Below are 57,671 nucleotides of genomic sequence, written 5' to 3'. Positions count from 1 at the left end.
GTATTTTGCGGCTCGGTGTCATCCCGACGCTCGGACCGTATTACATTCCGGGCATCCTCCCGCATTTGCGGAACGACTATCCCAACCTGCATCTTCGCCTCATGGAAGGCATGACTGACACGCTTGTTCATGCTCTGCGAAATAACGAGCTGGATCTGGCCCTGATGGCGCTCCCTGCCCCTTCGGAAGCGCTGGAAACCATTCCAATCTTCGAAGAGGCATTTCTGGGTGTCTTCCCTGCGACCCATGAACTTGCTGGCAAAAACAAAATCTCTCTGAAACAGCTTGGTCGCCCTGACCTTCTGCTCTTGGAGGACGGACACTGCCTGCGCGATCAGGCACTCTCCATCTGCCCGACCGTTCCCCGTCAACGTGAGCCTCGACTGGCCACCAGCCTCGAGATGCTCTGGCACATGATTGGCGCGGGTGAAGGCTTCTCTCTGATCCCCAGACTGGCTCTCCGAAACAGAATGGATTTCGAGAGCCTCATCACCGTCCGTCCCCTCTCCGAACCCGAGGCCTGCCGGACGATCGGTCTTGTCTGGCGTGCCTCAGACCCACGCGCCTCGACATTCAGGGAACTTGGTAAATTTCTGCGTCAAAATGCGCCGGAAGGGTGCAAAATGTATCCAACCTGAACCACCAGCGCTCCATGACGTTCACACTCCGCACAACAGAACACACTCAGGCCCTTAACTACGATCTCAGGAGACAGGCCGGAGACTCTGTGTCTCATCCCGGGTCGAGTGCAAAGGAAAGAGTCTACCTGTGAAGAATGTGCTTATCGGTACATTCCTGCGGCGCGCTGGAGCACCAAAAATTCTGGGTATCATGCCCGGCCTGAGGATCAATGATCCCCTTCTGGCCGCCGTACTGGACTTCGATACGCCGCTTCTTCTGCTGCATGAAGGAATGACACATGGTGAAGGCCCTGTTTGGGACGTCGAAGGAAACCGGTTGATCTGGTCAGATGTCATTTCCCGTCGATTGATGGCATGGCATCCGGACGGTCATGTCCACACAGTTCTTGATCCGACATGGTTCATCAGTGGCAATGCCCTGCTCCCTGATGGAACAATGGCTCATTGTGAGCATGGCCGCCGGTGCATCAGTGTTTCCCACCCCGGAAAAGAGGCCCTGCCTCTCATCACGCATTATCAGGGTGGAAGGCTGAATGCGCCCAATGACATCGTTGCAGGACCGCACGATACACTCTGGTTTACAGACCCCGTTTTCGGCATCACGTCCCCCCGCGAAGGGTACATCGCAGACCCCGAACTGCCTCATCGGAGCGTGTACCGATACCATCGGCCAAGTGCCACGCTGACCCGCATGGCGGATCTGGATCAGCCAAATGGTCTGGCTTTTTCACCCGACGGCCATACATTGTATGCCTCGGATACGTCGCGGGCGATTGGCGGAGCCACTCACGCCATTCAGGCTTTTACCGTCGCGGAAAACGGTACTCTTTCCGAAGAGCGCCCTTTTTACAGCGTTGAACACGGTATTCCCGATGGATTGGCCGTGGATCAACGTGGCTGGATCTGGACGACGTCAGAGACCGGAATTCATATTCTGGACAGTTCAGGATGCCCTCTCGGCTTCATCCGACTCCCCTATACCCCGACCAACTGCACATTCGGCGGCTCTGACAACCGCCGCCTGTTCATCACCTGCAACCAGCACCTTCTGGCGCTGGATCTCAGGGATTAAGCCAGAAGATTACTGAGACGTATCACAGGCCTTTTTTGACCCCGGAAAATCTGAACACCCAGCTTTTCCAACGCCCCACTGATAGTCCTTTTCGTCGCTCGCCATTCCGTTGGGCGTCACCTGCGTCATGACGGCGGACAGATCGGAGACACGGCCTGCGGTATATTTCAGTTCGATATATCCGTTGTAGGCACCAGGATTCTTGTTGGCGCTCTGGAAGTAGCTGGCCTTATGGTCCTTTCCGGGCACACCAAGAATCTGCGTCACCTGTGCGGGGGTTGCGTTCTGAAGGCTCCGAAGCAGGTCTTCCGTAAAGCTGCGACACGTCACATCCGGGCGCTCGTCTTCACCGGGGAGCGCTGTCCAGCATCCCTTCTGACCGGGGAAACCAGATGCGGCGGAAGCGCTTTCCGCTGCGCAAAACAGGCTTCCTGCCACCAGCATGAAGCCCATTGCATATTTTACTGTCATCATTCTGTCCTGCTCCCGCCAGTCCATTCATCCTCTGCCAGATCGGACCGGCAGGCCATTATCAACTGGTACTCTTCGGATAAAGCCGATTGACTACCCTCTCCATCGTCAGCCCCTGCACAATGATTGTAAAGACCACCACGCCATAACACACCGGCAGGAGTGTCTCGCGAAGGCCCCCGGGAGGCAGCCCCAGAGCCAGCGCGACGGAAATTCCCCCTCTCAGCCCACCCCAGGTCAAAACACCGAGAGCTTTCCCACGCTCCCCCTTCCGCAAATGGACAGGCATGGTGGACAGAAAAACGCTTAGCCCCCTCACCACGACCGAAAGGGGAATGATGAGAAGGGTTGCCACCAGCGTCGGAAGATGCGGCGTGATTTCAAGAAGTTCGAACCCGATCAACAGAAACAGAAGCGCGTTCAGAATTTCATCAATCAGCCCCCAGAACGTCACCAGTTCCTGACGGGAATGTTCTGGGATGGCCCGCTTTCCGGCATCCGTCGCCAGCCACATCCCTGCCACCACGACGGCAATCGGTCCTGACATGTGCAAGGCACTGGCGAGACTGTATGTCCCCGTCGCAAGCGCAAGCGAGGCCAGAAGATCAATCTGCATATCCTTGACGCCACGGATGATCTTCAGCGCAACCCAGCCAGACACACCGCCCAGCAGCCCCCCTCCAACGGCCTCGATCAGAAACCGCACAACGAAATCGGTCATGGCGACACTCTGGGCCTCTCCCGTCGCGACACCGATCACCGTACCAAAAATGACAACCCCCACACCGTCATTGAACAGGCTTTCACCCGCGAAAACGGCCTGTAATGAGTCCGGCAACCCCAGCCGACGCAACATCCCAACAACGGAAACCGGGTCCGTGGGGGCGAGAATTGCCCCCAGCACAACACACCAACTGAATGGCACCTGCATACCCAGAAGCGGAAAAACAAACCACGCCGCCCCGGCAAGAAGAGCGACCGCCAGAACCGTCCCAAAAATCGCAAGCGCTGCCACGGCTTTCCCGCGGGCAAGCAGAAGTCCCAGATTAACCTGCATGGCACCTGCAAACAGCAGGAAGGACAGTGCCCCTTCAAGAAAAGTCTCGGGCAGATTGACCTGCCCGAGCAGCGAACGGGGAATATGCTGAAGGTCATAGCCGGGAATCAGCGGGTTGATCAGCATGACCAACATCGAGATGACCATGGAAATCAGCAGGATACCGATTGTCATAGGCAGTTTGAGCAGGCGCTCGTTCAGCACACCGAAACACGTCGCGCCCACCATCAGTAATGCAAAAAGCCCGAGTGAATTCATATGCCCTGCTCCATCCTGCCCTGACTTTCCGCCGCCTGCCTGACCATCCATCCCGGTCCGCATTTACCACTCACTGTCAGACACAGAAGCTTCTGTAACAAGCAGAGTTTCAATCGACAGATTTCAACATATCGCTGTTCAGGGTTTTACAGCGCCATTATTGTGAAGATACGGCAGTCGGTTCGCCAGAAAGCCGGTCACCGCTGCTTCCTCGGCAGACAACCCATGTTCCGGCGTTTCCAGAACATCCTGCGCCCGCTTCTGGAACGCCGCCCGAAGAGTTCCGTCCAGATGGCCATCCACCACACAGGGGTTGATATAGCTTTTCCGGCAGACCGCAGGCGTATTCCCTAGCCGGGCAGCCACGGATTTCACAGCCTCGACAACCTGTTTCTTGGCTTTTGCCTTCGTATCGTAATCACTGAACGCACAGAGTGTAACGGCTGCGAGCTGCGTGGCAGCCCAGGTCCGAAAATCCTTGGCCGTAATATCTTCGCCTGTAATCGTCTGAAGGTAACCATTCACGTCCTGCGAATGAACTTCATGGCGCGCGCCATCTTCGTCCAGATACTGAAACAGACGTTGCCCCGGCAGATCTTCCAGTCGGGAGACAAGTCGCGCCAGACGCGTATCAGACAGATCCAGATGTTGCTCGATGCCGTGCTTGGCGCGGAAGTCAAACGTGACGTGCTTTCCACTGACATCCACATGCCGATGACGAAGCGTTGTCAGGCCATAGCTCTTGTTCTCACGCGCATACCGGTCATTGCCAATCCGCGCCATCGTCCGTTCCATGATGAAGACAATCGCAGCCAGAACGCGGTCCCGATCCAGCGTCTTTCGCGCCAGATCCTTGGCAACCTGCGCCCGTACCGCAGGAAGCTTCTCGCTGAACACGAGCATCCGATCAAACTTCGCAAGATCCCGCGTTTCGCGCCATTTGGGATGATAACGATACTGCAACCGTCCGCGCGCATCCGTGCCCACGGCCTGCAGATGCCCCTCAGGGTCCGTACAGATCCACACATCCCGATAGGCCGGCGGAATACCAAGGCGTTTCAAACGGTTAATGACGTCCTGATCGGCAATACGCGCCCCAGCAGGATCATAATAAGCAAATCCTTTGCCAGCACGTTTGCGCGTAATCCCCGGCTCAGTCCGGTCAACATAGTGAAGCCCTGCGCGTCTGGCCTGTTTCTGCTCTGGTGAAAGTCGTGCCGTCACAAATCTGCGCCCCTGTCCGTCCGCCTGTAACAGCGTGCTTCAGCAACGGGAGTTTCGTCAGATCCGCTTACGGTTCCTTATACTTCCTGACATGACACTCACCCTTTCAAAGGCGACGTAGAAAGGAACGATTTTCAGAGCAGGGAAAGCATTGTCATGAAGCGACTATTATGGGGATGCAGCCTACTCCTGCTCGCAAGCTGCGCCTCTCATCCATCGTCCGACATGTCTGAGACTGCCGATGGCGGGGATGGTTCATCCTATACCCAAACGGCTGGCGGCCCAGGGGGAGGACATGGTGGCGGCAATAACATCTGGTCAGACGTCTTCCGCACCGCGCTACAAACCGGAATGGGCTTCGTCCATCACTGAACGAAGCCAGAAGCCTTACTTGTCCTCGTAAGACAGTCGCCATTCGGCAGGCTCTGCCTCGGCAAGAGCATACCATTCCTGCATCAGTGGGTGCGCCAACAGCGTCTGCACCCATGTCTTCACGACCGGATCGACATCCAGCTGATAGGTGTGAATGCGGATTGCGACAGGCGCATACATGCAGTCCCCAACGGTCAGGCTGTCACCAAACAGATAAGGCGTGGCCGTACCAGACCGCAGAAGCGCACCCTTCAGCGTGTCACTCAACAGAGCAACATCCTTGGCAAGATCTTCGCTGATCTCTGCAAGAGGTGCAGGAACGCGCTCCACATCCATCGGGCAGTTCTGCCGGATCGGACGGAAACCGGCATGCATCTGTGCGCTGATGCTTCGGGCATGGGCACGCACCACACGGTCCTGTGGCCAGAGCGACGGCTCATACTCGGCACAGTATTCGCAGATAGCCAGACTTTCCCAGACATGTGCACCATCATGCTGCAAATACGGCACCAGTTTGTTGGGAGACAGCGCGTGGATTTCCGTAGTCTTGCCACCGCCCTTGAGAGCAATGACCTTTTCATCCACGTCCAGCTTCGCCAGTTTAACAGCCAGCCAGCCTCGCAGGGACCAGGACGAATACCGCCGCGATCCGATCAGAAGTGTCCCCGCCATATTTACGCTCCCGCCAGAATAAACCCGCCGCCCAGAACGCGGCTTCCATCATACAGAACGCACGCCTGACCGGGCGCTGGCATGGCGGGTTCCGTCAATTCAACAAGTGCCTCACCATTCGCCAATGGCTTCACAACCGCATCCCGGAGCTTCTCACGGGCGCGGATCTGTACGCCGCAGGAAACACCTTCAGGCGGCGCATCCATCAGCCAGTTCATATCCCGCAGACGGATTGTCTTGCGCGTCTCGACTTCGGTCGCCTGAACGCGCGGTCCAACGACAATCCGACGCTTGGGCACATCAATCCGCGTCACCATCTGGCGCTCGCCAACAGCCGTATGGATGTCTCCCAGCCGCTTACTCTGGCCGACCGTATAGCGCGCAACGCCCTCATGATGACCAAGGACATTGCCCTGTTCATCCACAATCTCGCCTTCACCCCGGATTTCGGGACGCAGCTTTTCCACGATATCGACGTAAGACCCGCTTGGGACGAAGCAGATATCCTGACTATCCGGCTTAGCCGCGATTTCGAGCCCAAGCTCCTGCGCCAGTTCACGCACATGCGCCTTGTCCGGCATCTCGCCAAGCGGAAAGCGCAGATAATCGAGCTGATCCTTTGTCGTCGCGAACAGGAACCAGGTCTGATCCCGTTCCGCATCAACGGGCCGGTGCATTTCTGCGCCATCCGGACCTTCCACGCGCCGGACATAGTGCCCGGTCGCCATGGCTTCACACCCCAGATCGCGGGCCATGCCCAGAAGATCCGTGAACTTCACGCCCTGATTGCAGGCCACGCACGGCACAGGAGTTTCCCCGCGCGCATAGGCGTCCGCGAAGTTCTCGATCACACTGTCCCGGAAGCGGCTTTCCGCATCAATGACGTAATGCGGAAAATCCAGCTTATCCGCCACGGCGCGGGCATCCATGATGTCGCGCCCGGCACAGCACGCACCCGGCTTCGACGCCTGACCGTGATCATAAAGCTGGAGTGTCGCGCCAATCACCTCGTGGCCCTGCCGTTTCAAAAGCGCGGCCACTACGGAGCTGTCCACGCCTCCCGACATGGCAACGAGGATACGCATGGTCTTCAGCCCGCCTTCGGAAGCTGAACGGTCAGGCCATCCAGATCTTCGGTCATGACAATCTGGCAGCCCAGACGCGACGTCTGCTCCAGGCCGAACGCCAGATCGAGCATGTCTTCTTCATCGTCGGTCGGCTCGGACAGCTTGCCAGCCCATTCCGGGTCCACGATCACATGACAGGTGGCGCAGGCCAGCGAACCCTCACAGGCACCTTCAAGGTCAATGTCGTGCTTGTGGGCGATTTCCAGCACCGACAGGCCGACAGGGGCGTCAACTTCACGGCGGGAACCGTCACGTTCGATAAAGGTCATCTTGGGCATGGGCTGTCCGTCTTTTTCAGTCTCTTGAAGGTTGGCAGGTACGGACAGCCTCGATCAAAAGAGCCGCCGCACGGTCAATACCGGGCTTGGAGGTAGAGCGTCCGACCGACAGGCGCAAGCACCGCGATGCTTTCTCTGCAGAAAGTCCCATCGCCGTCAGCACATAGGACGGTGTAATTTCCGCGGCCGAACACGCCGATCCCGTAGACATGGCGACGTCCGGAACGCGTTCAAGGATGTCTGTTGCCCGAACACCATCCGGCAGACAGATATTCAGTGCACCGGGTAATCGCGTAGCCTCGCCACCATTCAGTTCGCAGTCCGGGAGCGCCGTTTTAACCTGGCCCCAGAGATCGTCGCGGAGGGCAGAAATCTGCTGAATATCAGCCTCCAGTCTCTGCGCGGCCAGTTCCGCTGCTTTCCCAAAACCGACAACCAAAGGCGTGGGCAGCGTCCCCGAACGAAACGCGCGTTCCTGTCCCCCACCCGAGAAAAGCGGCTGCAATCGCACGCGGGGCCGACGCCGCACATACAACGCGCCAATCCCTTTCGGACCATACATTTTGTGAGCAGAAAAAGACGCCAGATCAACGTCCGAAAGCGAGACGGGAAGCTTCCCAGCCATCTGCGCCATATCGGTGTGAAACAGGGCCCCTGCCCCCCGCACGATTCGTGACAGAGCCGGAATATCCTGCAACACGCCCGTCTCGTTATTGGCGGCCATGATGCTCACAAGCAGGGTTGGCACCGTCAGAGCTTCCTGAAGCTCAGTAGGATCAACGCACCCTTGAGAATCCACGCTCAGAACAACAGGCTCGAACCCTTCTGCTTCCAGATCCCGGACGGACTCCAGAACGCATTTATGCTCCGTGGCGACCGTAATGACCCGGCGGCGCTCATCACCCATCCGTTTGAAATGCCGGACAGCCCCCTTGATGGCGAGGTTGTTCGCTTCTGTCGCACCGGACGTGAACACCAGTTCGCGCGCCTCCACACCCAACAGGTCAGCCACACTCTGCCGCGCCCGCTCAACAGCCTGAGCCGCCTTCTGCCCCGGACCATGCACACTGTGCGGATTGCCATAATCCTCGGCAAACCACGGCAACATTGCGTCAACGACAGCTGGATCACAGGGCGTGGTCGAAAAGTAATCCAGATAAATCATGACACAGCCTTCCGCAGACGCGCCGCCATGCGCCCGTAGGCCACACAGAACGCCTCAACCTGCTCTTCCCGAACATTCCAGGGCAACGACACGCGGATGGCCTGACTGGCGCCAGTCGTTTCTCCCATGGCGGTCAGAACATGCGATGCCGAGACTTTTCCGGAGGAACAGGCCGACCCGGCAGAGACGCAGAACCCCTCCAGATCCAGCGTCATAAGCTGCACCTGAGCCGCGACACCATCCAGAATGAGGCAGCTCGTATTCGGCAACCGCGGAGTCCCACGACCGGCAACACGCGCCCCAGCCTCCATAGCCGTCTGCTCGACACGTTCCCGCAGACAATCAACAACCCTCCAGTTCTGCTTCTGCGCCTCTTCAAACGCAGTCGCCATCCCAAGAATTGCAGGGATCGCCTGCGTCCCGCCACGGCGCCCACGTTCCTGACCGCCACCGATCATCAGCGCATCAATCGGCTCATCCTGCGGCAGAAGCAGTGCCCCCGCTCCCTTCGGGCCACCCATCTTGTGACCGGACAGGGCGACACTGCACTCCGTCAAGTCAAACGGAACACGCCCGGCGCTCTGAACAGCATCCACATGCAGATGCGCACCCGAGTCGCGGCAGAGTGTTGCCACATCGCGCAACGGTGAAAGGACACCGGTTTCGTTGTTGGCGGACATGACGCACACCAATGTCGGCACACCATCGGACAGTTTTTTCCGCAGGTATTCGAGGTCCAGAACACCCTGTCCGTCCACAGGAATAACTACTGCTTCAGGAGCAGCCTTACGCACCGCGTCATGCTCCGTTGCGCCGATCAGAATACGCCTGCCCCGACCGAACGCATGAATAGCCATCGCATCAGCTTCCGTCCCCCCGGACGTGAACACGCAAGTCCCGGAAATCCGCACAAAACCGGCACTGATCTGGCTCCGGGCATTTTCCAGAAACCGTCTGGCCTCACGCCCCTCCGCATGGACGGAAGACGGATTGCCAGACAGCATCAATCCTTCCAGCACAGCCTCCCTCGCCGCGGGGCGCAGAGGCTCGGTTGCATTAGCGTCAAGATAGGTCGGAGCGGATGCGTTCGTCATGTTCCTTAGATCGTGCAGAGTTGCAGGAATCGCAATCCCGAGTCGATTTTGGTGGAAATTCGGGCTTTCAACTCGATATACAGACGCCCACCGGAAGGCAGGGCCGTAATCCTGCCGGACATAGAGCGAGAGTATACATGCCTGAAGTGATGTTCGCCGGCCCAGATGGCCGGCTTGAGGGTCGTTACCACCACTCCAGCGAACCAAACGCTCCCCTCGCCCTGGTGCTGCATCCCCATCCGCTCCACGGCGGCACCATGAATAACCGCATTACCTACACGATGTATCGCAGCTTCGAGAAGATGGGCTTCTCGGTCATGCGCTACAATTCGCGCGGCGTTGGCCGCTCGCAGGGCCGCTACGATGGTGGCATCGGCGAGATCTCCGATGCAGCCGCTGCCCTCGACTGGATGCAGATGGTCAACCCAAACTCCAGCGAACTATGGATCGCCGGATATTCGTTCGGTGCGTTCGTCGGCATGCAGCTTCTGATGCGTCGTCCGGAAATCAGCGGCTGGATCAGCGTTGCTCCTCCTGCCAATGACTATGACTTCGGCTTCCTCGCGCCCTGCCCTTGCGGTGGCCTGATGATTGCCGGCGGCAAGGACGAAATGGCGCCAGAGCCGGGTATCCGCAAGCTGGTGGACAAGCTGAACACGCAGAAGAACGTGACGGTCGATTATCGTATCTTCGACGATGCCGACCATATCTTCGCCAAACAGGCTGACCGCGTTGGTGAAGCACTGGAAGATCACGTCATGACCATGCGCGGCCGCAAGGCTCTCGCACTGGCTGCTGACTGAACAAATCTGACAGTCTTATGAAGAAAAGGCCTGCGCCCTCCGGGACGCCGGCCTTTTCTTTTGGGGCTCTTGCCGGACCATACACATTATGTAACGACTGTTACATGAACAGCCCGCAAGACGTCCTCCCCGTCCGCGTGACGGACCTCACCAAGCGTTTCGGTAGCTTCACAGCTCTGGAGGGTGTTTCATTCACCGTACATCCGGGTGAGACCGTTGCCCTGCTGGGAAGGAATGGCGCGGGAAAATCCACTCTCATCGGGTGCCTAATGGGTTTCCTTGTCCCAGACAGGGGTTCGGTGGACCTGTTCGGTCAGAATGTTCTGAACCTTCCAAGGGAATTGCGCGCCAGAACCGGCTTTGTTCCGCAGACCATGACGGGGTTCGGAGCGTTTACCGTTGGCAAGCTGATTGATTATATCGGCGCCTTTTATGGGTCACTTCCGCCGGTCGATTCCACCCTTCTCCGCTGGGCCGATCTGGACCCTAAAAAGTTAGTCAAAAGTCTCTCGGGCGGTCAGCGCCAGCGCCTCGCAATCCTGCTGGCCATGCGTCATGCGCCGGACTTTCTGGTGCTGGATGAGCCTGTTGCCAGTCTCGACCCGCATGCCCGACGGGATTTCATGAATCTGCTCGGAGACTATGCGCGCCGCACAGGCGCCAGCGTTCTGATTTCCTCGCATATTCTTTCCGATCTGGAGCGCCTCTGCTCCCGCCTGCTGTTCCTCCGGCAAGGTCAGGTGGTGCTGGATGTTTCAACCACGGTGTTCCGCGCCACAACACGCTGGCTGGATCACGCGACACCGCACATCCTCAGCGATCTTCCCCTCCAGATCATCGGACAGCGCGAGACCGGACTTCTCGTACATGGATGGTCGGAAGACGTCATGCTGCCTGAAGGCACAACGGTTTCCGTGCCCGATTTTGAGGATGCTTTCCTGGAAATCACTGCGACACAGGCTTCCTGAGCCCATGGGAGGATTTCGTCTTTCTCCGCTGGAATGGTCCGACCTGCGCAGAGCGCTTGGCCTTTACTTCTCAGCAACATTCCTGCGCAGCAACTACATGGCGCTAATGCTCGTGGGCTGGCTGATTGCCGCTCTTTGCGCGCTCTGGAACTTGCATGGTCTGCTCAAACACGAAACACTGGCACAGGCTCTTTCGCATACCAGCATCTTTTACGTCATTCTTGTCGTCATCTTTGCTCAGAGCGTCCTCCAGCTTCATACGAACAATCAGATCGGCGGCTCACAGGCGCCTTCCATTCCCGGACTGGCCATTGCCGAAGCCCGTGCCGCCAGTATCGTCGCGAGCATAATCATTCTGGGCTTTGCCGGTCTGATGAGACTGCTGCCCATCCCTTTCCATGACGCTCTGTTTTTTATCCTGTTCAACGCTATTCCCTCAGCCGTGCAGTGGTATGCCCCGCCGCATGAGCAATCCAGAAAAAAGCGGCTTGCCATTGCTCTGTTCGGCGTCGCTCTCATGCTCGCCCAGTTTGCACTGGTGCTCGTTTCGGACGCCACCTTCTGGATGCTGACGCGCCCTGCGTCTCTTACCATTCCCGCCAGCATCGTTTTATTCATCGGACTGATCGGCAGTATTATGTCTTTGCCGAACCGACTGCATGGTAGCAAACCTCTTGCACCAGCCGCGCATGAGCATCCCCTCCCGGCAGCAAGTACAGGTTCGAGCGTCGCACAGCCTTCCGCAAATAAAGCGCTGACACCCTATCAACTCCGTCAGATGCTCCTTGCCCCCATAACCCCCGTTACGCTTAGAACCGACATTCTGATCAGCCTGTTCGCCATTCCCGTGACGCTCTCCGTTTTTGCAACGATAGAGATGTTTTTAAGTCACCGCAGTTTCAGCACGGCATGGGTCAAATCCGTTGGTACCGGGTGCATCATGCTGGTGATTGGAGACAAATGGCTCCTGGACCGACAGCACTGGCCACTCCTGCTGGTCACCGGGCGGTTCGGAAGCCGGCTGAAGTTCGTGCAGGCCGTTTTTAAAGCCAAACTGTCCCGAATGCTGATTGTCACACCGATCCGTGTCCTCAGCCTTGTTGTGCCTTATGCTCTCCTGAAACTGCTTCTTCCTACCACTGCTTTTTATGACGCGCTGGACCTGATCGTCCTGGCCGTTGGCATGACCCTCTGCTCTGCCTTGCCATTCCTGTTGTTACGCTCCCCGGCAAAATCGATTGTTTTCGCCTTTAACCTCGCCCCGGTCCTCCTGGTCCAACTTTGCTCGCCCTTCCTGCTAGGCCTTAGATATGCTGGATACCTGGCCCTGACCGCTCTTACCTTAGGCGCCTTCAGCTATCTCTTTGCGCCATATCGGATCAGCCGTTCAGACTGGCCTTACGAAAACGAATAACTGGAATGGGCGAAATTTTCCCCGGGAGGATTTTCCAACGATGTTCAGAAATCCACCCCGGCCTGGGCAAACACATAGCGCCCTGGGATAAACCCTGAATACTGCGCCACCGCTGTGTTAGATGCTCCATCCACAACGAACGGCGGCTGACGGTTGAACAGATTGTTGACGCCCGTATTGACCGTCCATCGGCCCGCCCGATAGCCAAGCGTCACATCCTGAAGAAAAACGCCGGGAGACCGCGTACGCCCAGCTGCCTGCGGCGCCAGGTCATTCGTGCCATCATTCCAGTGCATGCCGCCAATATACTGCACCATGTAGGTCAGGCTGAACGCACCATGCTGCCAACTGACCGTGGTGTAACTCCGCTCACGCGGCATCCCGCTGCCTGACAGATACAGCAGTCGCCCCGTGTAATTCCGCCATGCTCCACCCGGTGTGTACTGCTGGAAATACCCGATCAGCTGCTGGTAATTTTCGGACAGGGACAGGCTGTCCTGCCGCCCCAGACGCATCCGGTAAGTCAGGTCGATATCCAGACCGTTCGTGCGCAGGCCACCAAGGTTCTGCTGAACAGCGGAAATGGCCGTAAGCTGACCGCTTGTGGACCGTGGGGACACAAGAGAGCAAAGCTGCGGTTCCGTTCCCGTATAGCACCCGTCCAGAATATACTGCGTTCCCGGTGCGGAAATCATGTTCTGCAACGTGTAGTGCCAGTATTCGACGGACAGCGAGAGATGCGGCACCCAGTGCGGTGTGACGACTGTTCCGATTGTATAGGTGCGGCCCGTCTCCGGTTTCAGAGCAGTGTTCCCGCCCGAAAGCGTGGGCAACTGTCCCACGAACGCCGAACTGAACGTCTCGGGATTGATCTCTTCCGAAAGGCACCTTGCCCGAACCGTTCCGGCCCGCGCTCCATAGGCCCCGGCCTGACTGCATGGGTCGGACGCAGACGGATAGCTCAGCGTGCGGCCGCCATAGAGACTGTAAATGCTTGGCTGCCGATAGGACGTTCCCAATGTGGCGCGGAATGCAATGTCCTGAACAGGTGCCCAGTGCAGCCCCACCTTCCAGTTCTTCGTCGTTCCAAACGTATTATAGGCCGAGACACGGCCCTGAAGATCCACGGTCAGATCCCGGGCCAGAAAGGCATTCTCAAGAAGTGGAATTTTCCCTTCGACATATCCTTCCGTCACATGGAAACCGCCACCCGTATAAGCCGTCGTTGCTCCTGTAGAATCCCCGCGTTCCACAATTGGGTCGGGCTTATAGCTGAGTTGCTCGCTCCGGTGCTCCATCCCGAATGCGAGACCGACCTGACCGCCGTGACGGTATGGCAGGCTCAAAATATGATTGTTATGGAAGCGCAGATTGACGTCCCGCATCTGGTAATCCGCATGATCATGCTGCGTAAACCGGACGTAGTTTGCGGCCTGTTCCGAATAGGGCGCGAACGGATTTTGCAGAACGCATCCTGACGCTGCCACGCAGATATCCGGGTTATATCGCACCGCACTCGACGAGCTGGACGGATCAAGCTGTTCCGTACCGGTCGTTTCCAGCAGGTGGCGATAATTCACCATGTTCTGCGTCTGTGCCGTCAACTGACTGACGCCGTAAGTCATGGATGCATCGTACTGCCAGTCCCCGACAATGCGTCCCTTCGCCCCTCCCATGACGGTCCAGGTATCAACCGCGAAATCATTCTGGCGGTATCCGAGATCCTCCATCCTCTTCGTCACGGCATAATCCTTGCCCCATGGATTATCAGGGCTACCAGCCGGAATGATCCACGAGGATGGAAGGCTGGACGGTGGAATACTGCCCTGAACCGGGGCTGGAGAAAGCTGACGGGACGCCGTGGTGTGGCTGTAACGAACGTTGGAATACAGTGTGATATGTGCGTTCAGATCGTAATGAGCATCTCCGGACAGCGCCGCGTTCTGGTGATAGTTCTGAAGCATTGACCCTTCGGCGAAGTTGTACAGATCCGAAGACTGAAGCGAGCGAAAACCACCATTTCCGTCAGAGACCATTTTCTTTCCCGTTACGGGATTAAACGCCACGCCACCGGGAATGATGGAAGAGCCAAAACTCGGCGCACCAGATGCGGGATTGTCATTTTGCGGGAGGGCGGCCCATTGGCGATCACTAGAGGCTATCGGCCCGGTCGTATCGTACTGACCAAACAGCGTGATATTGCCGCGCCCGTGATCGAAATTGAAGCCCTTGTAGCCGGAAATCAGCCCCGACCGGCTGTCGCCATATTGTGTGATACCACCCTTGATCGTCAGGTTGCCGCCCGTCAGATCGTGTTTCAGACGGATATTGATGACGCCCGAAACGGCATCCGCTCCGTAAAGCTCGGAGCCACCGTCTTTCAGGATCTCAATCTTGTCGATCTGCTGCACAGGAATGGCATTGAGATCCACACATTCCGAACCTGCATTCATGGCCGTGCGTTTGCCATCAATCAGGATAAGGACACGCCCCTGCCCCAGATTTCGCAAGTCCGTGCAGGAGACACCTCCGCCACCATTCGTGCGCGTATTCGGCGTTCCCGATGATCCGACGGAGGGTAGTCGTGTCAGATAATCTCCAAGGGAGATGGCGGATGTTCTCTGAATATCCTTGGATGAAATGATCTGAACCGGATTGGCTGTCCTGTTGCCCGCCCCTGCCAGATACGATCCCGTGACAACGATATCTTCCGACTTCGAGGATTTTACGCTCTCTGTCCGATCATCGGCAAAAAGAGCTGGGCTCCACATCATGCCGCCAACCAGAGCCGGACAGAATGGGAGAGCGGCTTTGGAGAAGAAACGGAGACGCATGGTCGGAAACACACTCAGATATTATGTTACGATATAACATATCTCTAATGGTCTGATACCTGTTCCCTCAAGCGACAAACAATGACTGGCTCTCCTCGCCTGCGCGCAGTCGTGCTTTTGCCAATGTTATGATAGACAATCCGTCCCTTCTTTTCAGACAGTGCAGCAACAAGACCGATCCATGCCAAAGAGCCCGTTCCTCCTCGAAGCCCAGGCACGCGGCCTGATCTTCCAGTGCACCGACCTCGATGCCCTCGATGCCGCCATGCAGGCTGGACCGATCACCGCTTATGTGGGCTTCGATCCAACGGCTGACTCCCTGCATGTCGGGAATGCCATGTCCATCATGGCGCTGCGCCTGCTCCAGAAGCACGGTCATCGCCCGATCGCTCTCATGGGTGGCGGTACGGCCAAGATCGGTGATCCGTCCTTCCGTGACGAGGCCCGTTCGCTCATGACGAACGAGACCATTGCGCACAACATTGCCGGGATCGAACAGTCCCTGCGCCAGTTCATCACCTTCAACGATGAAGACCCATCCAGCGGTGCAATTCTCGCGAACAATGCGGAATGGCTGGACAAGCTCTCCTACATCAACCTGCTGCAGGATGTTGGGGTTCATTTCTCCATCAGCCGCATGTTGTCTTTCGAGAGCGTGAAGCAGCGTCTGGACCGTGAGCAGGGCCTGACATTCCTGGAGTTCAACTACTCTATCCTGCAATCCTACGATTTCCGTGAACTGAACCGCCGTCATGGTGCCGTGCTTCAGATGGGCGGCTCTGACCAATGGGGCAACATCGTCGCCGGTATCGACCTGACACGCCGCACCGACGGCAAGCAGGTGTTTGGTCTCACAACGCCTCTCGTCACCACGTCGTCCGGCGTGAAGATGGGCAAATCCGCGCAGGGAGCCACGTGGGTCCGGGCCGAGAAGCGCTCCATCTTCGAATACTGGCAGTTCTGGCGCAACACGGAAGACGCCGATGTCGGCCGTTTCCTCAAGCTCTTCACGGATCTGCCGGTTGAAGAATGTGAGCGTTTGGGTGCGCTTGAAGGCGCAGACATTAACGAAGCCAAGAAAATCCTCGCTACGGAAGCGACCGCCATCTGCCATGGCCGCATCGCTGCGGAAGAGGCTGCCGAGACGGCGCGCAAGGTCTTCGAACAGGGCTCCGCAACGGCTGCCCTGCCGGAAGTCGATCTTCCCGCCAACATGCTGGCAGAGGGCCTTCCAGCCTTCCGCGTGTTTCAGGAAGCCGGTCTGGCCGCCAGCGGTGGGGAGGCACGTCGCCTGATCCGTGGTGGCGGTGGCCGCGTGAACGACGCCGTCATTTCAGACGAAAATCAGGTCTTCACGCTCGAAGACCTGCGTGAAGGCACGCTGAAAGTATCTTCCGGCAAAAAGAAGCATATTCTTATCCGTCCTGTCTGAATCTGACAGATGTCATGACGTCTTCATGACCACCTTCACTGTTCCGGATCATGGCGCATGTCATACTCTTTCCGGAACAATGGAGTCCCTGGTCATGACACGTCAGAAGAACTGGAAAGCCCTTTTCACGGACGCCGCAGGTCTGGCCTTCGCGGCGATCTGGGCCACGCGCGGTGCCACTGCCGCCCATCTTCCAAAACCCGTCATGGTAGCGTCGCTTGCCGTTATCAGCCTGATGCTTCTGGCGGGATTTGCCTATCGTGATCTGATCCAGTGCAGACCGGAAGGTGTGCGGGATGCCGCCCTTCTGAGGCGGGTCAAGATCATGCGCATCGTCGCGATTACGGTCATGATTACGGCTGTCCGCTCTGCCCATCACGCCGAACTGCTCTACCCGCTCCTCGGCTGCATTATCGGCCTGTCCTACATCCCGATGGGCCGGGCCATGCAGGAGCCGGTCCATATCATTGTAGGCGGTGTGATCGTCGGCATCTCCGCTCTTTCTTTCCTGCTGCCAGAACCGCTACATCTTGAAGTCGCAGGGTTCGGAACCGCGCTGGCAATCTGGGCCGGGTCTGTCCTGCGTCTGCGCAATTCCGGGACCTTTTCCGTCCCGCCAAGGAACGCTCTGCCCTCATGATGGCACCAGAGACCTTCATTCCTCTTCCCGGCAACAAGGAAGACAACTGGCCGAGCTTCAATCGGTATCGGGTCTCTTATCTCGTCTATCTGCTGATCTATCCCATTCCATGGCTGATCCACGGATCAGCCACCATTCCGGCCGTCCTGTTCTCTATCGGCGCCCTCGCCGTCTTTTTGCTGCTCTACTTCGCTCCTTACAGGAACGACCGCTACTACGGCCTCCCCGAAATTATTCTGACGGCATTACTGGGCTTTGCCACGTCATGGACAGAGGGAGACTGGCTGGTCTTCAACATCTATGCCACGGCCATGTGCGCCTGCTTCCAGCGCCCCCGACAGGCTATTCTGACAATCCTTGGTCTTCAGGCCGCACTTTTCGGGTTTGTCTGGTTGCAGAACAAATCCATGCTCCATGCAGCCTTCGGCGCATTTTTCAGCATCATCACCTATATCGGCACATGGATGCAGTGGAAGCTTGGCATGCAGAACCTTCAGCTCCGCAAGGCCCAGCACGAAATCCGCACACTGGCCGCTACAGCCGAGCGCGAACGCATTGCGCGGGATATGCACGACCTTCTGGGACATTCCCTGACTGTCATTTCCGTCAAGGCCGAGTTGGCCAACCGTCTATTTGAAACACAACCCGACCGTGCCAGACGGGAACTTCAGGATATTACGCAGATTGCCCGAACATCTCTCAAGGATGTTCGGGATGCCGTCACCGGAATGAATGGCGCCTCCCTCCAGCATGAACTCGAGCATGCCCGCAAAGCCCTCGAAGCGGCTTCCATCACCCTGACCGTCCATCATGACAACCACCTGGCAGACCATCCGCAAAGCAGCGTTCTCGCCATGGCGCTTCGTGAAGCCGTGACAAATGTGATCCGCCATTCGGGCGCCCGACACTGCATCATCAGTTTTGATTGCGATGCCGCTGGCCAGCCCTGTGCCATCCGAATTGAAGATGATGGTGCGCAGCAGTCTGGCAGAGACCCATTTCCTCCGCAGGAAGGCAATGGCCTTCGTGGCATGAGAACGCGCCTTGCCGCTGCGGGCGGCTCCCTCATGCTCAACCACACGCCCCGCGGCCTTCGACTGACAGCGAGTATTACCCCATGATCCGTCTTATTCTGGCTGAAGATCAGGCTATGCTTCTGGATGCGTTCGAAGCTCTTCTTGGCCTGGAAGAAGACATGCAGATCGTCGGACGAGCCGCAGACGGGCAACAGGCCCTGCAACTGGCCCAAACCCTGCGTCCGGACGTTATCATCACCGATATCGAAATGCCGCACATGACCGGCATTGAACTGGCCGAGCAGATCCGTGAACAGGGCCTTCCCAGTCGCGTCATGATCGTGACGACCTTTGGTCGGGCGGGTTATCTGCGCCGCGCCCTTCAGGCCGGTGTACGCGGCTACATGCTGAAAGACGCTCCAATCACACAACTGGCGGACGCTATCCGCAAAGTTGCCGCAGGAGGACGGGCCATCGCGTCCGATCTGGCAGAAGCCGTCTGGGATGCGCTGCCCGATCCGCTCTCAGACCGGGAACGGTCCATGCTGCGTCTGGCTGAAGCCGGACGGACCAACAAGGACATTGCCGAAGAACTGTCCCTCTCAGCGGGGACCGTCCGCAATTATTTCTCGGAAATTGTGCAAAAGCTGGATGCCCGAAACCGGATTGAAGCCGGACGCATCGCAAGGCAGAACGGCTGGCTCTGACGCCAGCCGTATCTCTTTTCAGGACGGCGCAAACCCCTGTACGCCAATCTGAAGCACGAACAATGATCCCGCCGCACACATAAAGAGATGATCGCGCTTCGGGCCTCCAAAGGTCAGGTTCGAACAGCCCTGCGGCAGCCGAATGCGCCCGATCAGCTTACCAGCCGGATTAAAAACAAACACCCCGCACAGGCCAAGCGGGCCGGACGCACCGCACCACAGATTCCCGAACACATCCACACGGATACCATCCGGGTTCAACTGTGCGCCATTGAGTTTCATATCCGCAAAAATGCGTCCGTTGGACAGGCCGTCCCCCTTCACGTCATAGACGTGGATTGCCTGATCTCCCCCAACCTTCTGCCCTGGCCCTTTGGGCGTCGAGACAATGTAGAGTTTTTTGTAATCCGGGGAAAAACACAGACCATTCGGGTCCAGCAGGTCTTTTTCCTGCAAGACCGCCTGAAGCGTCCCATCGGGCGCAATGCGAAAGACATGGTCACTCTGGCGTTTCGTTCCGCCAATTTCGCCTGTCAGTTCACGGCCAATATTCCAACGGATTTTACCGTCCGGATTGGTCGGTCCACCGGGTTCATCCGCATGTCCCTCTGTGATGTTCGTTCCGTATCCGGGATCGGTAAACCACAGACTTCCATCAGGATGTGGCACAATATCATTGGGAGAGTTCAGCCCCTTCCCCTCGAACTTGTCTGCAAGAACCTTGACGCTCCCGTCATGTTCCCACCGCACCACGCGCCGGAAAAAATCCTCGCAGACCACGAGGCGACCGTCGAAATCAAAGCAGTTGCCATTGGCCGCATAGCCATCAGGCCGAAAATCCGTGATCTCTCCCGTTTCCCAGATATAGCGCAGCGCACGGGAGCGAATAACGTCGCTCAGAACCAGAAAGCGCCCTTCACTGCTCCATGCGGGGCCTTCCAGCCAACCGCCCTGATCCCACACGCGACGGATTGGAGCAGCAAAATATGTCAGATCACGGAAAGACGGATCAATTGCAATAACGTCCGGGTCCGGCAGATAACCTGGCCCCGCTTTTGCGCCCCAGGCGCGTGGGGGCTGACTGATAACACTCGGCGGCTCGACCGTCCCCGGTATGGTGGCTGCTCTGGCTTTGATCGCCCCCAGACAGGCTAATCCGGCAGCACCGGACAGAACCTGCCGACGAGCCATAGAAAGAGCAGGCAGTCTTTTATCTTCAGTCTGAACCTTGGTTCCTTCAGACATCGTTCCTAACTCCAGAGAGAACGCCTCTATTCTGATTCTTTTTCTAAAGAGCGGAAATCAACATTTCGAAAGAACCGAGAAATACCAAAGACTTTTACAAAACAGTGGATGTCGTTTCCTACTGCCCTTCGATTTCGATCAACCGCACAACCCGTTCCATAATCCGCTTTTCACTATAGGACGCGACAGCACGCTGGCGCCCGCGTTCCCCCATCAGGCGAGCCATTGGCAGATCCTGCGTCAGAGACCTTAGAGCCCGAGCGAGTGGCGCAGACAGACCCGGCGGCACCAGATACCCGGTCTGTCCCTCCACAACCTGCTCCCGCGGGCCACGTACATTCGTCGCAACAACTGGGAGTTCCGTCAGCATCGCTTCGATGACGGACATGGGCAGACCTTCGAAATGGCTTGGCAATGCGAACACGTCTGCCGCAGCCAAAAGGTCCGGAACGTCTTCCCGATACCCCAGCATCCGCAAACGGTGTCCCAGATGCTCTCTGGCTCTTTCAAAAGCCGGGCCTAAATCGTCCCCATGATCGGACGGCAGGCGCTCACCCACGACCCACAACTCGGCTCCCGGTACATCTTCCATGGCCCGAAGCAGTTCCGGATGACCTTTATGACGCACCAGTCGGGACACCACGATCACGACAGGCCGATCTTCCGGAACACCCAACTCCTTGCGGATGCGCGCTCGAACCAACGGATCAGCGTGATAGAGCTGCGGGTCACGCCCGTTCCCGATTGCAAGAGGATGACTATTCAGATGCAGGCGCCTCGCATCCCGCGCTTCTTCTACAGAGACGGTCATGTAAAGCGTGGTAATGCGCCCCGCCGCCCATTCCAGAACAATAGACAGCAGACGCCGTGACAATGACCCTGGCTGATTGAACAGAAAGCCATGGCAGGTGTAGGCAATAATCGGAACGCCACAGATCCTTGCGGCAAACCGGGCCAAAATCCCACTGATTGGCATATGTCCATGCACGACATCGGGCTTTTCCCGCCGGATCAGCCGGGCAAGCGCCACAAACGCCCGAAGCTGGGCCACCGGGGACAAGGACCGCGCCATCGGAACCGCATGAACAACGAACCCATCAGCGCGCACAGGAACCAGATGAGGCCCTTCCGCACACGCCCCCTGAACGTCATGCCCAGCGTCACGCAGGGCTTTCATCAGCGGAAACAGGAACTGCCTCAGGGAGAAATCAACATTCGTGATTTCGAGAATTTTCATTCAGGGATACGTTCCAAGAGCCACGTTACCGTCTGGGAAACGGTCTGCAACGGCTTGACGGGCGCTGCCTCCGGCTTGGGAGCATCAGGCTTCACGTCGCCTGACTGATCAGCGCTCTCCGTCTGGGGTTTGTCCACAACCGGAACCACCTTCCGCAGCGATGCAATCACAATCTGCTTCGTCGCTTCCCGTCGGCCACGCGCCAGATAGACGTCATCTTCCAGCAACAGCATCCCGCCCTTCTGGCGGAAGCGCCAGATCATGCCGCCGACCTGAAGAATAATGTCCTCATCATCCCGCGTGACACGCACATCCGGATGAATGTGAAAGCGCAGGGCAAAAGGTGTTTCACGCTCGCCTTCGAGCACCTCCTGTCCGCGCAGATCCTCACCCTCTGCCCCCAGATACAGACGCCGCGTCCATTTTACGCCCAGCGGGGGATGATACCCATCATGGGACAGATCCAGCCAGTGCGCCTCGCCGCTGGTCTGATGTTCGCAGGTAACGTGCGCCGGGCGACGGGTCACATGCCCGTTCGGACCGAAATCTGAAGAGGACAGACCATCCGCAACCAGTACCGTATGCGACGCGCTGGTTCGCAGAGCCTGCTCCCAGGCACCCGTCTGTGCACTGCCGCAATTGACAAACAGACGATGCCGCTGATTTGAGAATTCGAAGGACAAAGTGCCTGCATGGGCCGTGCGGTCATATCCCGCAGGCGCAGGGGCCCCACTGTCCACAAGAATCAGAGATTTCCCCAGCGCCAGCCGGGTGAATTTCCCTTGAGGCATGGCTGGGGCGATCAGCTTCTGGCGGGATCCCTGCGCCAGAACATCTTCCACCGCCGCGCTGTAGCGCTCGCCAGAACCATTAAAAACAGCCAGACCACCATCCCCATGACGCATGGCCCGCAGAACAGGGCATACACGATCCAGCGCCATATCGAGAACCGGAGGCACACTGGAATGGGCCGTACGGAACATGACAGACATTTCCGCCAGTTCGCGTGCTGTCTGGTACTGCGCTTCCGGTGACCGCTCGATCACGGCTCCATCCGGCAGGATCAGACGCTCGATTTCGGACGGCAGATACCGCAGAAACCGCGTCATGAAGCCGGAATGATCCGGCATGGCCAGTGCTGCCGCCAAAAGGCCACGCAGAGCCGTCAGAGCCCGCCAGCCCTGAGGTTCCAGCGGCAGAAGGGCTGCGATGGTCCGCCCTTCCACCAGCATTCGTTCCATAAGCTTCTGCTGAAGTTTCCGATCCGCAGAAGCAAGACAGAACTCATGATTGGCAAGCCAAGACGACAGACGTGCCCCGGTCACACACGCGTCTTTTACCAGTGGATCGGTCGGCGCATGAGACAACCAGTCGGCAACCAGCGCACGCGCCGTCAAACGGGCATCGTCACTGCCAAGGGCACGAAGATCACGCAGCCACGAAAAACTGTGCAGCCACTGTTTTGCAGGTTCCGGCCAAGGACCGCGTTCCCACTTGCCACGGGGCAGATCGTAGTCCTGACGATCAAACCGGAAACGACCCGCGACCAGGCGGGCGCCCTGCTCGGCATCCCCCTTCCACGGGTCACGATAAACATATACCGGCCCCTCAAGAGCGGCCCCGCCAACAGGCAAACGTGCGAATGAAAGCTTTGCGTCCTTGATCCAGCGACTAATGGGCATCAGGCGCTGTCTTCCTTGAATGGACCTTCAAGGGCGTGAATGGCGGCATCGCGATCCGGCTTTCCGAAGATCGCGGAACCTGCGACCAGCATCGTTGCTCCGGCTTCCACCACCCGCGGCGCGGTCGTCGGGTCAATTCCGCCATCAACAGCCAGAACAATATCCCGCCCACTGTCTTCAATCATGCGGGACAGGGTGCGGATTTTTGGAAGCTGGCTTTCGAGGAAGCTTTGACCGCCAAATCCCGGGTTCACGGTCATGACCAGAATAATGTCCACCAGATCAAGAACCTGAGACAGTGCTTCCGGCGGCGTTGCCGGGCAGATCGCGATTCCCGGGCGGCACCCCAGAGCCCGAATGGTCTGGAGCGTCCGATGCACATGGGGAGCATTTTCCACATGAACCGTGATGTGATCCGCACCGGCCTTTGCCGTGGCTTCCAGATACGGGTCCACCGGATCAATCATCAAATGCACATCGAACTTCGCGTCCGTGTGCTTTCGCAACGCAGCGATAACCGGCGGGCCGAAGGAGATGTTCGGCACGAAATGACCGTCCATCACATCCAGATGCAACCAGGGCGCACGGGAGATGGATGCAATCTCATCTCCGAGACGGGCGAAGTCGGCAGCCAGCAGGCTGGGGGCGACAATGATCGGGGATCGTTCTGTCATGATCTATGTATCGGCAAAGCAAACTCCAGACGCAAGACAGTTCCGTACGTGCCCGCGTGTTCGTGAGCGACAGTCGCTCCGGAACCCGGCGGCGGCTGATGCGTCCTCACTGACACTGTCTGATGATTACAAGCGCAGTGTGGAGTTTTTATGTCCGACCGCCTTTCTCCGATCCTTTTAAGCCGGGACGCTTGGATCCGCCGTCCGTCCCACCGGGCGTGGCTGGAAATGCAGGGACGCAGACTGCTCGATTTCAGCAAAGAAGGCTGCATCGACGGCGGCTTTGCCGGACTGGATCTGGAAGGGCATCTACCAGAAGGCGCCAAACCGGAAGCTACCCTTACAGCCCGCTGTGTCCATGCCTATTCCACCGCAGAACTTCAGGGCATTCCGGGAAGTGCGCCTCTGGTTGCGCATGGTGTGAACGCGCTCATGACGTCATTCCGGGATCAGAAACACGGCGGCTGGAACCATTTTGCGGACCGGCCTCATGACCGCAAGCAGGCTTATCTCCATGCTTTCGTTGCGCTGGCCGCCTCGTCTGCCGTTCTGATTGGTGTGGAAGACGCAAACACGCTCCTCAAGGATGCCATTCATCAGATCGAAACACATTTCTGGTCCGAAGACGAAGGCGTCATGCGCGAGAGTTTCGCAGACGACTGGTCAGACGAAGAGAACTACCGCGGCGCCAACAGCAACATGCACTCCACCGAAGCCTTCATGGCGCTGGCGGATGTCACGGGAGACGTGAAGTGGCTGCACCGTGCGCTCCGGATCGTCACGCGCTTCGTTCATGAACTGGCGTCCCAGCAGGGCTTTGCCATGCCCGAGCATTTCAACCGGAACTGGGATCTTCTGCGTAATTACCATGAGGACAAGCCAACGGACGATCTGCGCCCCTATGGCATGACGCCGGGACATTTCGTGGAATGGTCTCATCTGACCGTCAAACTGGAAGCCGCTCTTTTGCGTCGAGGCGAAAAAGCCCCCGGCTGGATGCTCCATGATGCGCAGGCCCTGTTCGAAACCGGCATGAAAACTGGCTGGAACGTCGATGGCCTGCCCGGCATGGTCTATACGATCGACTGGGAGCACAAACCTCACGTCCGATCCCGCGTCCACTGGGCCCATGCCGAAGCTCTGACAGCCGCGATCAACCTGTACAAGCGCACCGGCAATCCGCATTACGAACACTGGTACAGAACGATCTGGGATTACATTGATACGACCCTGATCGACCGCGATTTCGGAAGCTGGTTCAACGAAGTCAGCCCTGAAGGCGAACCCACCGAGCATATCTACAAGGGCAAAGGCGATCTGTATCACGCCTATCAGTCAACACTGGCTCCCATGATGCCTCTTTCACCGTCTCTCGCAACAGCCATCGAACAGATCGGCGTTCCTTACTAAGCACCATCTCTGGAAGGCGGCGTTTTTGTGAGGGCATACACTGGCAGCGCTATAGCCTCCCGAAACAGATACCAGAGTTCCGGGGGGCGAAACTTCGCAGGATACGCGCCGGAAACAGCTGTCACGCCAGCATGGCGCAACGCCCATTCAGCCCGCATGATATGAAACCATTGCGAAACAACGATTGCGCCATTGGGAGATTCCTCGGCCACATGCAACGCTGTCAGCCAGGTATTATTGCCCCGGGAATCAACAATAATGTCTGACGCGGGCACGCCATGCGCTTCCAGCCAGTGCGCCATGATTTCAGCTTCGTCCTGATGGTTTTCAGTCTCGACTGCCCCGCTGACCATCAGTGTCTGCACATGACGGGATTTCCACAACTCCAGCCCAGCCTCAAGCCGATCCCTCAGAGCTGGTCTTGGCACCCCCTGATCGGTCACAGCCGTTCCGAAAATGACAGCCATCTCGGCAGGCTGCACAGAAGCCCGGACGTCGACCCATGCCACGACGGAACACCACCCAACTAGCACAAGACATATCCCGCACAGAACGGCCAGCGCGAGTTTCCCTGACAAGCGCCTCACGACTGCGTCTCACCCTGGTGCCGACGCACATGCATGATATAGAGCAGCGCAACAACGGCAGCCATAAACCCGGACAGCGCGCCCACACCCAGCGACCATCTCGGCCCAAAATGGTTCGCCACCCACCCAACAACAGGCGCGCCGAATGGCGATGCCCCGGCAAAGATGGCAAACCGGATCGCCAGCACACGACCGCGCATTGCAGGCTCACTGGAGAGCTGCATGAAGCTGTTGCTGGTCGCTGTAAACGTCAGAGACGACATTCCGGTAACGATAAGCGCCAGCGCAAAGATCCAGTAAGTCGGAGCCAGAGCGGCAAACAGACAGCCTACACCGAAAATCACAGAGCCCTTCAGCAGGACATCAAAATCCGCATTCATCCGTCGTGCTGCCAGAAAACCGCCGAGGATTGTCCCGATCGCCATTGCAGAATTCAGAACACCATAGCCATGCGCTCCAACGTGAAAAACACTGACAGCCATTGTTGCAATGAAAATCGGGAAATTCAGCCCGAATGCCCCGATAATGAACAGCATCACCAGAATGGTGCGAAGATCTTCCCGCGCCCAGACGTAGCGTAAACCGCTTGTCAGGGCATTCCGCTCATTCTTCTTTGCGCGTTCAAAACGGAACAGCTTATCCCTGCGAATAAACAGGAGCGAAACCATGACGCCGAAAAATGACAGGCCATTGACCATGAACGACCAGCCAGACCCCACTTCCGCAATGCAGAACCCCGCAACAGCTGGCCCTACCATTCGCCCTGCATTGTAGGACATGGAGTTGATGCCAACCGCGTTATGGAGGTCTTCTTCGCCGACAAGCTCTCCAACAAATGTCTGCCGGATCGGACTATCAAACGCCGCAACACACCCGCTGAGAAATGCGAACAAGTCCACCTGCCAGAGTCGGACCGCTCCCGTTACAACCAGAAGCCCTAACCCGACGGCGAGCGTTCCCAACGCAGCTTGCGTGAACAAAAGGAATTTATGCTTTTCCACCCGGTCCGCGACGAGACCCGTCCACAGGATCAGTAACAGTGGCGGAGCAAGTTGAAGGGCCATGACAATACCGATGGCCATGGCATCGTGATTTGTGAGTTCGGTCAGAACCAGCCAGTCCTGGGTCGTGAGTTGCATCCACGTCCCAATGTTGGAGAACACAGCTCCACAGGCCCAGATACGATAGTTGGGGCGTCCCAGAGACCGGAAAGTACCACCGGTCACAGGCGACACTCCAGACTGAAAAAGAGGCAGAAAGGCGGACACACTGGCATTCACCCACTGTCAGGAATCTTCCGTTGGATGTCGAGGGTTATTCCAGCGGAGAGCGTTTCCAACACGGTTGTGATTCAACCATGATGCGAATTATCCCGCGTCTGGAACAAATGTCTGTTTTCCGACAGACAAAACAATCAATCCTCGAATACTCACAATGACGGACAGCCCCGCTATCCGCAGTTTCTAATATGCGGTTTTTGTTTTCCTCTGAAACCTGATGCGCGTATTCCACCAAAAAACCCTGCCTCACGCTTTTTTCCCGAAGCTTTGATACCCTCTCCAATACGGAAAATATTGACATTGCCCCGCCTCCCATGAATGGAGTGCTGCATCACCTTGGGGTGCCCTGCCATAAGGGCTGAGAGACTGCTGAGGGTGTGTTCCGTTGCGGGGCAGACCGGCGCAGTGACCCATCGAACCTGATCCAGTTCATGCTGGCGGAGGGATGGTGGCTCCTGACAGATCCATAAACTGGATTTTCGGTGTCTCTCGTTGCCCCCACCCTGCACGGATGGGATCGCCAGTTTTGCAGGCGGGACACGACATTCATGAGCAACCGATTTTCATACAGGCCGCGTCCCGTCCCTGTCGTTCTGCTCGGCCTGACCGTCTGTGCCGGTACGGTGCGCGCGGCTGACACCACAGCCCTCACACCACCTACCTCCAGTGCCCCGAAAACCGAGCACATTACCGTTCACCGCATCTCTGACAGCGCGCCCGGACATCAGCCCGGCGGAGGCCTTATCCGCCCGGAAAACAGTGTGCGCTCCATCAGTACGGTCAGCCGCGATTACATGGACAAGCAGCCCCCGATGGCGACGGCCTATCAGCTCGCCTCCATGCTACCCGGAGCCAATGTCGCCACCTCCGATCCGTTCGGCTTTTCGCCCAGCACCAATCTGACCGTGCGCGGCCTGAACAATGATGCCATCGGTTATGTGCTGGAAGGCACGCCGCTGAACGATGTCGCCTATTATTCCGGCTATCCGAGCCAGTTCGCTGACAGCGAGAATTACAATCAGGTCGCGCTCGCCCAAGGTTCGGCCGATCTGGATAGCCCGGTTTTGAACGCTGCCGGTGGGCTGATGAGCCTGTCTTTTCTCGATCCGTCACAGAAGGCCGGGGGTTTCGCCAGCGTCTCCTATGGCTCCTTCGACACCAACCGCGAATTCATTCGCCTTGAAACGGGCAACATCGGCAATTCCGGCATTCGTGGTTTTGTATCCTACTCCCACAGCGCCAGCGATAACTGGCGTGGGCCGGGACGGGACAAACGTCAGCATGTCGATTTCAAATTCCTGAAGGACTGGGGGCAAGGCAACCACGCCAGCCTCATTGGCTCCTTCAACACCACCGTCACCAGTTATTATCCTCAGGTTACGATGGAAAGCTGGAAAGCCGATGGTATCCATGGCGCAAACAATCTTGCTGGCCATTATGACGCGTCCAACGCAGACAATGCCGTCAATTACTGGCGTCTGTGGCGCGCGCCGGAACGCACTTTCTATGCAGGCGCCCCTGTCCATCTGCACCTGACGCACAAACTGTCGCTGGACGTCACACCCTACGCACAATTCGCTTATGGCAATGTTCCCGCCGGCTCCACGTTGACGGAAACGGGCCTCTATAACGGCACGCAACCTCTGAGTGACACACTCACGCTGCCCAATGCACAGGATGGAACCGCTGTCGTTCGCGCCAATTACACCCAACGCAGCTATCGGTCTGGCTTCAATTCCACCCTGCATTACAAAACCGGCTGGAACGATTTCGTCCTCGGCTACTGGTACGATTACGGAGACGACAACGAGCAGCAGCCCTTCACAACCGTTTCCGCCACTGGTCGGTCAGGCGATATCTGGGCAGAAAACAGCAACAGCCTGATCCATCTTGCGAGCGGACAGAAACTGCTGGGCGGCAGCTTCCACACCATTTCCCAGACCAACGCTCTGTATGTGGGCGATCACATCTCGCTCCTGCATGATCGCCTGACCATCGAAGCCGGTTTCAAGGCCGTCATGATGAGCCGGTATGGCACGAACAATGTCCCCGGCCCTCAGTATCGTGTGGCGTCAAACAGCATGGAGCCTCTACCGCGTCTTGGCGTCCGCTGGCGCATTGATGAGCAGAACCAGATTTTCTTCAACGCCACGACCAATTTCCGCGCACCGGACCAGACGGCGCTTTACAACACCTACGACCCAACCTCCGGCGCACTCGCGACGACAGGTAGTGCGGATGTCCGCAACGAATATTCCATTTCAGAAGAACTGGGGTATCGCCGTACAGGGCAGTGGATCATCGGCAGCCTGACGCTGTTCAACTACAACTTCACCAACCGCCAAATTTCAACACTGGCCTCCCAGAACGGCTCCATCATCCAGACGACCATGAACGCCGGAGGCCAGACCTCTCGTGGTGTGGATGTGGAAATCGGCCTCCGTCCCTGGCACCATTTCAGTCCCTATGTTTCTGGCGAGTATCTACACGCCACCATTGATAACAACATCGCCTCAGGTGGCGATCTTCTGCCGACCAAGGGCAAGATTGCGGTTCGCAGCCCGACACTTCAGGCCGCGGCTGGCATCAGCTACGATGACGGGCATATCTTTGGCGTCGCCACCCTGCATTACACGGGGCACCAATACGCAACCTTCATGAATGATGAGCGAATGTCGGACCGTACGACAGGCGATATCTCCGTTGGCTATCGCTTTGGCGACGTCTCTCGCCTGCATAAGCCAACCCTGCGCCTGAATTTCATCAACATCACCAATGAGCGCTCCCTGTCCGGCGTTGCCAGCCCAACCCTGAATGCAAAGGACACAACCGGCATTTACGGCAGCACGATCAGTGGGAGCGCCCCGAGTTATTATATCGGCGGCGGTTTCGCAGCGCTGTTCACAGCGTCCACAGGCTTCTGAACTCGTGACCGCTCCCGGACAGTTCGGCGTCAAGGGTGTGCAGGCTGAACGGCACTGGCCGCCTCTAACGCTGGAGGAAGCTGGCCGTGTTCTGGGGCGGTTTGCTCTGGCTTCCGCTCCGGATACTCTTTTATGGCACGGCCAGCGCCCCTTCTCCGCAACTGCACTCGTGAAGCTGGCGGACGGAACCGTGCTGTTCCTCAAGCGGCATGATCCCCGCTTGCGCGATTACGCCGCCCTCATGGAAGAACACGCGTTCATGGCGCATCTCACTGCGCAGGGTCTGCCGGTACAGGTGCCGGTGAAAGATCGCGCAGGGCGTTCCGTAACGGAAGAAAATGGGTGGACTTACGAAATCTTCCGCCCGCTTCCGGGTTTGGACCTGTATCGGGACGTTCAGTCCTGGGAGCCGTTTTTCTGCGCTGAACAGGCACACACTGCTGGACGAGCACTCGGCCGTCTCCATCTCGCTTCAAAAGAATATGAGGCTCCTGCACGCTCGAATGACCGCCTGCTGCTTTCCAGTTTTAAGGCTATTGCTCAGCCAGACCTTGAGGCAGGTCTTGCACAGTGGGGCCACTCTCAACCGGGACTGAACGCACTCTTTCAATCATCGTCATGGGAAACAGATCTCAAAGTCCTGCTCCCATTCCATGACCGTCTCAAACCCCTTCTGTCCCATATAGAACCACTCTGGGGACACGGAGACTGGCACCCCTCGAATCAGTTCTGGACGTCCAGCGATCCCACAGCGGAGATCTGCGGAATTTTTGATTTTGGCATGTCAGATCGGACCTGCGCAGCCTATGACCTCGCCGTTGCAATCGAGCGCACAGCCATCACATGGCTTGCTCCGAAATACACCGTGGCATGGGATCAACTGACGGCCCTACTCGCCGGATATCAGTTCATCTGTCCGCTCTCACCAACCGAGCGCAAACTGGTCGTCGCGTTTCTCCCCTTGGTGCATGTCGAATTCGCACTTTCGGAAGTCTCGTATTACCGCACCCTCGTGCACGACGAAGCCTCCGCCACAGTGGCCTATTCGGGCTATCTGCTCGGTCATGCCCACTGGTTCGCAGGGCCAAACGGCCAGGCACTTCTGCACTGGCTTGAAGCCACTCTGGAACAGACTGCTTCATGTCCCTAACCGAACTTCTCGCTGCTCTTCTCAGCGCCGCAGGTGTCTGGCTGACGGCAAAGCGCCAGATGGCCTGCTGGCCAGTCTCACTAGTTGCCGCTCTGCTTTATGGATGGGTTTTCTTCGCAGCCCGGCTTTATGCAGATGCCGCCCTGCAAGCCGTGTTCTGCGGTTGTCTGCTCTACGGTTGGTGGCAGTGGAAATCAGATGGCGCCCAAGGGGATACCGCGCTCCATATCCGCTCGCTTTCTGCCTATACAGCCAGTACGGGTCTGTTGGCGGGTCTTGTCGGCGGCGGCCTCTGGGCGTTCTGCCTCGCCCGATTTACGGACGATCCCACGCCTCTGGCTGATGCCATGCTGAGCAGTTACAGCATCGTCGCACAGATCTGGGCTGCCCGACGCCACACCGCAAGCTGGCTGATGTGGATCGTAATCGACACAGCCTATGTGCTGCTTTTTCTCACGCGCGACCTGTATCCAACGGCCGTGCTGTATGCGGTTTTCATAGGGCTCGCTCTACAGGGCTTCCTGCGCTGGCGAGCCGCTGAACAGACGGATCAACGTCTGGGCTGAGCCGCAAACCAGGGCACCATACGGCGCACAGCCTCTTCAATCCGGTCCGTGGAGACCGCAAAACTGAAACGCATGAAACGGTTCCCATTTACCGGGTCAAAATCCACGCCCGGCGCAGTCGCAACGCCTGTTTCCAGCAACAGCCGACGGCAAAAAGCAAGACTGTCATCCGTGAGGTGGCTGATATCCGCGTAGATATAAAACGCACCATCAGGCGGCGCGATATGCGTTAGCCCCATCTCTGGCATGGCCTCGAGCAACAGATCACGGTTACGGCGATAGGTGTCGAGATGGCCTTCCAACTCGTCGACGCAATCAAACGCCACAAGTCCGGCATGTTGGCTCAGGGCAGACGGGGTCAGGAACAGATTGCCCATTCGCGCGCGGGCTGCATCAATCCGATCCGTAGGAACCACCAGCCACCCGAGACGCCACGGCGCCATGCTGAAATATTTGGAGAAGCTGTTCACCACCATGGCAGACGGCTCGTACTCCAGAACCGAATGAGCCGGATCACCATAGCTCAGGCCGTGATAGATCTCGTCTGACACCACGCGGATACCACGATCGCGGCAGACCTTTAGAATAGCCTTGAGTTCTTCATCTCCAAGAATAGTGCCGGTCGGATTAGCCGGACTGGCAATAATGAGACCGTCTGGCACGGGTTCAATCGCAGCGACTGCATCTGCCGTAAGCTGGAAACGCTCAGCCTCTCCGCACTCGATCTCGACGGCCTCCATGTGAAGCGCCCGCAGAGTGTTGCGGTACGCAACATACCCTGGACGGGCGAGCGCCACCCTCTGCCCCGGCACGAAACTACTCGTCAGCGCCAGAACCAGAGCAGGCGAAGCACCACATGTCAGAATGACCTGATCCGCCTGAACCGTCGCGCCATACATGTCTTGATAATGGCGCGCGACCCTTTCCTTCAGAGGCTGACTTTCCCAGTAGCCCATCGGGTCAGTCGCGAGGATATGCTGCGCCCGCTCAATGGCTTTCTGTGGCGCCCCTGTCGAAGGCTGGCCGAATTCCATGTGAATGATGCTGCGCCCTTCGGCGGCCAGTTTGTGCGCCAGGCTGCTAATGGCAATGGCATGAAACTGGTCAATATCAGGAACGGTCATCGGAAGCTCAAGAAAAACGCCAGCTTTGCCAGCAGGAAACAGGGAAAATGCATGATGGCCTGAACGCTGCACACAGGCAAACCCACTACAAACACAAACGGCGGGAAACGGGCTTCACGCCCATTTCCCGCCGCCGATCAAATCCGAATGAACGAATAATCCAGCCTCAGTTGGAAGCTGTATCGTCTTCCGGCAGAGGTTGAACATGCGTGACCTTGCCGTAGCGATCATAATAGATCACCGCATTACCACGACGTTCCGCATACCCATCCGGCTGACCATCACGGGTACGGAAAAGCAGACGGAACGCATCCGGCTGCTCAATAACCTTGTCCCCCGGTGGCCGGTACGTGAAACGGCTGAAATCGGCGTGACTCCGGGGAAGAGAGGAGTTGCGATACAACTCGTGCATGTCCGGCTTCTTCGGCCCGTCTCCATCCGCATCCTGCGCGACAGCGGTGCCCGTCAGGGCGAGAACCGCCAGTGTGGAAGTCAGGATCCTGCGCATGATGCTCTCCGGTCAGTGCGTTGCGGCGGGCACTGTAGGCGAAACCGTCTTCTGGCTCCACCCACCACCGAGAGCACGATACAATGTGACAAGATTCTGGAATCGTGCCGCCTGAACCACAATAGCGTTCTGTTGAGCCTGATAGAGCGTACGCTGCTGCTCAAGGGTCGTCAGATAACTGTCAATTCCGGCATCGTACCGCATCTTGGCCAGATCATAGGCTTTCTGCGACTGATCAACCAGTTCCCGCATATGCCGTTCCTGCGCCGTATAAGTCTCCCGTGCCGTAAGCGCGTCAGACACTTCCCGGAAGGCTGTCTGCACGGTCTTCTCATACTGCGCGGCATACTGGAGCTTCTGCCCCTTCGCCATCAACAGATTTCCCTCACTCTGCCCCCAGGTAAAGATCGGCAGGCTGATGGATGGAGACACCGACCATGTCTCGGCGCCCGGTGTAAACAGCTTGCGGAACTGAAGGGAACTTGTCCCCTCAGACGCCGTCAGCGTCACCTTCGGGAAAAACTCTGCTCGTGCCGCACCAATACTCGCATTGGCGCCGATCAGAGTATGCTCCGCTGCGACAATATCAGGACGCTGCGCCAGAAGATCCGACGGTAGCCCTTCTGGTAGATCACTGATCATCGTCTGAGCGCCAAACGGTGCCGGCGGTGGGAGATCATCTGGTAACGGCACGCCAACCAGAACCTGAAGGGCATGTTCGTCATCCGCTACGGCACGCAGGTACTGCGCCTCATACGCCGAAGCCTGCTCAACCTGGGTTTTGACCTGCGCCAGCGTCAGGGCGTCCGTCTCGCCATTGTCATACGAGAGCTGCGTCAGCCGCAGCGTATCCCGCTGTGACTTCAGCGTGTCGCGCGTGACACGAAGCTGTTCCCGATCCGCAAGCCATTGAATGTAGGTCGTCCCGATTTGCGAGACCGTCGTAATCAGAACGTTCCGTGCACCCTCGACACTGTTCAGAACCGTTTCGGCCTGCTGCTTCGTCAGATTACGAATACGCCCCCAGAGATCCACTTCGTAAGACGAGAAGCCAATGGACGTCTGATACAGCCGCAAGGTTGAAACGCTGGTCCCAAGGCCAGGAGCAAACGAAAAGCCCGCTGTATCGGACGGCGCCATGAACATCCCCTGCCCCCCAGCAGAAATAATGGGGAACAGGGAGGCGTTCTGAATTTCATATTGTCCGCGGGCCACCGTGATGGCCGCTGCCTGAGCGGCCAGATCCCGATTGTTCCTCAGCCCCAACTGAACCAGAGCCTTCAGACGAGGGTCCGTGAAGAAATCTTCCCATCCCAGATTGTAGGACTTGGCCACCGAAGCGACGTTTCTGGACCCTGTATCCTGCGGGTAGGCATTCTGCACCGCCTGTGTCGGCTGATGATATCGAGGTGCCATATTGCACCCCGACAGCATCAGCAGCGCGGCAAATCCAAGACGGGCCTTCATGCGCCGTGCTCCCCTTCAACAGCCGGTTGGGACTGTTCATTCAGATGATCATACGGGTCCTTCCGGTCCTTGATGCGGGTCACCCGGAAGAGACGCAGAACAACGACGAAGAACACAGGCACAAAATAAATCGCAAGCAACGTCGCAGACAGCATACCGCCCACCACACAGGTTCCGATCGCCACACGCGCGGCAGAGCCCGCACCCGTCGCGATTGCCAGCGGGAACACACCACACACGAAGGCAATGGACGTCATCAGGATCGGGCGCAGACGTTCCTTGCCCGCTTCCAGAACGGACTCTTCAAGGGACTGTCCCTGCTCGAAGAAGGCCTTGGCGAACTCCACGATCAGGATCGCATTCTTCACCGAAAGACCAACCGTCGTGAGCAGGCCTACCTGGAAGTAAACGTCGTTGGAGAGACCACGCCCCAGCGTTGCAGCAATTGCCCCCAACACACCGAGTGGCAGCACAAGCAGCACCGCAAACGGAATGGCCCAGCTTTCATAGAGCGCTGCAAGACAGAACAGAATGACGATCGCAGCCAATGCATAGAGAGGCCCCGTCGCACCGCTGGACGCAAGCTGCTCATAGGACAGACCCGTCCACTCATACCCAATGCCACGCGGCAGCTTGGCAAGGATCTTTTCCATTTCCGCCATGGCCTGCCCGGAACTGGATCCCACAGCCGGCTGTCCCTGGATTTCGTAAGAGTTCATGCCGTTGTAGTCTTCAACCTTCTGCGGCCCACTCTCCCACGTTCCGGATGCAAACGCATTGAACGGAACCATCGTGCCGGTCGCATTGCGGACATACCAGCGGTTCAGATCTTCAGGCGTCATACGGGCCCAGGGCTCACCCTGAATGTAAACCTGCTTCACACGATCATCCCGCATGAACTGGTTGACGTAAATTGACCCCAGAGCGCCTTCCAGCGTCGTGTTGATGTCAGCATTGGTCAGACCAAGGGCATTCGCACGCTCACGGTTGATGTCCAGCTTGAACTGCGGGGCATCTTCCATACCAAGCGGACGCACAGCCTGAAGAAGCGGATTCTTGGCAGCTTCCATCAGAACCTGATTACGCGCCGCCAGCAGCGCCGCATGACCCAGATGCCCCGTGTCTTCCAGTTCCAGATCGAAACCCGTCGCGTTACCCAGTTCCATCACGGCAGGCGGGTTCACAGCAAAGATCTGTGCATCCGGATCCATCCAGAAATGCATCATGATCTCACGGGATACCGTCATCGTCGTATGGGCAGAACCCGGACGCTGATCCCATGGTTTCATACGAATGAAGAACGCACCTGCAGACTGTCCCTGCCCGGCAAAACTGAAGCCGTTCATGGCAAAGACGGACTGCACGTAGTCACCATAGTTCTTGAGAACGTAGTCCGTGATCTTCTGGTTGACGGCAGCGGTCTGCGCCTGTGTGGCGTTGTTTCGCATGGTCACCTGACCGAAGATGATGCCCTGATCCTCATCCGGAAGGAAGCCACCCGGAACGCGCAGGAACAGGAACACCACACCCGCCGTCAGCAGCGCAAAAATAAGCATGCTGACGACCGGAACCCGGATCAGCCATTTTACGCCGCCCAGATATCCGTTGGTCAGACGATCAAACGTGCGGTTGAACCAGGCAATGGGGCCCTTCTCATGGCCCGTATGCGTCGGCTTGAGCATGGAACCGCACAGGGCAGGCGTCATGACCATGGCCACCAGAACGGACAGCCACATGGCGGCAACAATGGTGATGGAGAACTGGCGGTAAATCACACCCGTCGATCCGCCAAAAGCAGCCATTGGGAGGAACACCGCGGTCAGAACCAGCACGATACCGATCAGCGCGCCAGAAATTTCGTCCATGGACTGACGGGCGGCTTCCTTGGGAGAAAGCCCCTGATCCGTCATCACACGTTCGACGTTTTCAACCACGACAATGGCATCGTCCACCAGCAGACCAACAGCCAGAACCATGGCCAGCATGGTCAGAGTGTTGATGCTGTATCCCAGCACAGACAGCAGCCCGAACGTCCCAAGAAGAACCACTGGAACGGCAATCGTTGGGATCAGCGTTGCACGGAAGTTCTGCAGGAAGATCAGCATCACGAAGAACACAAGCACAATGGCTTCCACCAGCGTCTCGATCACTTCCTTGATGGACAGCGTAATGAACGGCTCGGTATCCAGCGGGTAAACCAGCTTCAGCCCACCCGGGAAGTACCGCTGCAAATCGGCCATTTTGGCGCGCACTGCGGCTTCCGTGTTAAGCTGGTTGGCACCCGGAGCAAGCTTCAGAGCCATGGCTGCAGCCGGATGTCCGTTATAAACAGACCCCAGCGCATAACTCTGTGCCCCCAGTTCAACACGCGCCACATCTTTCAGGCGGACCTGACTGCCATCCTGCTGAACTTTGAGCAGGATCTTTTCGAACTCTTCCGGAGAACTCAGACGCGTCGGCCCGATCACCGTCGCATCAAGACCAATCCCTTGCTTGGCCGGAAGGCCACCCAGTTCACCAGACGAAACCTGAATATTCTGTGCCTGAATGGCAGACTGAACGTCTCCCACCGTCAGGCCGTAATTATAAAGCTTGGACGGGTCGAGCCAGATACGCATGGCATATTCGGAACCGAACAGCGTGTGATCACCCACACCCGAAACGCGCGACAGCGGATCGGAAATATTGGAGGCCACGTAGTCCGAAATATCCTGCCCGGACATGCTGCCGTCTTCGGAAATAAAGGCCAGAACCATCATGAAGTTCTTGGTGGCCTTCGTGACACTCAGCCCCTGAGCCGTCACTTCCGACGGCAGACGCGGCTGTGCCAACTGCAGCTTGTTCTGAACCTGAACCTGAGCAATGTCCGGATTGGTTCCCTGCTCGAAGGTCAGGTCGATTTCCATCTGCCCACTCGCATAAGACGAGGCGGACAGATATTCGAGATGATCCAGACCATACATCTGCTGCAGGATCGGGCGCACAACCGTGTTGTTCACCGTCTCGGCAGATGCGCCGGGATACATGACGGAAATAGCGATCTGTGGCGGCGCGATGCTCGGATACTGAGCAATCGGCATACGGGTGATGGCAACGCCACCCACCAGCATGATGATCAGCCCAATGACCCAGGCAAAGATCGGCCGATCAATGAAAAAGCGTGAAAGCGTCATGGGAGATTACCCGGCCTTTCCAGCAGGAGCAGGCGCTTCCTGAGGTGCCACCTTGGCACCCGGCTGAACCTTCTGAAGACCATTCACGATCACCCGGTCTCCTGCCTTGACGCCATCCATCACAAGCCAGTCTGTCCCGATCGTGCGGCTCGTCTGAATGGCACGCTGCTGCACCTTGTTGTCAGCATCGACAATCATGACATACGGCTCCCCCTTGGAGTTCCGCTGGACAGCCACCTGCGGAACAAGAAGACCGTTCGGATCAATGCCTTCCCGAACATGGGCATGGACGAACATACCCGGCAGGAGCAGATGGTCCGGATTGGGGAAAACAGCTCGCATGACAAGAGTCCCTGTAGCCGGATCAACCGTCACTTCCGACAACTGCAGCTTGCCGCGCTGAGGATATTCGGAGTTGTCCTCAAGCTTCAGGCCAACAGCCGCCGCATCATCCCCCTTACGCTCAACCTGACCGGTCGCCAGTTCATGCTTCAGGCGCAGCATGTCCGCCGCCGCAAGATTGACGTCCACGTAAATCGGATCGAGTCGCGTTACGACAGCAATCGGTTGTGTCTGACCAGCCGTCAGCAGAGCGCCCGGCGTGTAAAGCGTACGGCCAATACGTCCATCAATCGGCGCACGAACATGGGTGTAATTCAGATTGACGGCAGCCGCTTCAACATTGGCTTTTGCCTGTGCAACCTGCGCTTCGGCTTCACGGGCCGTAGCCAGCGTATTGTCATAGTCCTGCGAACTGACAGCATGCGCCTTGACCAGCGGGCCATAACGACGCAACTGACCTGCCGCGCGGCTTGCAGCAGCCTGTGCGTTCAGAAGCTGTGCTTTGGCCTGATCGTAAGCTGCCTGATAGGGGGCGATATAGACCTGAAAAAGCTGTTGCCCTGCCTTGACGTCTGCACCCTGCTCAAAGTCACGCGAAACGATCACACCATTAACCTGTGGTCGGATCTGAGCCTGCTCATAGGCTTCAGTACGACCCGGCAGGGATGTTTCCAGCGTGACAGGCTGGGCCTGTAACGTAAGAACGCCAACAGATTGCGGCGGCATCTGGGGCGGAGCCTGCTTTTTGTGACAGCCCGCCAGCACGAGCGGTGCAACGAACAAAGGCAACAGCACGCCAGACTTCAGCCACCGATGCTGGTCTTTCTCCGAGACGGCTGCTGAGGACATCAAAAAAGTTTTCTGAAAAGAAGGCATGATACAGCCGCTATCCTGTGATACAGAAACCACGCAGTTTCCAGTTGAACTGGAAACTAGCCGGTTTCTTTGATGAACGTCAATTCGGTTTGACCGAATAATACCCGGAGTTGATCTTGAGCAGTTCTGACGCCCTGTCCGATGCCCGCAAGCTGCGCTGCTGCGACCACACCGGCACCTTGGACGACGTAGAGCGCAGAACCCGCATCCTGAATGCTGCCAGTTCAATGCTGTCAACATACGGATACCATGCCGCCTCAATGGATAGCATTGCCGCGTGTTCCGGCATGTCCAAGAAAACGCTGTATCAGTTTTTCGAGTCGAAAAAATCCCTGTTCGAAACGCTGATCATTGAACGGCTTTTCGCCCCTATTCCTTATGCACCCGTCGAAACAGATCCACTCTCCACCCAGCTTCAAGGCATGATGCTGCTCATTGCAGAACAGCTTCTGGATGAAGAACGTCTCAGTCTGCTCAAGTCCCTCGTCACGGAGACCACACGCAACCCTGCCATCCGTCAGATCGTAGCAGACTTGTTCCACCTGTCAGGCCGCGCCCTCCCTGTCCAGGACTGGCTGACCAAACAGGTGGCTACGGGCACTCTCGACATTGACGACGTCGAGGAAGCCGCGGACCTACTATTCAGCATGACACTCGGTGGCCCCCTTCTTGCCCATCTGACGCATTGCAAACCCCCCAAAGAGGGTGAAAATCTCACTCACTTCATCGAATATGGCGTTCAGACGTTCCTGAAAGCTCATACGGTCAAATAGGCGAAATCTTTAGCCACCTGCTGGCACAGACGAATCCTTGCCTTCTGTTAACAACTGGAACATAGCCGCCGACGGCTGGCCGCTCATTCTGGCGGAAAACTGCTTCGCCAGAATGGAAAGCATTGCACTATCATGTGCCCGGGACGCATCCGCCCCAATTCTCAACACAAGTTGGCTCTGCTCCGATGTCAGAGGATCTGCCGTCTCGTTTTGACCTGACAACAAGGGCTGAAGCAGGTTTTTCAGCGCCTTAACTGCTCCATTCCAATCTTTTTGCTGTTCCAGAACACTCGCCTGCATTTCAAGAGCCTCCGGTTCCGAACGGTTTTTCAAATATCCCAAAGCCTTTTGAGGATCATGCTGCGCCAAGGCAATTTTTGCCCGAAGAAGCACGGCCTCCGACGACTCAACATGTCCACCAGGCAAGACGTTAATACTTGCAGGCTCCTCCGGTGGAAGAGCCTGCAGAGCAGCATCCAGAGCGCCCGTTTCAAGGTTCAGACGCGCAATCTGAAGCTTCGTCTTTTGCGCGTCATCCCCTTCTTGAAGCTGCGCTAGCGCCTGAAGCGTATCCCGCTGCGCCAAAGGCAGGCTCAAAACAGCATATCGGTCAGAAAGCGCTTTCAGAAAATTAAGCTGGATCCTGCTCTGCCCTGTCGCTGCAAGCACTGCTTTCTTCAGGAGGTCGGCTTCTGCCAATGCGATGTCTGGCTTGTCAGGAGCATGAGAAGCCATTCCCTCAGCCACCAAAGATAGCCGCTCCGCTCCAGGAAATTTCTCTGTTCCATAGAGTTGCTGACCATCCTGAACGGCTTGCAACGCTTTCGGCCATTCTCCCGCTTTTGCAAACGCATCTACGGTTAACAATCTCGCTTCCGGCTCTCGTCCCGCCATTCGGAAGGCCGGCATCAATGCATCAAGACGCGCACCGACAACGCCGGGCGGTATCTGACCCGTCTCTAGCCCAAGCCTTAACGCAGTTTCCCGTGCGACCGGCCAGATCATGGGCGACGATGAACCTGCCAGAATTTCCAGTTTTTTCGAGGCACCCGGATCACGGTTCTGCGCAGCCAGCAGTGCATGGGCCAGAGCCGTGTCCGAATTTTCTGGGATTTTTCGAACAACCGCACGATCTCTCTCATCGCCGTACCGCACGACCCACTCAGCGGCAGAGGGCACCAGACGATGCCGTAAGGGTTGAGCATAGGACATCACGGAAGGCAGCCCTGCCGCGATCAGTTTTGCCGCCTGTCCCCGCTCAGAACCCGAAACAGAGTTTTCTTTTTCCGAAGAAAATGTTTGAACCATCCCACGCCAGAACTGGTCTTCCGGCGTGGAGCCTTCTTCCTCATCTCGTAAATCTGCCGAAGGGCGGTGATTCAAAACCGCCGCAATCTGCCGCAACCGTTTTACATCAGAGCGGGCAACACCTTCAGGCTGATCTTCCAGAGCCGTTTGAAGAACCTGAGCAAGTTCAGGCCCATTTCCCAGACGTGCCAGTTCCTGAGCCAGGCGAATCCTCGCGTCGAACCTCTGCCCGGCAATCGCCATCGCCGCTGATATCCATGCATGATACGCTGCAGAGTGAAGCGCTTCCGGAGAGGTCTCCCCCAGCCGAACGCCCGCCATTGAGGCACCATAGGTGGCCATCTTCCCCTGAGACAAAAGGGGCAGACTGCCCGGCCCTATCCGATCCAGAAAGAATTTTCCTGATGATTGCCGCAATTCCAACACGTCAGAATCGGCTGCAATGACAACACCCATCAGGCTTGGGCGCACTTCAAATCCGTCCCCTCTCCTGGCCATCGTCTCAGAAACCACACCTGACTGAGCCAGACCAAGCAAAAGACGACGTCCTGAATCAGGGTCCTGGACCGTAAGCACCTGCATGGCATCACTTGCCCGCGGAGGCGTAAAGGTCAGCGCCTGACCTTCCTGTCCAAGCTTCATTGCGCTGTTGGGCTGGGAAGGCGCGAGCGACACTGTCCACCCTCCCGCAACTGGCTTGAGGTCCAGTGCAGCATCTACAGGACAACTGATACGCACCAGTGTGCTGTTGCCCAAAATCTGGCTTTGCACGGTTCCAAAGGGAGTAATTCCACCCAGGGCGGCTGTATCGAGAGGGTGGCGCCCCGCCGCCACAAGAACAAAACTTCCCCCTCTCCGAAACGCTGCAACCGGCGTCCGCTCGCCCAGAGGCAACCATAGTCCCGTCGCGTCCGAAGCAGATGACACGGCGGAGGCAGGTCCAACGTCGATGCCCTTCACGCCTTCCCCTTTCAGGGCAGCGTCTTTCTCTTTCACTCCCCTGGGGGATAAAAGAGGGGACGGATCATTCAGAAACGACCATCCCTGCGGAAGAGCAGGCCCCTTGGCGGACGATACCGACGGCCCTGCAAACGCTGTTGCAGCGGAGGTCATCAGCAGCATTGCCAAAGCAGGAATCCGCCATCCGGTCATTCGTTGATACCGCGCGAGCCAGCATGCGCATGAATATTGGCCAGTAGTTGCGTCGCAAGAATGGCCCGTTGTGGCGACATGGCTTCCATAATTGCAGAAGCCTTGCGGGAACTCATGCGGTTCAGAAGACCTACGCCCACCCTGAGATCCAGAATATTGAAAATAACAGCCGCATCAGCAGGCTTCATGGCTTCGTAAATTTTGACGAGCCGATCCGTATCCTGATTGAGAAGTTCATCGGAATGACGTTCACTGTCTTCAATCTGAGACCGTGACGCCTGCAAGGCCGTCATCCGGCGCTGAAGTTCTTCTTCCCCTGCATCAACGAGACGCTGTCTCTCATCCAACGCCTTGGACCGCCGGTCCAGTTCCTGCTGCCGCTCATTCAGATCGGCCTTCAGAGCTGGGTCAACGGTTTCTGCTCCCACCACTCCCGAAGGTGCCTGAGGCGCGCCCTGACAGCCGCCCCCCTTGCATAGATCGGCAGTAGCAGGGACCGGTGACGCCACGGAAGATGCAGGTTTTTTCTCCATGGGAGCGGCCGCATCGTCTTTGTGTGTAGACGCTTCACCAGAAACCGGCGTCACAGATGGTTGAGCAACGGCAGCAGCAACCAGAGACGAACCCGCAGGGACTTCGGCGCCTACATATTCAACCAGATCGTAAACCTTGACGCCCAGAAGAACGATCATCAAACCACATGTGATGTGAAGAAGACGGAAAAACATCAGTTTTATCCCTGTCTCTGGCGAAGTGCGCGCAGAAGTTCACGTTCAGCCGCGCTTTTACCCACCGGCGTTTTGACCGTTCCCACGCTCCCCATCCGCCCCTCATCCATTCGGGGCCGAAGAGGCATGCGCGCGCCCGGAACATCCTCCTCCTCTGGCCGAATTATGGGTTTCTGGGAGGAGGCTTTCTGTGTGGAAGCGCCTCCTTCAAGCACCTGCGCTACCGCTTCCGAGCGTTCACACAAGATCGTCAGTTCATTCTTGAGGGTTTTGCCAGTCTCAACAGTTTTGCCCAGTGCACGCCCAACCATTTCAGTTGTCTGACGAAGATGATCGATTCCGGATTGTGCCTGTGCGCTGCTGCTCTCCAGGCTCATGATCAATGCATCAAGCTGCCCACGGTCACGCCGGATCACAGCGAGGGCCCGACCGAGATAGAGACTGTAGAAAATTGTCACCAGCAGCAGAACTGACAGGGCAATTTCAAGCCCAAGCTGGAACCTGTCCATGAAAAATGCTCCGTCTTTTCAGCTATAAGCGGAGGGCCGTTCCGTAGCCTCTCCTCCAATAAGATTTTCTTCAATCCGGACAGCCACCTGCCCCTGTTTTTTGCCGACACGGCCTCGAAAAACAGTCTTTCCACCACATCGCATCTGTACCAGAGCGTCCGGGTCCCGACGCAGCACCAGCCGATCACCGGGAGAAAGGGTTAGAATGTCCTGAAGGTTCATGGTCTGCTCCTCCAGAACGGCATCCAGTGTAACGTCTGTATTCCAAAGTTCCTGAGCCAGATGACTTTCCCAGATCCCGTCATGTCCGAACTTCTCACCCATGAACTGCTGGAGCAGAATTTCACGAACCGGCTCAAGCGTCGCATGAGGAAGGATGAGATCCACGTCACCGCCGCGCCCATCCATATCGATCCCGAACCGGGCCATGACCACGCCATTGGTGGCCCGTGAAATGGTCGCAAAGCGGGAATTCAGTTCCAGACGATCCAGCCGGAAATTCACGGCGCAAAGCGGACTGAAACTCATGGAGAGATCGCTCAAAATCACACGAATCAGCGGCTCGATCAGTGCGCGCTCAATCGCCGTATGATGCCGACCAGCAGGTCGATCCTCTCCACTCAGGGAAGCCCGGACACGGTCATGCCCACCGAGCAGGGCATCAATAATGCTGTAGATCAGGGACGAGCTGAGGATCAGAATCCCGTAATTGTCCCACTCTTCCGCCTTGAAAACCGCAAACATCGACTGCCCGGAAACATTTTCCAGGTAATCACCAAAGCGCAGGGAATTGAGGCGGTCTATCGAGACTTCAACATTATCATTGGTGAAGTTCCGAAGACTGGTCGTCAAAATACGGACGAGACGGTCAAAGACCACCTCCAGCATGGGCAGACGCTCATAGGAAACGGAAGACGTCGTGATCAGTCTTTCAAGCCCATTTCCTTCGCCTCCCCCCTTCAGCGTGGCATCACTTCCGAACAGACTGTCAATTTCGGCCTGATTGAGAATACGGCCAGTACCGACCTCATCTTCCGGGAATCCGAAATCGTCCATGGAGAGAGCAAACTTGGGAGTCGGCATGTCGCCGTCTTCTTCCAGAGCCTGATCCGGTTGTCTGCCGTCCATGTTTGTCGCGTCTGCAGTCACTGCACCAGCAACTCCACGAAGAAGAGATCCCGCACCGGCAGAGGCGCCAGAATATTAGAAACCTGCGCCAGCAGCGTCTCTCTCAGGCGATAGATTCCTGCACCAGAAAGCTCTTCCGGACGCATGCCATGAAGGCAGGTCTGGAAAGCATCCTGGATCTGCGGCATGAGCGGCCCGATTTTTGCCGTATCTTTGCTGTCTTCAACCTGAAGGCGCGCACTGATCCGGATATAACGCGCCCTGCCCTCCCCGGTATCCAGATTGGATACCATCGTGGGAATGGTAATAATCGTCAGCTTTTCGGGTTGTGGGGTAAGTTTTTCAGGATGGGACGCAGGGTGATGGAAGTGCTGCCAGGCGAATGCGCCTCCTCCGGCCAGCAGGACGCAGAGGATCGCTGCAATCATGATGATCCTGCGCTTCCCGCCCCCTTTTGCAGGGGTTTCAAGTTCCGGAGTCTCCGTCGTCACCGTGTCTCTGCCTTTTCTTTCGGACAGCCCCCATCATCTGTTCAAAAGATTAACATTGGGTTTATGACGCCCCGGAAAAGGCTCCTTTTCCTCTATGTCGGAACCCTTTGTGTGACCGGTTTTCTCCTTTCTGGCTGCGCCTCTCAGACATCCCCTTACAATCGGTATTATGCTGCGAACGGAGCCTATAAGGCGCCTGGAACCCCGAGTGATCCTTGGGGTCCATACATTCAGCAGGCTGCCAATCGCTTCTCGATTCCCGAAGCATGGATTCGGGCCGTAATCCATCAGGAATCGGGAGGCCACCAGTATCTGAACGGGCAACCCATCACATCCAGCGCTGGAGCCATGGGACTGATGCAGTTGATGCCCCAGACCTATGCGGAAATGCAGAGTCGCTTCGGGCTGGGATCCGATCCTTATGAACCTCACGACAATATCATGGCCGGGACAGGCTATATTCAGATCCTGTCCCGCAAATATGGCGCTCCCGCATTTCTGGCAGCTTACAATGCAGGCCCGCAGCGCCTTGAGGACTATCTTTATGAAGGACGGTCTCTTCCTAACGAGACCGTTAATTATGTCGCCAGCATTACCCCTCATCTGGGAACACAGGTGGCCATGACGGGGCCGCTTGCAGCCTATGGGTCAACGGCCCAGCTGAATGCGTCTCCAATGGAGGTAGCAGAAGCACCCGACACATCCCCTCAACTTGCCATGAACCAGACGTCAGCCAGATATGCCGATCCACAACAGAGTGTGCAGCAGGCCTGGGCCAGTCGACACATCACCTCAGTACCATCTGATACTATGCCCCCCGATCTTCCTCCTGCCGTCCCCTGCAATCCAAACGGCGCCTATGATCCCGACGCCACCTGCGTCCAGACACCCGTTTCATCCGATCAACTCGCCCCACCATCGGCCACGCCTCACTATGCCGTCGGCACTTCCTTACCTCCACCGCCCGTCATTCCTACGCCTCCCAGAACACCAAGAGCCTCATCTGGCCTGACGCCCACGAGTGTGAGTTACCGCACGCCGGGAAGCTATGGGGACTGGGGCATTCAGGTAGGCGCATTCGCGAATCCCGGGCAGGCGCGCTTTGCTGCAACAATGGCCAGACAGAGCGCATTCTCGCCTCTGCAGGCATCCCGCATCGAAATCCAGCCCACGATCGCACACGGCACACGCTTCTGGAGGGCAAGACTGGCTGGAATCAGCCGGACAGGCGCTGCTCAGGCCTGCAATGCTTTGTCAGGACAGGGCATGGCCTGCATGGCCGTGCCGCCGGGGCATTAAGTTACTTGTAGGGTGAGATTTTCGTAAGAAAACTCAATGCGCGTTGGCAACGGCTATGGTTTGCCGTATGTTCCCATGCAGATTGGACATACCTGCCACGCATGAAGCGTGGATGTCACTGTCCGGACATTGTTTCACCACGCCGATCCAGGCCCTCAGGATGCGCAGATGACGACCAGCCCTGCTCACGATTACACTCCCCCATCGGAAGATGTCATCAGCGAGGAAGGGTATCACAAGGACCTCGGTCGTCGACATATCCAGATGATCGCCATTGGTGGTGCCATCGGGACAGGTCTATTCCTTGGTGCAGGCTCCCGCCTTCAGGTTGCTGGCCCTTCCCTTGCTTTGATTTATGCCGTCTGCGGTGTTTTTTCCTTTCTGATCCTTCGCGCACTGGGCGAGTTGGTCATGTACCGCCCCACAAGCGGAAGTTTCGTCACTTATGCGCGCGAGTTCCTAGGCGAAAAAGCGGCCTATGCAGCCGGCTGGCTGTCATTTCTGAACTGGGCCATGACAGGTATCGTCGATATTACCGCCGTCGCCCTCTACATGCATTACTGGGCCGTTTTCGTTGATGTCCCGCAATGGGTTTTCGCCTTGGGCGCATTAACCATTGTCGGTGCCATGAACATGATCGGCGTTCGCTATTTTGGCGAAATGGAGTTCTGGTTTTCGCTCATCAAGGTTGTGGCTCTAGCGGCATTTCTCATCGCAGGAACTCTTATTCTTGGTAGTCGTGTGCCTGTGGGGGGACATACTACTGGGCTACATCTGATTACCGAAAATGGGGGTATTTTCCCGCATGGAATTATTCCGGCCTTCCTCCTGTTACAGGGTGTGGTCTTCGCTTACTCAGCCATCGAACTGATCGGAACGGCTGCTGGCGAATGCCACGATGCACGTGAGGTTCTTCCCAAAGCCATCAATAGCGTGATCTGGCGCATTGCCCTGTTTTATGTTGGCTCTGTTGTACTACTGGTCTGCCTTCTCCCATGGACCGCCTATCACGCTGGTGTCAGCCCGTTTGTGACGTTCTTCCAGGCTCTGGGAATTCCCGGCATGGGAACAATCATGAACATCGTCGTCCTCACGGCGGCCCTGTCCAGCCTGAACTCCGGTCTTTACTCCACCGGTCGTGTTTTACGGGCTCTGTCTCTTGGTGGATCCGGCCCGAAAATGCTGTCCAAAATGAACCGAAGCTCCGTGCCTTACATTGGCATTCTAACCACACTGGCCGTTTATCTTGTCGGCGTTGGTCTGAATTACCTGATTCCTGCGCGTGTCTTTGAAATTGTTCTGAATTTCTCTGCCATTGGCATTATCAGCACCTGGGGTTTCATTCTTCTCTGCCAGCAACGCCTGCGTTCAGCCATCAAACGCGGCGAAATCGCTCCGACGACATTCGCCATGCCGGGCGCCCCTGTCACCAACTGGCTAACGCTGGGCTTCCTGGGGTTCGTGCTGCTTATGATGGCTTTTGATTATCCAGATGGCACAATTACGATCGCAGCCATTCCTTTGATTGGATTAATCCTCGTCGGCGGTTGGATCCTTTTAGGAAAAACCCGCGCTGACATCCGTTAAACATGCCTCTCTGAACGCTCCTTCGTGGGCGTTTTTTCGGTTTTCAGAGACAGATCGAAATCCTCATACCGCTTCAGGCTGAACAACACTTACTGGTGGCAGCCAGACCAGGCATGTTGTTCCTCGCCCTGGCGCGCTTGCGACCCGCAATCGACCGCCATGACGATCCAGAATATGCCGAACAATGGAGAGACCCAGGCCCGTTCCCTGCTGGGCTGGCTCAACATTATCCACAACCCGATAGAAACGCTCGGTCAGCCGTGGAAGGTGATGTGCTTCCATACCGCGCCCGTTGTCCTCAACGCCCAGGAGGATGCCTCCGTCCTCCGGCCAGCGATCATCCCGTTCCGGCGCCCTGCGGGCAAACAGGGTCACGGAAAAATCCCGCCCCCGCTCCCGTCCATATTTCAGGGCATTTTCGATCAGATTCAGGAGCACCTGCACCATCTCGTCTTCATCTGCCTTGATGATCAGATCATCTTCGAGCGCCAGATTCAGCGTACACCCGTCCTCATCAAACCGGGGAGCCACCTCTCCCAGAACAATGGCCATCAAATCAGCCACGTCCACAACATCCCGTGGGCGTTGATGCTCATGAGCCTGCACACGGGATAAATAGAGCAGCCGGTCAATCAGCCGCTTCAACCGCGCTGACTGCTGTCCCATTATGTCGAGAAACTGCTGCCGCGTTCCCTCATCCATCGTGCTGCCACCCGTTCTGAGCGCGTCAATAAAGCCGCTCAGCGATGCGAGAGGCGTCCGAAGCTCATGGCTGGCATGAGCAACGAAATCCAGGCGCATCCTGTCCAGAACCTGCGCCTCGCTGCGATCTGACATCACCACAAGAACCCGCTTGTGACGCTCCTGCGGAGCGGGAATTCCCCTTAAGGACAAGTGCAACGTCCGGGGAACAGGAACATCAAGAGTAAAGGTGGTGGAGCAGACAGGCGGAAGGTCATCTGCCCCTTCAGGTTCAGCCCTTAACGCTGCGGAAAGCGCCGAACGAGCAGCAGGGTGCCGCAGAATGGCTCCTACGCTGTCTCCGAACTGCATTGCAGCCTCTTCATTGGCCTGGAGCACTGCACCAAGCCTGTCCAGTAACAGCACGCTTCCGGGGAAAAACTCGATTGGCAGGGGGGCATCCGGCAGAGGAAGCGAAAGACCCGAAGCCGAATATTCGGGTATGGCAGGCTGCGGAGTCGACCGACGGCGAAACGCCAGAGCCGCACACCCCCATCCAGCGACAGCAAGGCCTGCAAAGGTGAGGCCAACCCAGAGAGGCAGCCCATCATGGGGAAGAACTGCCAGACTCTCGGTCCTCACTCGTTACAGTCCGTCCGCAATTGGGCCATCATCCAGAGCATAACCCGCCGCCCGAACGGTACGGACAAGATCCGGCTCGTTCGGACCATTGATAGCCTTGCGGAGACGTCGGATGTGAACGTCGATCGTCCGAATTTCTACGTGGATGTTCTGCCCCCAGATCCGACGCAGCAGATCTTCGCGGGAAAACACCTTGCGCGGATTACGGATCAGAAGATCCAACAAACGATACTCGGTTGGCCCCAAAGACAGCAGACGCCCCGCACGCTCCACACGATGCGTTTCAGGGTCGAGGGTAATATCCGCGAAGGACAACACGTCGTAGGACGACTGGTGACGGCGAAGGAGCGCTCTGAGACGTGCATCCAGTGTATCGACACTGCAAGGCTTGACCAGATAGTCGTCAGCGCCAGTATCCAGCCCGCGGATAGCATCCTGCTCTCCGGAACGGGCCGTCAGCAGAAGAACGGGCAAATCCCGGAGCGCCGGATTGCTCCGGATACGTCGGCAGAGATCCAAACCGGAAAGGCCCGGCAGCATCCAGTCCAGAACGGCAGCATCGGGGCGAGCCGTTTCCAGAAACTGGAGGGCTGTTTCCGCATCGGGAGCGGATTCAACACGATAACCTCGCTGTTCGAGATTGTATCGCATCATGAGCAACAGGGCGGGATCATCCTCGACGACGAGGATGAGGCCCTTTGCTCGTACCTGCGTCGTCCCGCTCACCGGTCTGCTGGCTCGGCTGTGTTTTCAGCGGCTGCCGGGCCACCGCGCGGACGAACGGCTGGCAGATTGTCTCCGGTCACAGCGTAAAAGACGCGCTCGGCAATATTGGTCGCATGATCGCCGATCCGTTCAAGATTTTTGGCTATGAACAGTAGTTCCGTGCAGGCCCGGATATTACGGGGGTCTTCCATCATATACGTTACGAGTTCACGGAAGAGCGCCGTGTAATACTCGTCCACGGCACGATCCGCATGCCAGACTTCCATAGCCCGGTTGGAATCCTGCTGCGTGATGGCATCAATGGACCGTCGCAGATTGTCCTGCACCAGACGACCCATGCTGCGTAGCCCCGACAGGGAAATCTGACCGTCAGAACCACGAATCCGCAGAGAACGACGAGCGATGGACGACGCGTAATCGCCAATTCGCTCGAGATCACCCGTGATCTTCAGGGCCGCGACGATTTCACGAAGATCACTCGCCATCGGGCTGCGCAGAGCCAGAAGACGGATGGCGAGGCTTTCGACATCACGCTCAAGTCCATCCACATCCGGGTCCTGACGAGCGGCAGCATCCGCCGCTTCCTCATTCCTGTCTGCGATGGCCGAGAGCGCAAGAGCGACCTGGTTTTCCACGATACCGCCCATCTGGGACATCATGGACCGGAGCTGACCCAGCTCCTGCTCGTAGCTTTTGACAATATGAGATCTGTCAGCCATGGCGGATTATCCAAATCTTCCGGTGATGTAGTCTTGGGTCTGTTGCTGGCGCGGATTCGTAAAGATACGATCCGCAGTATCAACTTCAATCAGGCGACCCATGTAGAAAAACGCGACCTGATCCGCACAACGTGCAGCCTGCTGCATATTGTGAGTCACGATCGCAATCGTGAACTCCTCCTTGAGCTCATCCAGAAGTTCTTCAATACGCGCGGTCGAAATTGGGTCCAAGGCAGACGTCGGTTCGTCAAGCAGAAGGACTTCCGGGCGCGTAGCAATCGAACGCGCGATGCACAGACGCTGCTGCTGACCACCAGACAGACCGGCCGCCGGAGTATTCAGACGGTCCCGGACTTCGTTCCATAACGCCACGCGCGTCAGAACGTCCTGCACACGCACATCCATGTCTGCCTTGTTCAGACGTTCATGCAGACGCACGCCAAATGCGATATTGTCGTAAATCGACATCGGGAATGGCGTTGGTTTTTGAAACACCATCCCGATCCGGGCTCTCAGAATATTCAGATCAAGTCCGGTATCGAGGATGTTTCGTCCATCAAACAGGACTTCGCCTGTTGCTCGCTGTCCCGGATAGAGGTCATACATCCGGTTAAAAATCCGCAGCAGCGTGGACTTGCCACAGCCGCTGGGGCCAATCATCGCCGTGACCTTCCGGGCAGGGAAGTCAATGCTGATATCATGCAGAGCGTGATTCTGTCCGTAATAGAAATTAAGGTTACGAACAGCGAGGGCCACCTGCGGCTTGGTCTCGGTCATATTGAAATCCTGTAAAATCATCCGCGACGGGCCGAAAGACGGACGGCAATATTGATGGCCAGAACACCCATGGTTACAAGCAGGGCGCCGGCCCAGGCAAGCTGAACCCAGTCTTCATAAGAAGCCCCTGCATACTGGTAAATTGTCACAGGCAGGCTGGCCATTGGACGATTCAGACTGAAAGACCAGTTCTGATTACCCAAAGATGTAAAGAGCAGCGGTGCGGTTTCACCACTAACGCGAGCCAGCGCTAGAAGAATACCAGTCAGAACGCCAGTTTTTGCCGAACGCAGGCACAGGAACAGCGTCACGCGCCAGCGCGCCGCTCCAAGAGCTGCGCCAGCTTCCCGCATAGCGATTGGGACAAGCTGAAGCATGTCCTCTGTTGTACGGACAATGATGGGAACTGCCAGAATGGCGAGCGCAACCGACCCGGCAAATGCCGAGAAATGCCCGAACGGTGCAACAAGGATCTGATAGACGAACAATCCCACCAGAATGGAAGGCACTGACATCAGAACGTCTGACACGAAGCGGACGCAGGAAGCAAACCGGTTCTGACGGTTTCCATATTCCGAGAGGTAAATCCCACAACCCAATCCAAGAGGCGTCGCGATCAGAAGAGCCAGAAAAGTCTGGATCACACTGCCGAGAATAGCATTTGCAAGACCGCCGCCAGAGCCTGGAGGCCCCATGGGTTTCATGATTGCAGCCGCAGAAAGACCAGTTATTCCCCGGGACAGCAACGTCCACAGAATGGACGTGAGAACCAGCACCAGAATACCAGCTGCAACCATTCCCAGCAGAGTTGCAAGTCGATCCTTTCGGCGTCGGCGAGCACCATTTGCGTTTGGAGCCCAGCCACCAGATGACGTCGTCATACCGCTCATTTCCCGTCCTTCCGCAACATACGGGCCAGAGAAAGACTGGCGAATGACAACAGCATGAGAATAAACCCAAGAGCCAGAAGGGAAGACAGCCTCAGAGACCCGGCAGGACTTTCCGGGAACTGTAGTGCAATCAGGGACGCCACTGTGCTGCGAGGCGCAAACAGCGACCATCCTACAGACGTTACGTTTCCGATCACGAACGTGACGGCCATGGTCTCACCCAATGCACGCCCCATTCCAAGAACAGTTGCGCCAATCATGCCTGTCCGGGACCAGGGCACAACGACTTTCCACATGACGTCCCACCGCGTGGCTCCCAATCCGTAGGCGCTTTCGCGCAGCATGCCGGGCATGGCGCTGAACACATCGCGCATTACGGCCGTCATGAACGGGGCGATCATCATCGCAAGGACGATGCCTGCAGTCATGAGGCCTGTTCCAAAGGGGGCACCATGGATCAGTAGGTTAATTCCTGGCACATGCCGGAAATTGTGCATCATGAAAGGCTGAACGTGCCGCGCCATGAATGGCACGATCGTAAAAAACCCCCACATACCGAAAATAATCGATGGCACAGCCGCCAGAAGCTGAACTGCAGTACCCACAACAGCAGCAACCCGTGGAGGCGCAATGGCCGTAAGCCAGAAAGCCGTACCGAAAGCGAGAGGCATGGCGATCAACACGCCGATCAATGTACTGACAATGGTGCCGAAAAGTGGTGCCCACGCCCCATAATCATTTGCGACCGGGTTCCACACATTCCGAAAGGTGAACCCCAACCCGAAAGTCCTGAAAGCTTCCTGACCACCGACACCCATCAGAACGACCAGCCCGCCCAGAGCGATGAGCACAATGAGTGAGCAGCCTCCTACGATGGCCTGAAATGTGGTATCCGCGCGGCTCCGCTTTTCCTTGATTTCAGGAACGGAGACCTTGTCGGGCTGCCTGGCTGGGGCAAGTGTCATGCGTCAAAGGCTCTGGCTGTGATAACGGATGCAGACTGACGACTAAATGCCGCCACTTCCGTGCATTAGCCTTCCGGAACGAGAAGAACAACCGGCGCAGCCACCAGTGGCCATGAAAGATTTATGTCATGAGTAACGCTTTTTTTTTGATTCTTGGGACTGAGATACCCAAGACAGGGTGAAATAACTCATTTAAGGTTAATGAAAATTATCGCGCCGCTCTTATAAACTGAAACAGGCGCTGCTCGGGAGACAGAGTAAATGACCTTGCAATCCCCTCCTCCTTCTCCACTTGCTTCTGCCAGCGTTTTCATTGGTCATTTCGACCAGTTTGTTGAAGGGCAAGCGCGCGGTTGGGTGATCGATACAAGGGGTTCTGGTGCAGCTCGCCTCCATGTTCTGATAGACCAGCAGGAAGTCATGCAGGTTCTCTGCGATCAGGACCGTCCCGATGTACAGGCAGCTCTGGGACTACCCATCGCAACTGTAGGTTTTGAATTCAGCATTCCCGAGAAATTTATTGATGGGAAACCACACGAACTTTCCGTACGCCTCCCGGACCGCTCTGTTCTCCCGCTGACTAATCCGACAGACCCGGAAGCAGACCCTATCCCAGTCATCCAATTTACACAGAAATTCCAACCCCAGTATCAAAGCTTTGTAGACGGTGTGAAGCAGGGCGCTCTGCGCGGCTGGCTTCTGAAAGCAGAACGCCCCGGTGCCGAAATGCATGGCGGGTGCATGATTTCCGTCATGGTGGACGGGGTCCGTGTCGCACAGTCTCGCGCAGACCGATATCGTGGTGATGTCGCCGCAGTTCTGGGTTGCGACCCAAACTGTGGTTTCGAGATTCCCATACCTCAGCATCTTCGCGGCAGTACCCCCCGTCAGTTCAAAGTTGTTACCCTCCCGGACAATACCGAACTCAATGGCAGCCCCTTCGTCACCTCGCTGGCGGATGACGCGCTTGAGACGCGTCTGGTCGATCTCCTCGGCGTGATTGATGGACTACACCGCCAGCTTTCTGCGCTTCGACAGGAAGTGCGCGATCTGGTGCCACGCCGTGGCTACAATCTCGGCGACTACAATCGTTGGGCCCAGAAATATTACCCCCTTTTGCGTGAACGGACGGCTCGTCAGCGTCAATTGGAAGAAGGCAAGGGCTACGAGGAACCTCTGGTCTCCATTCTGTGCCCGACCTATCGCCCTCTGAAGAGCGATTTCGAGGCTGCCATCAATTCCGTTCTTTCCCAGACCTATCAGAACTGGGAGCTGATCATTGTTGATGACGCTGGAAAATGTGCGCAGACAACAGCCATCATCAACGAGTTCTGTAAATCGGATCAGCGAATTCGTGCGGTTCCCCTGAAAAAGAATGCCGGCATTTCAGGCGCAACCAATGCCGGCATGGACGCGGCGCGTGGTCAATATGTCGTATTCTTCGATCATGATGATCTCATGGTCGATGTTGCCGTGGAAGTGATGGTTCGCGCTGCCCGCGAGACAGGTGCACGACTGCTTTATTCCGACGAAGACAAAATCGATCAGGCCGGGTACTTCCTGGAACCGAACCTCAAACCCGACTTCAATTATCGCTATCTGCTCGGCTGTAACTACGTCTGCCATCTGACCATGGTGGAAACCGAAGCCATGCGGGCCATCGGACATCTGAAGTCTGACTATGACGGCGCGCAGGACCATGATTTCATCCTACGGGCCACGGAGATCCTGAAGCCTTCAGAAATCCATCATGTTCCAGAAATCCTTTATCATTGGCGCAAGACACCCAATTCTACGGCCGTAAACGTCGCGAACAAGACCTACGCCATTGAGGCAGGTGTACGTTGCGTTCACGACCATCTCAAACGGCGCGGTGTTAAGGCAAAGGTCTCGTCCATCCGTGGCCTGACGCTGTATGGCGTCCAGTGGCTCACACGAAAGACCCCCAAGGTCACGATCATTATCCCTTTCAAGGATCAGGTGGAAACCACGCGCCAGTGCGTGGAGGCTCTGCTGACCAAGACGGCCTACAAGGCGTTCGACATCATTCTCGTCAACAACTGGTCCGTTGAAGACGAAACGGCTGCTTTCATTGAGGAAATGCAGGCTCACCCGAAGGTGTCCGTGCTTACCGTTGAGGAGCCCTTCAACTACTCCCGCCTCAACAATCTGGCCGTAGAACAGACCAAGGCCGACTATCTGATGTTCATGAACAATGACGTGTTCGTGGAACATGAGGACTGGCTGCATATCGCCATCGGGGAAGCTCTGTCCGCTCCGGATGTTGGAGCGGTGGGCGCAAAACTGCTTTATCCGAACGATACCATCCAGCATGCTGGCGTGATCGTTGGGCCCGCGGGCATTGGCGCGCATGTCCATCGTGGCGACCCGGTCTCTGAATATGGCTTTATCGGACGCACCATGCTGTCCCACGAAGTCACAGCCGTCACGGCAGCAGCAATGCTTGTTCGTGCCGACGTCTTCCGGGAAATCGGAGGCTTCGATGAGAAGGAACTAACCGTCGCCTATAACGACGTCGATCTATGCCTAAAGATTCGCGATGCCGGATACCGGATCATTTTCTGCGCAGAAATCGTGGCGTACCATCACGAAAGCCTGTCACGCGGCAGCGATGACCGTCCGGAACACGAAGCCCGGTTCTTCCATGAAACCCAGACGATGCTGGCTCGTTGGAGCAACAATCCACTTTTCGAACGCGACCCGGCTTACCCACGCTACTTCACAGTAGACCACCAGCCGTTCTTCGATCTCGTGGATCCGGAAACGCTGTGAAACCCATTTGGGAGTTCTGCGTTTCTGGATAACGAACCTGTTACAGGAGACTTATCGTGGCTACCAAGTCCAACCGTCATGTCACGCAGAACAACACGGCAGACAACACCAAGAGCGTCTCCATCGAGACGCTCAATGCCCGGCTGGCAGACCTGATTGATCTCGCCTTGATCACGAAGCAGGCTCATTGGAATCTTAAGGGCCCACAGTTCATCGGTGTTCATGAAATGCTGGATGGCTTCCGCGCCAGCATTGATGACTTTGTCGATACGACAGCAGAGCGCGCCACCCAGCTTGGCGGTACCGCCTATGGCACAGTGCAGGCTGTTGCGAAGAACAGCAACTGCACCCCTTATCCGACCGATATCTATCGTGTCGCGGACCATATCGCGGCACTGATCGACCGCTACGCAACCGTTGCAAACAACGTTCGCGAAGCCATCAAGATTACGGATGAAGCAGGCGACGACGATACTGCTGATCTGTTCACGGAAGTGTCCCGTGGTCTCGACAAGCACCTCTGGTTCCTTGAGGCCCATGTTCAGGAGCCAACAGGTCAGCTGCGCGACGGCGACCACGACGGCAAACGTAGCTGATTAGCTACTACTGGTCAGAAACAAAAAAAACGGGGCAGTTAACTGCCCCGTTTTTTTATATGCATTTCAAGTAAAAGTTTCTTCGTTGCCTCAAAGGCAGCGCGCCAGATGCTCTCGCGCAAACCGGAACGCGTCTTCATCCAGAAGCACAGCGTCCTGAGACATTCCATCCGAAACTTCAACTGGATTTTGAGACGCCTCTATAACTCTCACGGGCGTCATAAGCCCTTTAAGAGCCAACTCCACAAACATCCGGTACTCTTCGGACCTGAGGGGAAAGGGTATATGACCTGGAGGGATCGAAGAACTGTTTGTTGATGCGCTTGTCTGATGATTTTAGTTTTTTGGCGCTTTGATTGAGGGTTTCCGGGGTGACTTTCGCTCTGCGTTTTGAGCAGATCACGGTCCATCGCCGGT

At 57.0% G+C, this 57,671-nt stretch carries 51 protein-coding genes and 1 riboswitch (1 of these 52 running past the window's edge); of the genes, 19 read left to right on the top strand and 32 right to left on the bottom strand.

All coding sequences use genetic code 11. From position 1 onward, the window contains the following. Both J4P41_RS08880 and J4P41_RS08875 read left to right on the top strand, forming a co-directional pair. Nucleotides 1–638, top strand: partial view of a hydrogen peroxide-inducible genes activator gene (locus J4P41_RS08880; protein WP_426066829.1) — the 3' portion only. 295 nt of this gene lie to the left of the window's left edge; only the last 638 of its 933 coding nucleotides appear in the window; its start codon lies beyond the left edge, outside the window; its stop codon occupies nucleotides 636–638. 130 nt (nucleotides 639–768) lie between these two features. Further along, nucleotides 769–1,713, top strand: coding sequence for an SMP-30/gluconolactonase/LRE family protein (locus J4P41_RS08875; RefSeq protein ID WP_426066828.1), 945 nt, complete (start codon nucleotides 769–771; stop codon nucleotides 1,711–1,713). 9 nt (nucleotides 1,714–1,722) lie between these two features. On the opposite strand, the gene J4P41_RS08870 is transcribed toward J4P41_RS08875, so the two are convergent. The 3 genes from J4P41_RS08870 to J4P41_RS08860 all read right to left on the bottom strand — a co-directional run bounded on the left by J4P41_RS08870 (nucleotide 1,723) and on the right by J4P41_RS08860 (nucleotide 4,723). Continuing rightward, nucleotides 1,723–2,187, bottom strand: coding sequence for a hypothetical protein (locus tag J4P41_RS08870; RefSeq protein WP_231875861.1), 465 nt, complete (start codon nucleotides 2,185–2,187; stop codon nucleotides 1,723–1,725). Between the two features lie 58 nt (nucleotides 2,188–2,245). Next, nucleotides 2,246–3,499 (bottom strand): cation:proton antiporter, encoded by a 1,254-nt coding sequence (locus J4P41_RS08865; RefSeq protein WP_426066827.1) that lies wholly within the window; start codon nucleotides 3,497–3,499, stop codon nucleotides 2,246–2,248. 138 nt (nucleotides 3,500–3,637) lie between these two features. Further along, nucleotides 3,638–4,723 (bottom strand): DNA topoisomerase IB, encoded by a 1,086-nt coding sequence (locus J4P41_RS08860; RefSeq protein ID WP_415514443.1) that lies wholly within the window; start codon nucleotides 4,721–4,723, stop codon nucleotides 3,638–3,640. A 156-nt stretch (nucleotides 4,724–4,879) separates the two neighbouring features. Here J4P41_RS08860 and J4P41_RS08855 point away from each other — a divergent pair, with 156 nt between their 5' ends. Further along, entirely contained in the window at nucleotides 4,880–5,095 is a 216-nt protein-coding gene (locus tag J4P41_RS08855) for a hypothetical protein (protein ID WP_175266120.1), read from the top strand. Nucleotides 5,096–5,110: 15 nt separating this feature from the next. Here the strand turns inward: J4P41_RS08855 and J4P41_RS08850 are convergent, their stop codons facing one another. Genes J4P41_RS08850 through J4P41_RS08830 form a run of 5 tightly spaced genes read right to left on the bottom strand, consistent with a single transcriptional unit; the run spans nucleotide 5,111 to nucleotide 9,431 of the window. Then, nucleotides 5,111–5,767 carry a glutathione S-transferase family protein gene (locus J4P41_RS08850; protein ID WP_426066826.1) on the bottom strand — a complete coding sequence of 219 codons (657 nt, stop codon included), beginning with the start codon at nucleotides 5,765–5,767 and terminating at the stop codon, nucleotides 5,111–5,113. A gap of 2 nt (nucleotides 5,768–5,769) precedes the next feature. Then, on the bottom strand, nucleotides 5,770–6,852 hold the full coding sequence (mnmA, locus tag J4P41_RS08845; RefSeq protein ID WP_010504205.1) for a tRNA 2-thiouridine(34) synthase MnmA: 1,083 nt from the start codon (nucleotides 6,850–6,852) through the stop codon (nucleotides 5,770–5,772). 5 nt (nucleotides 6,853–6,857) lie between these two features. Then, entirely contained in the window at nucleotides 6,858–7,172 is a 315-nt protein-coding gene (locus J4P41_RS08840; protein WP_063903279.1) for a ferredoxin family 2Fe-2S iron-sulfur cluster binding protein, read from the bottom strand. 16 nt (nucleotides 7,173–7,188) lie between these two features. Continuing rightward, complete coding sequence (locus tag J4P41_RS08835) at nucleotides 7,189–8,337, bottom strand: cysteine desulfurase family protein (RefSeq protein WP_426066825.1); 1,149 nt, start codon at nucleotides 8,335–8,337, stop codon at nucleotides 7,189–7,191. Next, on the bottom strand, nucleotides 8,334–9,431 hold the full coding sequence (locus J4P41_RS08830) for a cysteine desulfurase family protein (RefSeq protein WP_426066824.1): 1,098 nt from the start codon (nucleotides 9,429–9,431) through the stop codon (nucleotides 8,334–8,336). The genes J4P41_RS08835 and J4P41_RS08830 overlap by 4 nt, the downstream gene beginning before the upstream one ends. 137 nt (nucleotides 9,432–9,568) lie before the next feature. On the opposite strand from J4P41_RS08830, the gene J4P41_RS08825 reads away from it, so the two are divergent. The 3 genes from J4P41_RS08825 to J4P41_RS08815 all read left to right on the top strand — a co-directional run bounded on the left by J4P41_RS08825 (nucleotide 9,569) and on the right by J4P41_RS08815 (nucleotide 12,616). After that, a complete protein-coding gene (locus tag J4P41_RS08825; RefSeq protein WP_007281538.1) occupies nucleotides 9,569–10,234 on the top strand; it encodes an alpha/beta hydrolase in 666 nt (221 codons plus the stop codon). 104 nt (nucleotides 10,235–10,338) lie between these two features. Beyond that, nucleotides 10,339–11,202, top strand: a complete 864-nt coding sequence (locus J4P41_RS08820) for an ABC transporter ATP-binding protein (RefSeq protein ID WP_426066823.1) — start codon at nucleotides 10,339–10,341, stop codon at nucleotides 11,200–11,202. 4 nt (nucleotides 11,203–11,206) lie between these two features. Continuing rightward, complete coding sequence (locus tag J4P41_RS08815) at nucleotides 11,207–12,616, top strand: ABC transporter permease (RefSeq protein WP_426066822.1); 1,410 nt, start codon at nucleotides 11,207–11,209, stop codon at nucleotides 12,614–12,616. A 44-nt stretch (nucleotides 12,617–12,660) separates the two neighbouring features. Here J4P41_RS08815 and J4P41_RS08810 read toward each other — a convergent pair whose 3' ends face one another. Continuing rightward, on the bottom strand, nucleotides 12,661–15,450 hold the full coding sequence (locus J4P41_RS08810; RefSeq protein ID WP_426066821.1) for a TonB-dependent receptor domain-containing protein: 2,790 nt from the start codon (nucleotides 15,448–15,450) through the stop codon (nucleotides 12,661–12,663). 181 nt (nucleotides 15,451–15,631) lie between these two features. Between J4P41_RS08810 and tyrS the strand changes: the two genes are divergently transcribed. Genes tyrS through J4P41_RS08790 form a run of 4 tightly spaced genes read left to right on the top strand, consistent with a single transcriptional unit; the run spans nucleotide 15,632 to nucleotide 19,245 of the window. Beyond that, nucleotides 15,632–16,882, top strand: coding sequence for a tyrosine--tRNA ligase (tyrS, locus tag J4P41_RS08805; RefSeq protein ID WP_426066820.1), 1,251 nt, complete (start codon nucleotides 15,632–15,634; stop codon nucleotides 16,880–16,882). A gap of 25 nt (nucleotides 16,883–16,907) precedes the next feature. Beyond that, nucleotides 16,908–17,522 (top strand): hypothetical protein, encoded by a 615-nt coding sequence (locus tag J4P41_RS08800; protein WP_426066819.1) that lies wholly within the window; start codon nucleotides 16,908–16,910, stop codon nucleotides 17,520–17,522. Beyond that, a complete protein-coding gene (locus tag J4P41_RS08795; RefSeq protein WP_426066818.1) occupies nucleotides 17,519–18,643 on the top strand; it encodes a sensor histidine kinase in 1,125 nt (374 codons plus the stop codon). The genes J4P41_RS08800 and J4P41_RS08795 overlap by 4 nt, the downstream gene beginning before the upstream one ends. Next, nucleotides 18,640–19,245, top strand: coding sequence for a response regulator transcription factor (locus J4P41_RS08790; protein WP_010504055.1), 606 nt, complete (start codon nucleotides 18,640–18,642; stop codon nucleotides 19,243–19,245). The genes J4P41_RS08795 and J4P41_RS08790 overlap by 4 nt, the downstream gene beginning before the upstream one ends. Before the next feature lie 18 nt (nucleotides 19,246–19,263). Here the strand turns inward: J4P41_RS08790 and J4P41_RS08785 are convergent, their stop codons facing one another. The 4 genes from J4P41_RS08785 to rpe all read right to left on the bottom strand — a co-directional run bounded on the left by J4P41_RS08785 (nucleotide 19,264) and on the right by rpe (nucleotide 24,083). Beyond that, nucleotides 19,264–20,490 (bottom strand): SMP-30/gluconolactonase/LRE family protein, encoded by a 1,227-nt coding sequence (locus tag J4P41_RS08785; protein WP_426066817.1) that lies wholly within the window; start codon nucleotides 20,488–20,490, stop codon nucleotides 19,264–19,266. 118 nt (nucleotides 20,491–20,608) lie between these two features. Continuing rightward, nucleotides 20,609–21,727, bottom strand: coding sequence for a glycosyltransferase family 4 protein (locus J4P41_RS08780; RefSeq protein ID WP_426066816.1), 1,119 nt, complete (start codon nucleotides 21,725–21,727; stop codon nucleotides 20,609–20,611). Next, nucleotides 21,724–23,409 (bottom strand): heparinase II/III family protein, encoded by a 1,686-nt coding sequence (locus J4P41_RS08775; RefSeq protein WP_426066815.1) that lies wholly within the window; start codon nucleotides 23,407–23,409, stop codon nucleotides 21,724–21,726. The genes J4P41_RS08780 and J4P41_RS08775 overlap by 4 nt, the downstream gene beginning before the upstream one ends. Continuing rightward, nucleotides 23,409–24,083, bottom strand: coding sequence for a ribulose-phosphate 3-epimerase (gene rpe, locus J4P41_RS08770; protein WP_426066814.1), 675 nt, complete (start codon nucleotides 24,081–24,083; stop codon nucleotides 23,409–23,411). The genes J4P41_RS08775 and rpe overlap by 1 nt, the downstream gene beginning before the upstream one ends. 150 nt (nucleotides 24,084–24,233) lie before the next feature. Here rpe and J4P41_RS08765 point away from each other — a divergent pair, with 150 nt between their 5' ends. After that, nucleotides 24,234–25,493 carry an AGE family epimerase/isomerase gene (locus J4P41_RS08765; RefSeq protein WP_010504065.1) on the top strand — a complete coding sequence of 420 codons (1,260 nt, stop codon included), beginning with the start codon at nucleotides 24,234–24,236 and terminating at the stop codon, nucleotides 25,491–25,493. Here J4P41_RS08765 and J4P41_RS08760 read toward each other — a convergent pair. Together J4P41_RS08760 and J4P41_RS08755 are read right to left on the bottom strand one after the other, a co-directional pair. Next, nucleotides 25,490–26,080 (bottom strand): YdcF family protein, encoded by a 591-nt coding sequence (locus J4P41_RS08760; RefSeq protein WP_426066813.1) that lies wholly within the window; start codon nucleotides 26,078–26,080, stop codon nucleotides 25,490–25,492. The genes J4P41_RS08765 and J4P41_RS08760 overlap by 4 nt on opposite strands. Then, nucleotides 26,077–27,306, bottom strand: coding sequence for an MFS transporter (locus J4P41_RS08755; protein ID WP_426066812.1), 1,230 nt, complete (start codon nucleotides 27,304–27,306; stop codon nucleotides 26,077–26,079). The genes J4P41_RS08760 and J4P41_RS08755 overlap by 4 nt, the downstream gene beginning before the upstream one ends. A 381-nt stretch (nucleotides 27,307–27,687) precedes the next feature. Next, a riboswitch (TPP riboswitch) is annotated at nucleotides 27,688–27,823 on the top strand. 85 nt (nucleotides 27,824–27,908) lie between these two features. On the opposite strand from J4P41_RS08755, the gene J4P41_RS08750 reads away from it, so the two are divergent. From J4P41_RS08750 to pnuC, 3 genes are read left to right on the top strand one after another with little or no spacing between them, the layout of a single operon-like run. Beyond that, the gene (locus J4P41_RS08750; protein ID WP_426066811.1) at nucleotides 27,909–30,284 is read left to right on the top strand and encodes a TonB-dependent receptor; all 2,376 of its coding nucleotides are present in this window, start codon (nucleotides 27,909–27,911) and stop codon (nucleotides 30,282–30,284) included. Nucleotides 30,285–30,288: 4 nt separating this feature from the next. Continuing rightward, nucleotides 30,289–31,434, top strand: coding sequence for a phosphotransferase enzyme family protein (locus J4P41_RS08745; protein ID WP_426066810.1), 1,146 nt, complete (start codon nucleotides 30,289–30,291; stop codon nucleotides 31,432–31,434). Further along, complete coding sequence (gene pnuC, locus J4P41_RS08740; protein ID WP_426066809.1) at nucleotides 31,425–32,000, top strand: nicotinamide riboside transporter PnuC; 576 nt, start codon at nucleotides 31,425–31,427, stop codon at nucleotides 31,998–32,000. Before J4P41_RS08745 ends, pnuC begins: the two co-directional genes overlap by 10 nt. On the opposite strand, the gene J4P41_RS08735 is transcribed toward pnuC, so the two are convergent. The 5 genes from J4P41_RS08735 to J4P41_RS08715 all read right to left on the bottom strand — a co-directional run bounded on the left by J4P41_RS08735 (nucleotide 31,985) and on the right by J4P41_RS08715 (nucleotide 39,490). Beyond that, nucleotides 31,985–33,124: a pyridoxal phosphate-dependent aminotransferase gene (locus J4P41_RS08735; RefSeq protein WP_426066808.1), complete on the bottom strand. Its 1,140-nt coding sequence runs from the start codon at nucleotides 33,122–33,124 to the stop codon at nucleotides 31,985–31,987. The genes pnuC and J4P41_RS08735 overlap by 16 nt on opposite strands. A 166-nt stretch (nucleotides 33,125–33,290) precedes the next feature. Then, on the bottom strand, nucleotides 33,291–33,632 hold the full coding sequence (locus J4P41_RS08730; protein ID WP_010504078.1) for a hypothetical protein: 342 nt from the start codon (nucleotides 33,630–33,632) through the stop codon (nucleotides 33,291–33,293). A 12-nt stretch (nucleotides 33,633–33,644) separates the two neighbouring features. Beyond that, complete coding sequence (locus J4P41_RS08725; RefSeq protein ID WP_426066807.1) at nucleotides 33,645–35,099, bottom strand: efflux transporter outer membrane subunit; 1,455 nt, start codon at nucleotides 35,097–35,099, stop codon at nucleotides 33,645–33,647. Then, nucleotides 35,096–38,272, bottom strand: coding sequence for an efflux RND transporter permease subunit (locus J4P41_RS08720; protein ID WP_426066806.1), 3,177 nt, complete (start codon nucleotides 38,270–38,272; stop codon nucleotides 35,096–35,098). Before J4P41_RS08720 ends, J4P41_RS08725 begins: the two co-directional genes overlap by 4 nt. A gap of 6 nt (nucleotides 38,273–38,278) precedes the next feature. Continuing rightward, nucleotides 38,279–39,490 (bottom strand): efflux RND transporter periplasmic adaptor subunit, encoded by a 1,212-nt coding sequence (locus J4P41_RS08715; protein WP_426066805.1) that lies wholly within the window; start codon nucleotides 39,488–39,490, stop codon nucleotides 38,279–38,281. Between the two features lie 116 nt (nucleotides 39,491–39,606). Between J4P41_RS08715 and J4P41_RS08710 the strand changes: the two genes are divergently transcribed. After that, complete coding sequence (locus J4P41_RS08710) at nucleotides 39,607–40,263, top strand: TetR/AcrR family transcriptional regulator (protein WP_023943770.1); 657 nt, start codon at nucleotides 39,607–39,609, stop codon at nucleotides 40,261–40,263. A 9-nt stretch (nucleotides 40,264–40,272) separates the two neighbouring features. On the opposite strand, the gene J4P41_RS08705 is transcribed toward J4P41_RS08710, so the two are convergent. From J4P41_RS08705 to J4P41_RS08685, 5 genes are read right to left on the bottom strand one after another with little or no spacing between them, the layout of a single operon-like run. Next, complete coding sequence (locus J4P41_RS08705) at nucleotides 40,273–42,723, bottom strand: tetratricopeptide repeat protein (RefSeq protein WP_426066804.1); 2,451 nt, start codon at nucleotides 42,721–42,723, stop codon at nucleotides 40,273–40,275. Continuing rightward, on the bottom strand, nucleotides 42,720–43,451 hold the full coding sequence (locus J4P41_RS08700; RefSeq protein WP_426066803.1) for a MotE family protein: 732 nt from the start codon (nucleotides 43,449–43,451) through the stop codon (nucleotides 42,720–42,722). Before J4P41_RS08700 ends, J4P41_RS08705 begins: the two co-directional genes overlap by 4 nt. Nucleotides 43,452–43,456: 5 nt before the next feature. Then, nucleotides 43,457–43,960, bottom strand: a complete 504-nt coding sequence (locus tag J4P41_RS08695; protein ID WP_023943776.1) for a DUF6468 domain-containing protein — start codon at nucleotides 43,958–43,960, stop codon at nucleotides 43,457–43,459. A gap of 18 nt (nucleotides 43,961–43,978) precedes the next feature. Continuing rightward, the gene (gene fliM, locus J4P41_RS08690; protein WP_426066802.1) at nucleotides 43,979–45,088 is read right to left on the bottom strand and encodes a flagellar motor switch protein FliM; all 1,110 of its coding nucleotides are present in this window, start codon (nucleotides 45,086–45,088) and stop codon (nucleotides 43,979–43,981) included. A 17-nt stretch (nucleotides 45,089–45,105) separates the two neighbouring features. Beyond that, the gene (locus J4P41_RS08685) at nucleotides 45,106–45,579 is read right to left on the bottom strand and encodes a flagellar basal body-associated FliL family protein (RefSeq protein ID WP_023943780.1); all 474 of its coding nucleotides are present in this window, start codon (nucleotides 45,577–45,579) and stop codon (nucleotides 45,106–45,108) included. A gap of 63 nt (nucleotides 45,580–45,642) precedes the next feature. On the opposite strand from J4P41_RS08685, the gene J4P41_RS08680 reads away from it, so the two are divergent. Further along, nucleotides 45,643–46,878 carry a transglycosylase SLT domain-containing protein gene (locus J4P41_RS08680; RefSeq protein ID WP_426066801.1) on the top strand — a complete coding sequence of 412 codons (1,236 nt, stop codon included), beginning with the start codon at nucleotides 45,643–45,645 and terminating at the stop codon, nucleotides 46,876–46,878. A gap of 168 nt (nucleotides 46,879–47,046) precedes the next feature. Beyond that, a complete protein-coding gene (locus J4P41_RS08675) occupies nucleotides 47,047–48,465 on the top strand; it encodes an amino acid permease (RefSeq protein WP_426066800.1) in 1,419 nt (472 codons plus the stop codon). A gap of 63 nt (nucleotides 48,466–48,528) precedes the next feature. On the opposite strand, the gene J4P41_RS08670 is transcribed toward J4P41_RS08675, so the two are convergent. Genes J4P41_RS08670 through pstC form a run of 6 tightly spaced genes read right to left on the bottom strand, consistent with a single transcriptional unit; the run spans nucleotide 48,529 to nucleotide 53,865 of the window. Beyond that, the gene (locus tag J4P41_RS08670) at nucleotides 48,529–49,788 is read right to left on the bottom strand and encodes a sensor histidine kinase (protein WP_426066799.1); all 1,260 of its coding nucleotides are present in this window, start codon (nucleotides 49,786–49,788) and stop codon (nucleotides 48,529–48,531) included. A 3-nt stretch (nucleotides 49,789–49,791) separates the two neighbouring features. After that, a complete protein-coding gene (locus tag J4P41_RS08665) occupies nucleotides 49,792–50,514 on the bottom strand; it encodes a response regulator (RefSeq protein WP_426066798.1) in 723 nt (240 codons plus the stop codon). Then, entirely contained in the window at nucleotides 50,511–51,233 is a 723-nt protein-coding gene (phoU, locus tag J4P41_RS08660) for a phosphate signaling complex protein PhoU (RefSeq protein ID WP_211568149.1), read from the bottom strand. Before phoU ends, J4P41_RS08665 begins: the two co-directional genes overlap by 4 nt. 6 nt (nucleotides 51,234–51,239) lie before the next feature. Then, nucleotides 51,240–52,010, bottom strand: a complete 771-nt coding sequence (gene pstB / locus J4P41_RS08655; protein WP_234930915.1) for a phosphate ABC transporter ATP-binding protein PstB — start codon at nucleotides 52,008–52,010, stop codon at nucleotides 51,240–51,242. A 17-nt stretch (nucleotides 52,011–52,027) separates the two neighbouring features. Further along, on the bottom strand, nucleotides 52,028–52,900 hold the full coding sequence (pstA, locus tag J4P41_RS08650) for a phosphate ABC transporter permease PstA (RefSeq protein WP_034880652.1): 873 nt from the start codon (nucleotides 52,898–52,900) through the stop codon (nucleotides 52,028–52,030). After that, complete coding sequence (gene pstC, locus J4P41_RS08645; RefSeq protein ID WP_426066797.1) at nucleotides 52,897–53,865, bottom strand: phosphate ABC transporter permease subunit PstC; 969 nt, start codon at nucleotides 53,863–53,865, stop codon at nucleotides 52,897–52,899. Before pstC ends, pstA begins: the two co-directional genes overlap by 4 nt. A gap of 261 nt (nucleotides 53,866–54,126) precedes the next feature. Here pstC and J4P41_RS08640 point away from each other — a divergent pair, with 261 nt between their 5' ends. Continuing rightward, nucleotides 54,127–56,658, top strand: coding sequence for a glycosyltransferase family 2 protein (locus J4P41_RS08640; RefSeq protein WP_211568147.1), 2,532 nt, complete (start codon nucleotides 54,127–54,129; stop codon nucleotides 56,656–56,658). A 56-nt stretch (nucleotides 56,659–56,714) separates the two neighbouring features. Then, the gene (gene dps / locus J4P41_RS08635; RefSeq protein ID WP_023943796.1) at nucleotides 56,715–57,254 is read left to right on the top strand and encodes a DNA starvation/stationary phase protection protein Dps; all 540 of its coding nucleotides are present in this window, start codon (nucleotides 56,715–56,717) and stop codon (nucleotides 57,252–57,254) included. A gap of 229 nt (nucleotides 57,255–57,483) precedes the next feature. Here dps and J4P41_RS08630 read toward each other — a convergent pair. Further along, nucleotides 57,484–57,671: hypothetical protein (locus J4P41_RS08630; RefSeq protein WP_426066796.1), on the bottom strand; the 188-nt coding region annotated here is incomplete at its 5' end.

It is taken from the genome of Gluconobacter sp. NFX36 (assembly GCF_049887835.1).
GTDB lineage: Bacteria > Pseudomonadota > Alphaproteobacteria > Acetobacterales > Acetobacteraceae > Gluconobacter > Gluconobacter japonicus_A.
Note: the sequence above shows the minus strand (reverse complement) of the source record. Positions and strands in the feature narration are given on the sequence as shown.

Coding starts and splice junctions, on each gene's coding strand:
- J4P41_RS08680 (WP_426066801.1), top strand. CDS start 45,643: ATGACGCCCCGGAAAAGGCTCCTTTTCCTCTATGTCGGAACCCTTTGT.
- J4P41_RS08730 (WP_010504078.1), bottom strand. CDS start 33,632: ATGCGCAGGATCCTGACTTCCACACTGGCGGTTCTCGCCCTGACGGGC.
- J4P41_RS08865 (WP_426066827.1), bottom strand. CDS start 3,499: ATGAATTCACTCGGGCTTTTTGCATTACTGATGGTGGGCGCGACGTGT.
- J4P41_RS08815 (WP_426066822.1), top strand. CDS start 11,207: ATGGGAGGATTTCGTCTTTCTCCGCTGGAATGGTCCGACCTGCGCAGA.
- J4P41_RS08700 (WP_426066803.1), bottom strand. CDS start 43,451: ATGTTTTTCCGTCTTCTTCACATCACATGTGGTTTGATGATCGTTCTT.
- J4P41_RS08790 (WP_010504055.1), top strand. CDS start 18,640: ATGATCCGTCTTATTCTGGCTGAAGATCAGGCTATGCTTCTGGATGCG.
- J4P41_RS08800 (WP_426066819.1), top strand. CDS start 16,908: ATGACCACCTTCACTGTTCCGGATCATGGCGCATGTCATACTCTTTCC.
- J4P41_RS08870 (WP_231875861.1), bottom strand. CDS start 2,187: ATGATGACAGTAAAATATGCAATGGGCTTCATGCTGGTGGCAGGAAGC.
- J4P41_RS08735 (WP_426066808.1), bottom strand. CDS start 33,124: ATGACCGTTCCTGATATTGACCAGTTTCATGCCATTGCCATTAGCAGC.
- J4P41_RS08780 (WP_426066816.1), bottom strand. CDS start 21,727: ATGAAAATTCTCGAAATCACGAATGTTGATTTCTCCCTGAGGCAGTTC.
- J4P41_RS08715 (WP_426066805.1), bottom strand. CDS start 39,490: ATGCCTTCTTTTCAGAAAACTTTTTTGATGTCCTCAGCAGCCGTCTCG.
- J4P41_RS08675 (WP_426066800.1), top strand. CDS start 47,047: ATGACGACCAGCCCTGCTCACGATTACACTCCCCCATCGGAAGATGTC.
- pstC (WP_426066797.1), bottom strand. CDS start 53,865: ATGACACTTGCCCCAGCCAGGCAGCCCGACAAGGTCTCCGTTCCTGAA.
- J4P41_RS08830 (WP_426066824.1), bottom strand. CDS start 9,431: ATGACGAACGCATCCGCTCCGACCTATCTTGACGCTAATGCAACCGAG.
- fliM (WP_426066802.1), bottom strand. CDS start 45,088: ATGGACGGCAGACAACCGGATCAGGCTCTGGAAGAAGACGGCGACATG.
- tyrS (WP_426066820.1), top strand. CDS start 15,632: ATGCCAAAGAGCCCGTTCCTCCTCGAAGCCCAGGCACGCGGCCTGATC.
- J4P41_RS08765 (WP_010504065.1), top strand. CDS start 24,234: ATGTCCGACCGCCTTTCTCCGATCCTTTTAAGCCGGGACGCTTGGATC.
- J4P41_RS08695 (WP_023943776.1), bottom strand. CDS start 43,960: ATGGACAGGTTCCAGCTTGGGCTTGAAATTGCCCTGTCAGTTCTGCTG.
- J4P41_RS08820 (WP_426066823.1), top strand. CDS start 10,339: ATGAACAGCCCGCAAGACGTCCTCCCCGTCCGCGTGACGGACCTCACC.
- mnmA (WP_010504205.1), bottom strand. CDS start 6,852: ATGCGTATCCTCGTTGCCATGTCGGGAGGCGTGGACAGCTCCGTAGTG.
- rpe (WP_426066814.1), bottom strand. CDS start 24,083: ATGACAGAACGATCCCCGATCATTGTCGCCCCCAGCCTGCTGGCTGCC.
- pstB (WP_234930915.1), bottom strand. CDS start 52,010: ATGACCGAGACCAAGCCGCAGGTGGCCCTCGCTGTTCGTAACCTTAAT.
- J4P41_RS08725 (WP_426066807.1), bottom strand. CDS start 35,099: ATGAAGGCCCGTCTTGGATTTGCCGCGCTGCTGATGCTGTCGGGGTGC.
- J4P41_RS08810 (WP_426066821.1), bottom strand. CDS start 15,450: ATGCGTCTCCGTTTCTTCTCCAAAGCCGCTCTCCCATTCTGTCCGGCT.
- phoU (WP_211568149.1), bottom strand. CDS start 51,233: ATGGCTGACAGATCTCATATTGTCAAAAGCTACGAGCAGGAGCTGGGT.
- pstA (WP_034880652.1), bottom strand. CDS start 52,900: ATGAGCGGTATGACGACGTCATCTGGTGGCTGGGCTCCAAACGCAAAT.
- pnuC (WP_426066809.1), top strand. CDS start 31,425: ATGTCCCTAACCGAACTTCTCGCTGCTCTTCTCAGCGCCGCAGGTGTC.
- J4P41_RS08720 (WP_426066806.1), bottom strand. CDS start 38,272: ATGACGCTTTCACGCTTTTTCATTGATCGGCCGATCTTTGCCTGGGTC.
- J4P41_RS08785 (WP_426066817.1), bottom strand. CDS start 20,490: ATGTCTGAAGGAACCAAGGTTCAGACTGAAGATAAAAGACTGCCTGCT.
- J4P41_RS08795 (WP_426066818.1), top strand. CDS start 17,519: ATGATGGCACCAGAGACCTTCATTCCTCTTCCCGGCAACAAGGAAGAC.
- J4P41_RS08825 (WP_007281538.1), top strand. CDS start 9,569: ATGCCTGAAGTGATGTTCGCCGGCCCAGATGGCCGGCTTGAGGGTCGT.
- J4P41_RS08835 (WP_426066825.1), bottom strand. CDS start 8,337: ATGATTTATCTGGATTACTTTTCGACCACGCCCTGTGATCCAGCTGTC.
- J4P41_RS08855 (WP_175266120.1), top strand. CDS start 4,880: ATGAAGCGACTATTATGGGGATGCAGCCTACTCCTGCTCGCAAGCTGC.
- J4P41_RS08775 (WP_426066815.1), bottom strand. CDS start 23,409: ATGCCCATTAGTCGCTGGATCAAGGACGCAAAGCTTTCATTCGCACGT.
- J4P41_RS08705 (WP_426066804.1), bottom strand. CDS start 42,723: ATGACCGGATGGCGGATTCCTGCTTTGGCAATGCTGCTGATGACCTCC.
- J4P41_RS08840 (WP_063903279.1), bottom strand. CDS start 7,172: ATGCCCAAGATGACCTTTATCGAACGTGACGGTTCCCGCCGTGAAGTT.
- J4P41_RS08750 (WP_426066811.1), top strand. CDS start 27,909: ATGAGCAACCGATTTTCATACAGGCCGCGTCCCGTCCCTGTCGTTCTG.
- J4P41_RS08850 (WP_426066826.1), bottom strand. CDS start 5,767: ATGGCGGGGACACTTCTGATCGGATCGCGGCGGTATTCGTCCTGGTCC.
- J4P41_RS08640 (WP_211568147.1), top strand. CDS start 54,127: ATGACCTTGCAATCCCCTCCTCCTTCTCCACTTGCTTCTGCCAGCGTT.